The 54,436-nt window shown below is 65.5% G+C and carries 44 protein-coding genes and 1 tRNA gene (1 of these 45 running past the window's edge); 27 read left to right on the top strand and 18 right to left on the bottom strand.

What is annotated here, in order from left to right:
* The first annotated feature begins 40 nt into the window (after window positions 1–40).
* A complete protein-coding gene (locus DSAT_RS02115) occupies window positions 41–1,606 on the top strand; it encodes a hydantoinase B/oxoprolinase family protein (RefSeq protein WP_020885929.1) in 1,566 nt (521 codons plus the stop codon).
* A 199-nt stretch (window positions 1,607–1,805) separates the two neighbouring features.
* Window positions 1,806–2,741, top strand: a complete 936-nt coding sequence (locus tag DSAT_RS02110) for a sensor domain-containing diguanylate cyclase (RefSeq protein ID WP_020885928.1) — start codon at window positions 1,806–1,808, stop codon at window positions 2,739–2,741.
* Between the two features lie 243 nt (window positions 2,742–2,984).
* Here DSAT_RS02110 and DSAT_RS02105 read toward each other — a convergent pair whose 3' ends face one another.
* A complete protein-coding gene (locus tag DSAT_RS02105) occupies window positions 2,985–3,221 on the bottom strand; it encodes a hypothetical protein (protein ID WP_020885927.1) in 237 nt (78 codons plus the stop codon).
* Window positions 3,222–3,904: 683 nt separating this feature from the next.
* Between DSAT_RS02105 and DSAT_RS02100 the strand changes: the two genes are divergently transcribed.
* Window positions 3,905–4,210, top strand: a complete 306-nt coding sequence (locus DSAT_RS02100) for a hypothetical protein (RefSeq protein ID WP_020885926.1) — start codon at window positions 3,905–3,907, stop codon at window positions 4,208–4,210.
* Window positions 4,211–4,371: 161 nt separating this feature from the next.
* Window positions 4,372–4,704, top strand: a complete 333-nt coding sequence (locus DSAT_RS02095; RefSeq protein ID WP_020885925.1) for a hypothetical protein — start codon at window positions 4,372–4,374, stop codon at window positions 4,702–4,704.
* 45 nt (window positions 4,705–4,749) lie between these two features.
* Here the strand turns inward: DSAT_RS02095 and DSAT_RS02090 are convergent, their stop codons facing one another.
* The 6 genes from DSAT_RS02090 to DSAT_RS02065 form a co-directional block, all read right to left on the bottom strand.
* Window positions 4,750–5,925, bottom strand: a complete 1,176-nt coding sequence (locus DSAT_RS02090; protein WP_020885924.1) for an HD domain-containing phosphohydrolase — start codon at window positions 5,923–5,925, stop codon at window positions 4,750–4,752.
* Window positions 5,922–7,139, bottom strand: a complete 1,218-nt coding sequence (locus DSAT_RS02085) for a response regulator (protein WP_020885923.1) — start codon at window positions 7,137–7,139, stop codon at window positions 5,922–5,924. Before DSAT_RS02085 ends, DSAT_RS02090 begins: the two co-directional genes overlap by 4 nt.
* Window positions 7,136–9,298, bottom strand: a complete 2,163-nt coding sequence (locus tag DSAT_RS02080) for a PAS domain-containing sensor histidine kinase (protein WP_020885922.1) — start codon at window positions 9,296–9,298, stop codon at window positions 7,136–7,138. Before DSAT_RS02080 ends, DSAT_RS02085 begins: the two co-directional genes overlap by 4 nt.
* 190 nt (window positions 9,299–9,488) lie before the next feature.
* Window positions 9,489–11,684, bottom strand: a complete 2,196-nt coding sequence (locus DSAT_RS14725) for a response regulator (RefSeq protein ID WP_020885921.1) — start codon at window positions 11,682–11,684, stop codon at window positions 9,489–9,491.
* A gap of 163 nt (window positions 11,685–11,847) precedes the next feature.
* Entirely contained in the window at window positions 11,848–14,037 is a 2,190-nt protein-coding gene (locus DSAT_RS02070; protein WP_020885920.1) for a malate synthase G, read from the bottom strand.
* 208 nt (window positions 14,038–14,245) lie between these two features.
* A tRNA-Leu gene (locus tag DSAT_RS02065) sits at window positions 14,246–14,333 on the bottom strand.
* Between the two features lie 328 nt (window positions 14,334–14,661).
* Here DSAT_RS02065 and DSAT_RS02060 point away from each other — a divergent pair.
* The 10 genes from DSAT_RS02060 (at window position 14,662) to DSAT_RS02015 (ending at window position 27,959) form a co-directional block, all read left to right on the top strand.
* On the top strand, window positions 14,662–15,537 hold the full coding sequence (locus tag DSAT_RS02060; protein ID WP_020885919.1) for a CheR family methyltransferase: 876 nt from the start codon (window positions 14,662–14,664) through the stop codon (window positions 15,535–15,537).
* 19 nt (window positions 15,538–15,556) lie between these two features.
* Window positions 15,557–16,789: an HDOD domain-containing protein gene (locus tag DSAT_RS02055; protein WP_020885918.1), complete on the top strand. Its 1,233-nt coding sequence runs from the start codon at window positions 15,557–15,559 to the stop codon at window positions 16,787–16,789.
* 13 nt (window positions 16,790–16,802) lie between these two features.
* Entirely contained in the window at window positions 16,803–17,369 is a 567-nt protein-coding gene (locus DSAT_RS02050) for a chemotaxis protein CheX (protein ID WP_020885917.1), read from the top strand.
* Between the two features lie 60 nt (window positions 17,370–17,429).
* A complete protein-coding gene (locus tag DSAT_RS02045) occupies window positions 17,430–18,650 on the top strand; it encodes an ABC transporter permease (RefSeq protein ID WP_020885916.1) in 1,221 nt (406 codons plus the stop codon).
* Between the two features lie 138 nt (window positions 18,651–18,788).
* On the top strand, window positions 18,789–19,349 hold the full coding sequence (locus DSAT_RS02040) for a TetR/AcrR family transcriptional regulator (protein WP_152490207.1): 561 nt from the start codon (window positions 18,789–18,791) through the stop codon (window positions 19,347–19,349).
* 2 nt (window positions 19,350–19,351) lie between these two features.
* Window positions 19,352–20,401 carry an efflux RND transporter periplasmic adaptor subunit gene (locus tag DSAT_RS02035; protein ID WP_020885914.1) on the top strand — a complete coding sequence of 350 codons (1,050 nt, stop codon included), beginning with the start codon at window positions 19,352–19,354 and terminating at the stop codon, window positions 20,399–20,401.
* Between the two features lie 9 nt (window positions 20,402–20,410).
* Window positions 20,411–23,575 carry an efflux RND transporter permease subunit gene (locus DSAT_RS02030; protein ID WP_020885913.1) on the top strand — a complete coding sequence of 1,055 codons (3,165 nt, stop codon included), beginning with the start codon at window positions 20,411–20,413 and terminating at the stop codon, window positions 23,573–23,575.
* 326 nt (window positions 23,576–23,901) lie between these two features.
* Entirely contained in the window at window positions 23,902–25,290 is a 1,389-nt protein-coding gene (nifE, locus tag DSAT_RS02025; protein WP_020885912.1) for a nitrogenase iron-molybdenum cofactor biosynthesis protein NifE, read from the top strand.
* Window positions 25,291–25,349: 59 nt separating this feature from the next.
* Window positions 25,350–26,663, top strand: coding sequence for a nitrogenase component 1 (locus DSAT_RS02020; protein ID WP_052167309.1), 1,314 nt, complete (start codon window positions 25,350–25,352; stop codon window positions 26,661–26,663).
* Window positions 26,664–26,672: 9 nt separating this feature from the next.
* Window positions 26,673–27,959, top strand: a complete 1,287-nt coding sequence (locus DSAT_RS02015; protein WP_020885910.1) for a radical SAM protein — start codon at window positions 26,673–26,675, stop codon at window positions 27,957–27,959.
* Between the two features lie 300 nt (window positions 27,960–28,259).
* On the opposite strand, the gene DSAT_RS02010 is transcribed toward DSAT_RS02015, so the two are convergent.
* From DSAT_RS02010 to DSAT_RS14720, 7 genes are all read right to left on the bottom strand, one after another.
* Window positions 28,260–28,490, bottom strand: coding sequence for a hypothetical protein (locus DSAT_RS02010; protein ID WP_020885909.1), 231 nt, complete (start codon window positions 28,488–28,490; stop codon window positions 28,260–28,262).
* Window positions 28,491–28,555: 65 nt separating this feature from the next.
* On the bottom strand, window positions 28,556–29,968 hold the full coding sequence (locus tag DSAT_RS02005; RefSeq protein ID WP_020885908.1) for an NAD(P)/FAD-dependent oxidoreductase: 1,413 nt from the start codon (window positions 29,966–29,968) through the stop codon (window positions 28,556–28,558).
* Between the two features lie 288 nt (window positions 29,969–30,256).
* The gene (locus tag DSAT_RS02000; RefSeq protein ID WP_020885907.1) at window positions 30,257–31,144 is read right to left on the bottom strand and encodes a DMT family transporter; all 888 of its coding nucleotides are present in this window, start codon (window positions 31,142–31,144) and stop codon (window positions 30,257–30,259) included.
* 36 nt (window positions 31,145–31,180) lie between these two features.
* The gene (hemC, locus tag DSAT_RS01995; RefSeq protein WP_020885906.1) at window positions 31,181–32,107 is read right to left on the bottom strand and encodes a hydroxymethylbilane synthase; all 927 of its coding nucleotides are present in this window, start codon (window positions 32,105–32,107) and stop codon (window positions 31,181–31,183) included.
* Window positions 32,108–32,191: 84 nt separating this feature from the next.
* A complete protein-coding gene (locus DSAT_RS01990) occupies window positions 32,192–32,425 on the bottom strand; it encodes an FmdB family zinc ribbon protein (protein WP_020885905.1) in 234 nt (77 codons plus the stop codon).
* 3 nt (window positions 32,426–32,428) lie between these two features.
* Window positions 32,429–33,055, bottom strand: coding sequence for a D-sedoheptulose 7-phosphate isomerase (locus DSAT_RS01985; protein WP_020885904.1), 627 nt, complete (start codon window positions 33,053–33,055; stop codon window positions 32,429–32,431).
* A gap of 148 nt (window positions 33,056–33,203) precedes the next feature.
* Window positions 33,204–35,585 (bottom strand): ATP-binding protein, encoded by a 2,382-nt coding sequence (locus tag DSAT_RS14720; protein ID WP_020885903.1) that lies wholly within the window; start codon window positions 35,583–35,585, stop codon window positions 33,204–33,206.
* A gap of 429 nt (window positions 35,586–36,014) precedes the next feature.
* On the opposite strand from DSAT_RS14720, the gene DSAT_RS01975 reads away from it, so the two are divergent.
* The 9 genes from DSAT_RS01975 to DSAT_RS01935 all read left to right on the top strand — a co-directional run bounded on the left by DSAT_RS01975 (window position 36,015) and on the right by DSAT_RS01935 (window position 44,042).
* A complete protein-coding gene (locus tag DSAT_RS01975) occupies window positions 36,015–37,214 on the top strand; it encodes an ABC transporter substrate-binding protein (RefSeq protein WP_020885902.1) in 1,200 nt (399 codons plus the stop codon).
* Between the two features lie 97 nt (window positions 37,215–37,311).
* Window positions 37,312–38,250, top strand: a complete 939-nt coding sequence (locus DSAT_RS01970) for a branched-chain amino acid ABC transporter permease (protein ID WP_020885901.1) — start codon at window positions 37,312–37,314, stop codon at window positions 38,248–38,250.
* A 13-nt stretch (window positions 38,251–38,263) separates the two neighbouring features.
* Window positions 38,264–39,337, top strand: a complete 1,074-nt coding sequence (locus DSAT_RS01965) for a branched-chain amino acid ABC transporter permease (protein WP_040370603.1) — start codon at window positions 38,264–38,266, stop codon at window positions 39,335–39,337.
* A 10-nt stretch (window positions 39,338–39,347) separates the two neighbouring features.
* Window positions 39,348–40,115, top strand: a complete 768-nt coding sequence (locus DSAT_RS01960; protein WP_020885899.1) for an ABC transporter ATP-binding protein — start codon at window positions 39,348–39,350, stop codon at window positions 40,113–40,115.
* A gap of 271 nt (window positions 40,116–40,386) precedes the next feature.
* Complete coding sequence (locus tag DSAT_RS01955; protein WP_020885898.1) at window positions 40,387–41,112, top strand: ABC transporter ATP-binding protein; 726 nt, start codon at window positions 40,387–40,389, stop codon at window positions 41,110–41,112.
* Between the two features lie 58 nt (window positions 41,113–41,170).
* Entirely contained in the window at window positions 41,171–41,695 is a 525-nt protein-coding gene (gene thrB, locus DSAT_RS01950; protein WP_020885897.1) for a homoserine kinase, read from the top strand.
* Window positions 41,692–42,276: a hypothetical protein gene (locus DSAT_RS01945; protein ID WP_020885896.1), complete on the top strand. Its 585-nt coding sequence runs from the start codon at window positions 41,692–41,694 to the stop codon at window positions 42,274–42,276. The genes thrB and DSAT_RS01945 overlap by 4 nt, the downstream gene beginning before the upstream one ends.
* A gap of 5 nt (window positions 42,277–42,281) precedes the next feature.
* The gene (locus tag DSAT_RS01940; protein WP_020885895.1) at window positions 42,282–43,436 is read left to right on the top strand and encodes a THUMP domain-containing class I SAM-dependent RNA methyltransferase; all 1,155 of its coding nucleotides are present in this window, start codon (window positions 42,282–42,284) and stop codon (window positions 43,434–43,436) included.
* A gap of 144 nt (window positions 43,437–43,580) precedes the next feature.
* Complete coding sequence (locus DSAT_RS01935; protein WP_020885894.1) at window positions 43,581–44,042, top strand: Hsp20/alpha crystallin family protein; 462 nt, start codon at window positions 43,581–43,583, stop codon at window positions 44,040–44,042.
* A gap of 251 nt (window positions 44,043–44,293) precedes the next feature.
* Here the strand turns inward: DSAT_RS01935 and DSAT_RS01930 are convergent, their stop codons facing one another.
* Complete coding sequence (locus DSAT_RS01930; protein ID WP_020885893.1) at window positions 44,294–46,126, bottom strand: hypothetical protein; 1,833 nt, start codon at window positions 46,124–46,126, stop codon at window positions 44,294–44,296.
* A gap of 119 nt (window positions 46,127–46,245) precedes the next feature.
* Here DSAT_RS01930 and DSAT_RS14715 point away from each other — a divergent pair, with 119 nt between their 5' ends.
* The gene (locus tag DSAT_RS14715; protein ID WP_084712749.1) at window positions 46,246–47,700 is read left to right on the top strand and encodes a ferric reductase-like transmembrane domain-containing protein; all 1,455 of its coding nucleotides are present in this window, start codon (window positions 46,246–46,248) and stop codon (window positions 47,698–47,700) included.
* A gap of 147 nt (window positions 47,701–47,847) precedes the next feature.
* Entirely contained in the window at window positions 47,848–48,270 is a 423-nt protein-coding gene (locus DSAT_RS01920) for a hypothetical protein (RefSeq protein ID WP_020885891.1), read from the top strand.
* A 144-nt stretch (window positions 48,271–48,414) separates the two neighbouring features.
* Here the strand turns inward: DSAT_RS01920 and DSAT_RS01915 are convergent, their stop codons facing one another.
* The 3 genes from DSAT_RS01915 to DSAT_RS01905 form a co-directional block, all read right to left on the bottom strand.
* Complete coding sequence (locus DSAT_RS01915) at window positions 48,415–48,882, bottom strand: hypothetical protein (RefSeq protein WP_020885890.1); 468 nt, start codon at window positions 48,880–48,882, stop codon at window positions 48,415–48,417.
* Window positions 48,883–49,054: 172 nt separating this feature from the next.
* Entirely contained in the window at window positions 49,055–50,290 is a 1,236-nt protein-coding gene (locus DSAT_RS01910; RefSeq protein WP_020885889.1) for a vWA domain-containing protein, read from the bottom strand.
* Window positions 50,287–51,282 (bottom strand): ATP-binding protein, encoded by a 996-nt coding sequence (locus tag DSAT_RS01905; protein ID WP_020885888.1) that lies wholly within the window; start codon window positions 51,280–51,282, stop codon window positions 50,287–50,289. Before DSAT_RS01905 ends, DSAT_RS01910 begins: the two co-directional genes overlap by 4 nt.
* A gap of 107 nt (window positions 51,283–51,389) precedes the next feature.
* Here DSAT_RS01905 and DSAT_RS01900 point away from each other — a divergent pair, with 107 nt between their 5' ends.
* Window positions 51,390–52,529, top strand: coding sequence for an ABC transporter substrate-binding protein (locus tag DSAT_RS01900; RefSeq protein WP_020885887.1), 1,140 nt, complete (start codon window positions 51,390–51,392; stop codon window positions 52,527–52,529).
* Window positions 52,530–52,533: 4 nt separating this feature from the next.
* A protein-coding gene (locus DSAT_RS01895) for a sensor histidine kinase (RefSeq protein ID WP_040370566.1) crosses the window boundary here: on the top strand, window positions 52,534–54,436 show its 5' portion. The gene runs 176 nt beyond the window's last position; the window shows 1,903 of its 2,079 coding nt (coding positions 1–1,903); the start codon lies at window positions 52,534–52,536; the stop codon falls past the right edge of the window.

The raw sequence follows: 54,436 nt of genomic DNA, 5'->3' as shown, positions 1-54,436 counted from the left end.
GGGGTTTCCTTCTCCCCCTGGCCGCCGGAGGCAACATCTCATGACGACGATCAATCCGATACTTCTCGAAGTCTTCAAGAACCGGTTCGCGGCCATTGCCGAGGAGATGGGCGTTTCGCTCACGCGCACGGCCTTTTCCCCGAACATCAAGGAGCGGCGCGATCTTTCCTGCGCGGTCTTCGACGCCTCGGGCGAGATGATCGCCCAGGCCGCGCACATCCCGGTGCACCTGGGCTCCATGCCGCTTTCGGTGCAGGCGGCCATCGCGGCCTGCGACATGGCCGCGGGCGACATGGTCCTCCTGAACGATCCGTACCGGGGCGGCACGCACCTGCCGGACGTGACGCTCGTGGCCCCTGTCTTCGCGGGCGGCGGGCGGCCCGCCTTCTACGTGGCCAACCGGGCGCACCACGCGGACGTGGGCGGCATGACCGCAGGGTCCATGCCGTTGTCCACGAGCCTCTTCCAGGAGGGGCTGGTCATTCCGCCGGTGAAGCTGGTCAAGCGCGGGGCCGTTGACGCTGAGATCATGCGCCTGCTGCTGGCCAACGTGCGCACCCCGCACGAGCGCGAGGGCGATTTCGCGGCCCAGGTCATGGCCAACGCCACGGGCGTGCGCCGCCTGTGCGAGTTGATCGCCAAGTACGGCCTGGACACGGTGAGCGGCTATGCCGGGGCGCTCCTGGACTATGCCGAGGCCATCGCCCGGGCGCGCATCGCCCGCATCCCGGACGGCCGCTACGAGTTTGCCGACGTGCTCGACGGCGACGGCCTGGGCGGCGGCGAGGTGGCCATCCGCTTGGCCATGACCGTGCGCGGGGAGGAGGCCGAGCTCGACTTCACGGCCTCGGACGACCAGATGAAGGGGTCGCTCAACGCCGTGCGGGCCATCACGCTTTCCGCGGTGCTGTACTGCTTCCGCTCGCTCATCACGCGCGACGTGCCCACCAACGCCGGGATCATGCGGCCGCTTTCGGTGCTCACGCGGCCGGGCTCGGTGCTCGACGCGCATTTTCCCGCGGCCGTGGCGGGCGGCAACGTGGAGACCAGCCAGCGCGTGGTGGACGTGGTGCTCGGGGCGCTTGCCCAGGCGTTGCCGGACGAGGTTCCGGCGGCCAGCCAGGGCACCATGAACAACGTGACCATCGGAGGCCTGGACCCGCGCACCGACACGCCCTTCGCCTACTACGAGACGCTGGGCGGCGGCATGGGCGCGTGGCGCGGCGGCGATGGCGAGAGCGCGGTGCACGCGCACATGACCAACACGCTGAACACGCCCATCGAGGCATTGGAGTACAGCTACCCCTTCCGGGCGCGGGCCTATGGCGTGCGCACGGGCACGGGCGGCGCGGGGCTCAGGCGCGGCGGCGACGGCATGGTGCGCGAGTTGGAGCTTCTGGCCGAGTCGGAAGTGACGGTGCTTTCGGAGCGGCGCGAGCGCGGGGCCTACGGCCTCATGGGCGGCAAGCCGGGTGAGCCGGGCCGCAACACGGCCCGAATCGACGGCGAGACGACCGAACTGCCGGGCAAGTTCAGCCGCAGGTTCCCGGCCGGAACCATCCTGCGCATCGAAACGCCGGGCGGCGGAGGCTTCGGCCAGCGTTAAGCCCAATTGAGGACGGTCAGCCCCGGCACGCGGGCGAACTCGGGGTCGTTACGGTCCCGACGAAATTTTCCGCTTATCCCATTGCCATAGGGCTCGGAGTTGGGCAAGAAGCCCCGTGGGGATGGGTAGCGTCGGACGTGACATGACGACGTAACCCTTTGCTGGTGGAATCATCGCGATTTCGCCAAGGGGGGAGCGCATGCAGATCGCCTGCATTCCATTGGACGACTACGGTCAGGAGGGCGTGCGTCAGCTGCTCTACATGGAGCGCTACGCATGGCTTTCGCTGAGCGTGGACATGGCGGCCGTGATCTCGCTGGACGGCATGTTCGAGGACGTGAACACCCACTGGGAAGAACACGTCGGCTTCTCGCGTGACGAGCTTCAGGCTGCCTATCTGGTCGAGTTCATCCACTTCGACGACCGCGAGCGCGCCCTGGCGGACCTGCAAAAGCTCGTCACCTCGGACATCGGCTCGACCAATCTCTCCTTTCGCTTCCTGTGCAAGGATGGCCGCCACCGCCGCGTCGGCATGAACGTGGTCTTCTCGCCGGTGCACGAATCGTTCTTTTGCATCGCCCACGGCCTTGAGGAGAACGAGAAATCCGACCCGGCCGCGCTCGCCTACCGCGACGTGCTTACGGGCCTTCGCAACCGCCTGAGTCTGGAAGAGAATCTGCCCCGAGCGCTGGCCCAGGCCCGCAACCAGGACGCACAGGCGGCTGTGATTTTCATCGACCTGGACGGCTTCAAGGAGATCAACGACACCTTCGGCCACAGCGCGGGTGACGCACTGCTCGTGCGCGTCGGTGCGCGCATGTCAGAGTGCCTGGGCGACATGGGGCAACTCTACCGCCTGGGCGGCGACGAATTCATCGCAATTCTGCCGCTTTGCGACAGCCGCGCCCAGGTCTCGGCCCTGGCCGAGCGGTTGCGGGTCTGCCTGTGCCGCCCCTTCCGCCTCTCCAAGCGCACGCTGACCATCGGCGCGAGCCTCGGTGTGGCGTTGTCCCCGAAGGACGGGCACGATGCCCGCGAGCTTCTCGAACTGGCCGACCAAGCCATGTACCACGCCAAGCGATCCGGCAAGAGCGCCGTCGCCTTCGCCTCCGACGTGCCCGGCCTCCCGAACTGATCCCATTCCTTGCGACTGGACGTGCCTAGGTGCGCTCTCGCCGCGCAGCAAAGCTTCGCATGGGCAAGACAGCGCGCCAGACGGAACCCTTTTCAACAGTCAGGCGCCCTGCCCGGAATTCCGGACAGGGCGCCTTAGGTCCGCGCACGGGGGTTGGGGCCAGACTCGCGCGCGAGAGCCTTTCTCCAGGGCGGCCGGGCGGAGGAAGGTCGCCCGGCCGCCAACCACGGAGGAGGCAATGGACTATTTAGTGTCCAGGTGCGCGACGCGCGCTTCCCAGACCTTCTTGCCGATCTTGCGGCCCAGGTCGCTCTGACGGGCCTTGAGCAGGGCCTCGGCGGCCTCCTTATTGCCGGATGAATTGAGCAGCGTGGCGGACTCCAGGTCACGCAGGTAGCGCTCGCATTCACGCACGATCCCGGACAGATCCAGATCCTCAAGTTCCTCGGGCACACGCACCGAGCGCACTTTCCTGCTCATCATCGCTCCTTTCGGTCACACGTTTCGAATTACCTAATCCAGATTCTTTGTCAATATTTTTGATGGTCATCATGATCTATTATATGTCTATGCTGTCCAGCCTTTTCGGCTTCATTCGATTCCGGCACCTCGGTATCGCACGGCGGCTACGGCAGACAAAGCCGCCTGCCTTCTCATTGCCATTGCCCGCATCAGAAGCTATCAAAATTGATCTGTCTGCATCTGAAATCTTTCCAGGAGCCCTATCGAATCCATATCGATTGCTGTATAACTAATCATATGAAATACATATTGATTCTTTTTCAATTCCCATTTTGATGGTAGCTAATAATGGCTATCGCTCGAGATTCAAAAACCAAACGCCCATGCGGCGTATTTTTCCCCTCTTTGAATTGATGCCATGACCTTTGGATTCAAAAATTTAGTGATCGTTAATAGATAATGAAACGTAAACTTTTTCGAGGATGAAATTGGGCCATTCATTGACAAGATACGTGATACGTATCCGTCATCCAGGCCATTTTTCATATTTTCTTGATTTTTTTACTACGAAAGCCTGACGCCGCCACAAACCACGTCCCGTCCCGGGAGCGCATTTTCGCTTGCCTCCCGTCGGCAACACGGCTAGGCGGAAAGTTTGTGGCGGCCGCCGAGGGCGGCACGGATCACAGGAGGTGTTTTCCATGCTCGAAAACCCCAGCCTTTCAACAGCGCGGACCCTGGCCGAGGAAGCGACCGGCCGCGGGCTCACGCCCCATGACCTGAGAACCACGGCCTGCGGCCTCATTCCCAAGATGCACGCCCTGCTCATGGCGGCGGGTGAGGCGCGCAGCGTTTCCTTCCTGGCCCACGCTCACATGCTGCACGAAATCACCAACGCCTTGGGCTCGGGAGGCGGATGGGAGATGACCGTACTCGCCAGGGACGGCGAGGCACTCATCGTCTTCACGAAAAGCGAGCGCCACGACGATCTGCTGCATCTGGTCTAACGTGCCGTCCAGGCAACCTCGTCCGCCTCGCCGTGATGGGAAACTCAAACCCTCGCGGATCGTATTGTGCGCCGCACCGTGAACCTCTTGCGCCCCTTGCATTCGGGAACGATCGGGGTAGATTCATCCCGCCCCGGACAGCGATTTCAGGAGAAAAATCAATGGAACAGGAAATGTACGAGGAAGATCTCATCGAGCTCATCGAGAACGTGCTCATGCCGCTCGAAAAATATTTCGCCACCTTCATGGACATCGGCGTGGACGACCAGGAGCCTCGCCGCGTCTTCGTGGACGACATCGGCAAGGCCGGGCTGGCCTTGACCAACCACGCCCAGGACGAGATCCGCTCGGCCCTGGAACTGCTCTACCAGAAGGTGGGACGGGTGCGGGTACGCCGTGCTGGTTACGGCAACCGCATGGGGATTCGGCCGCGCAAGATCATGGATGTGGACCTCGTCAGCGGCGGCGCGCAGGAAGGCTGGGCAAAACATTAGAACACTATCGCGTCAACACGGCTCTTGGTCTTTCAGGGCGGCCCGCTACCCCTTCAGAACGTGGCGCTGCATGCCGTCCACGGCGTCGAGTTGGGCGATGGGCACGAGCACGTCCACTGTCTCGGGCAGCTTGTGCCCCTTGCGGAAGTTTGCCAGCTTGAGCAGCGTGGTCTCTGTCAATTCCTGGCCCGCGACGAGTAGAACCAAATCGTTGTCGGCCACGATGGTCTCCTGCAGCACCATGCCCGGCTTGAGCACACCAAGCCGCAGCCTGCGCTTGGCGAAGCCGGTTTCGTCGCACACGGCACGCTCGAAGGCAGCCAGAAGTTCCGCGTCGTACCATCCCTCGCGCCTGCGCATCAGATCGAGCACGTCGTGACGGGCCGCGCCGTCCTGCTGCAACATGTCGTAGTCCAGGGCGATCTTCAGCACCCTAGCACCAAGCGGCATGCTCGGCGCCTCTGAAAGTTTGGCTCCCTGCAGGCGAACCATCTCGGACACGTCTTCCAGATAGGGGATCTTGGCCAGAAGCTGCCCGGCGATGTCCGCATGCATGCCGAAATTGTATTTTTCCGAGGGCGTCATGACCAGATCCTCGGCGGCGGAAGCTTTCCAGGCCTTCTCGACCATCTCGTAGGGCAGGAAAATCAGACCGATCTGCGAGAGCATGGCTGCGGTCTCGATCTTCCAGAAATTCGGCAGGCCACGCCGCTTGTGCAACTCACGCACCAGACGCTTGACCCGCTCAGCCCGGCCGTAGGCCTCCTCGTTGGCCATGGAGATGATCTCGGAAAGAATCTCGACGCAGCCGCGCAAAGTGCGGCGCAAGAACACCTTCTCTGAGGTTACCAGCCGGTATTGTTCCAGGGCCGCGTCCAGCACCTGGATCAAAACCCGCGTCTCGCAAGGCTTGGTCAGGAACCGAAAGACGCTGCCCTGATTGACCGCGAGGATGGCCGTCTCCAGTTCCGCATAGCCCGTGAGCATTATCCGCACCGTGTCCGGGCAGAGCTTGGCCACCTTGGAGAGGAGCTCGACCCCGTCCATGTCCGGCATGCGCTGGTCGGCCACGACCACGGCGTAGGGCTCTTCCACTTGGAGCCGGGCCAATCCGTCCATGGGATCGGAGGTCGTCTCGATCTGGTAGCGCCCCGACAGATTCCTTCGAAATGCCGAGAGTATATTTTCGTCGTCATCGATGAAGAGTATCCGCCCGCTCATGTATTCTCCGTTTCCGTGTCGTCCCCTGCACAGGCCTCGCGCCAAGCGGATAGTCGCTCAAGGCAGCCCACCTCGCCGAGCCAGTCCGTGTCCACCAGTATCTCGTCCGCATCAGCCGCGTTGAATGACTCCCACTCCAACGCGCAGGCCGCATGTGTCGCCGCCAGCGGGCCGAAGCCCGCGTCGCCGGAGCGCGACGGTTCGTGGTGGTGGGCCACGGCCAGCGCGGCGTCCGGCGAAAGACCCCAAAGTCCCATCAAGAACGCTCCGACCTCCGCGTGGCTCGCGCCGAAGGCCCTGCGCTCGGCCGCCACGAGCCGCAATTCCCGCGCGTGCGATCCGACGTCATGCAGGATGTCCCGGTATTCCTCGGGGAAATTCTCGATGAAGACAAGTTGTCCCAGGTCGTGCAGCAACCCGGCAAGAAAACAGGTCTCGACCTGCTTCTTGTCGCTTTCCTCGCACCGCGCGATGCAGCGGGCAAGGCCCGCGACGCGTTGCGAATGGCGGCGCAGGCTTTCGAGCCCAAAATTCTTTTCCTGGCCCGGATCGAGCGACCGGAAAAGTTCGTGAAAGAGGACCATGGCCTTGATGTTCTCCACGCCCAGGATGCGCGCGGCCTCCACGGGACAAGCCACCTGGCGCGCCACGCCCAGAAAGGCCGAGTTGCACAACCGAAGCACCGTGGCCGAAAGGGCCGGATCCTGCGCGATGATGCGGCCCAGTTCGTCCAGGGAGGATGTCTCGCTCTTGAGCGCCCGCCGCATGCGCACGTAGACCTCGGGCAGCACCGGGAGCGAGCGCAGCCTCCCGGTGATTCGCGCCAGGGCGGGCTCGGTCAACACCCTGCGTAGCGCCGCAAGCCCGAGGGCGGTGCCCAGAAGATCGTCCACGGACACCGGTTTGAGCAGCACCTGATGCGCCACGCGCGCGTAGTCCAGAATCCGGGACGAATCATACTGCCCGGTCAAGATCAGTCGCGCGCACGCGGGCCAACGCTCGGCCACCTCGGCCAGGAAGCTCGTCCCGTCCCTGCCCGGCATGCGCAGGTCGCTGACCACAACCTCCGGCTCCCAGGATTCGAGCACCGCCACGGCCTCATCCACGCCCGAAGCGAACTTGGCCTCTATTTCCTGATTGCGAATCCGCAACTGACGGCGCAGCATGTCCAAAAGCGCCGTCTCGTCGTCAACGAAGAGCACCCTGGCGCTCATGGAATCTCCTTGTCGCCCACCGGTTCGGGCTCGCCCAAGGGCAGGCGAACGACGAACGTCGTTCCCTGGCCCGGCGTGGACTCGAAGCCGATCGTGCCCCTGTGCCGTTCGACGATGGCATGGGCGATGGCCAGTCCCTGTCCCGTGCCCATGCCCGGGGCCTTGGTGGTGAAGAAGGGATCGAATATCTTATCCTTGTGCTCGGGCGCGATGCCCTTGCCCGTATCGTTAATGGCGACCACCGCCTCGTCGCCTTCGCGCCGGGTCCGCACCGTGATGCGCCCCTGGCCACCTTCCTTTTTGACCTTCTCGGCGATGGCGTGGGCAGCGTTGACCACGATGTTCAAGAGCACCTGGTTGATGTCGCCGGGGCTGCACCAGACAAGCGGCAACTCGGCGTCGAGGTCGAAGGCGATCTCGGCCACGTGTTTCCACTCGTTGCGCGCGACCTCCACGGTGTTGCGCAGGGTCTTGTTCAGGTCCAGCGGTCGCCTGCCCTCGCCCCCCGGATGCGAGAAGCGCCGGATGGCCTGCACAATGGTCGCCACGCGCTCCACCCCTTCCCTGGTCTGCTCCAGGGCCTCGGGTGTCTCCTCGCGGTACAGGGCGAGTTCGGACCGGGCGCGGCGCACTGCCTCGGCCGCCGCCTCGTGCTGGCTGCATTCGCGCTCCAGGCTCGCGATCAGCGCTCCCACAACGCGATCGTACACGGCGAAGGCCGTTTCGAAAAATTCGACGTTGCCGCCCACGTACTGGATGGGCGTGTTGATCTCGTGGGCGATGCCCGCCGCCAACTGGCCGATGGATTCCAGCTTCTGCGACTGCATGAGCTGACGTTCCATATCCTTCTGACGGCTGATGTCGAAAAGCACCACGATGATCTTGAGTTCCCCCTGCATGGGGCCGGTCAAAAGGCTCAGAGAAACAGGCAGGACCGATCCGTCGGGTCTCGTCAGCCGCAAATCCTTTTGCACCGCGCCCTTGTCGATGAGATCGCGCATGGATATGCCCCCGCCCCTCGGGTCGAGGCATTGCAGCGACTCCAGGCTGTCGCCGATCAGCTCCTCTCGGTTCTGGCCGACGATATCGGCCGCCTTGCGGTTGCCCGAGATGATCTGCAGCGTCTCCGGATCGACAACCAGTATGCCCGCGCCGATGGCGTCCAGAATGCGTTGCAGCGTGCCCCGCCCCTCGCGCACCTCGCGTTCCTGGGCACGCAACAGCGTCACGTCCGCGACCTCGACGACCGCGCCGGAAAACTTCTCGCTCACGTCCTGCATGCGCGAGAGCGTAACCTGATAGGTGCGCAGCGCGCCGGCCACCATGCACTCCACCTCCGAGCGTCGCGACGCGGCCTCGGAAAGCAGGAAACCCGAGACATCCCCGGCCAGCCAGGGGGCCGCGTCGGCCAGGGGCATGCCGCTGCACCAGGAAGGGTCCGCGTTTCCGTACAATACTTCCTCGTGCACGATCTCGAAATATCTTTCCCCGGGTCGGCCCGTGTGGCGCAGGAGTCGCGCCGCCGCCAAATTGCAGGTCACGAGCACACCGTCCGTGTCCACGAGGAAGATCGGGGTCGAGGTGCTTTCGTACAGCGTCAGGAACTTGTTCTTCTCGTTGGTCAGGGCGAGGTTGACCTCTCGTAGCGTGCGCACCCGTTCGTCGAAATCCTCGTCCGCCCACTCCAGGCACAGGCCTATCTCCATGCGATCGAAAAGGCGGTCGAGCAGCCGCTCAAAGAGCGCGGCTTCGTTCTGGTCCGACGCGGTCTCGCGCGCGACTTGGCGGTATATCTGGCGGTAATACTTGAAAAGTCCCAAAAACATGCCCATGCCCACGCCGCGCCCCCTGTGGCGGCGGGCCTGCTCGATGCCGAAGGCCGCGACCGGATCGCTCGCGTAGTCGTCGCCCGGCGAAAGCTCCAGGGGCCGCGCTTCGCGTAAAGCCTCGCTCAGGATCGTCGTGGTCCGGCGAATGGACACGCGCCAGTCTTCGACCAGGGTGGAGGTGTGGCGCGTGTAGCCGCGTTCCCGGGCATATTCCAGGATCATGGCCAGGAGCCGGTCTTCCAGCATTTCCAGCAGGCCCGCCAGCCGCACCCTCGCCTCCGGGGCTGCGGAGTCGGCCAAATCGAGGCGCGTCGTGTCCATGGAATGCATGCCCTGCTCCTTGCCTGTGCGCGAACTGGCTGTGGACCCAGGATGTCAGGCCCGCCAAAGGCGGACCGTACTGGCAACCCGAAGCACGAAGATATTGCATGTTTTCTGCCCCGGATAATATCGACGCGGCGCACGCGAACAATTATATTCTTTAAGATGTGCAAACGTTACACATTTCCCACCATGGACATCAATCGTATGCCTGCCCGCCCCCTCCCTTTGGCGAGACCGAGAGACTACGCTCGATGGCCCCGCGCAGTTCGTCGAGGTTCACGGGCTTGGCCAGGTAGTCGTTCATGCCTTCGGCCAGAAAACGCTCGCGGTCGCCATGTCCTGCATAAGCGGTCAAGGCGATGATGGGCGTGACGGCCCCTCGGTCGGAGCCCTGACGGATGGCCTTGGCCGCGTCCACTCCGCTCATGACCGGCATCTGGATGTCCATGACCACGCAGTCGAAATCCCCCGCATTGAAGCGCGTCACAGCCTCCTGGCCATTGTCCGCCGTGTCCACGCGGAAACCCTGACGCTCGAGTCCAAGCCTCAGGGCGAGTTGATTGATGCGGTCGTCCTCCACGAGCAGCACGGAGGGCGGGCCTTCGCGCTCGCGCGGCTTCCCGTCGCCCGGCGCACGAGCGGCGGCCCCGCCTTCCTCGATCGCGGCCCTGTCCTCCTCGGCGCGCTCCAGATCCACCCTGAGCCAAACCCTGAGGCCCTTGCCCTCGCCGTCCTCGGCGTTCTCGATGCACACGCTGCCGGACAAAAGCTCCACCAGCCTGACCACGAGGCGAAGGCCGAGACCCGCGCCCTGAAAACGCCGGGCAAAGGACCGCTCGACCTGGGTGAAGGACTCGAAGACATCGGCCAGCCGTTCGTCCGGTATGCCTATCCCCGTGTCCGAAACCACGATGAGCAAGGGAACGCGATCCTTTCGCCGATCGGGCAGACGCGAAATGCGCATCGCAACTCGGCCCTCGTGCGTGAACTTGACCGCATTGCCCAGAAGATTGAGGCATATCTGACGGATGCGCATGCCGTCGCCGCGCAGGGCCGCAGGCACGTCCTCATCCACCGCGAGGTCGAAATCGAGACCCTTCTCGCGCGCCACGGGCGCGAACACGCCGCGCAATCCCTCGGCCATCTCGCGCGGGGAAAACGGTTCATCCGCCGGGGCGGCATGGCCAGACTCAAGGCGCGAGAGTTCCAGTATGTCGGCCAACAGGCGCGTCAGATTGCGGCAGGACTCCAGGGCCAAGACCGCGTATTCCCGCTGTTCGTCGTCGAGTTTGCCCCGCGAGAGAAGCTGGATCATGCCCATTGCGCCGTTGATGGGCGTGCGCAGTTCATGGCTCATGTTGGCCAGAAACTCGCTCTTGGCACGGTTGGCCTCCTCGGCCCGCTCCTTGGCCTGCCGAAGCTCGGCCTCGACCTCCTTTTCGTGCGTCACGTCCAGGAAAATGCCGCCCATGGCCCTGGGCTGCCCATCATCCCCGTTGATGGGGAACTTGATGGTTCTGAACACGTGGCTCCTGCCCCCGAACGAGAAGGACTCCTCTTCTTCCTGGGCCTCGCCCCGCTGCAACACCTCACGGTTGTTGGCCTCGAACGTGCCGCCGATTTCGGGACCGAAGACCTCGACGAGCTTGCACCCCTTGGCCGCTCCCTCAGGCATGCCCACGAAGCGCTCCCAGGCCCGACTCGCCAGGATCACCGTACCTTCCGCATCGACGATGCTCATGGGATGCGGCGAATGGCGCATGAAACCGGAAAGGAGCTTGTCCAACCGTGCAAGCTCGCGGTCCTTGCGCCTGGCCTCGGTCACGTCCACGACCATGGACGAGAACAAGCGCCTGCCCTCGATAATCACGGGGCTCGTGAAGACCATGACCTCTCGCGCCTCGCCCGAGGCGAGGTAGTGGACGAGATCGAAACTGTTGCGCGCCAGATGCCCGGCTTGGTTCATAATCTCGACCACTTTGTCCTGGGGCAGGCGGTTCAGCCGGGTCACGGACATGCCCGTGAACGCCTCGCGCTCGTAGCCGTAGAAGGTGGGCGCGCTGGCGTTGGCCATGACGATGGTCGCGGTTTCGGGATCGATGAGAAACTTGGGGAAGGCGTGCTGCTCGAACATGCCGTTGAAGATCGCCAGCTTGTCCTCGTAGGCCCGCTGAAAGCGCCGCAGCAGCACGTAGAACGCTGCCGCCGTGAAGAGCACGAACAACCAGCCCTTGAAGGTCTGTAGCGTGGTCAGGGTGCGGGTGTCCTGGACCATGGATTCGAGCAGCCTGTCCGAGAGCAGAATCCACAGGGCGAAGACCGCCACATAGGCGGCCACGATCCGCCATGGCCTGAGTTCGACGCGTTCGAGCGAACGCAGTATGCGCTTCATGCCGTGCCTCCGGCTCATGGACGCGAAACGCCCGATGATACAGGCCGAATTCGACGGGCGAGGATGGAAACGACGCCCCCTCGCCCTTATTATCGCCTATACACGAAAGACAGTCATTAGCGAATAAAAAGTTATCGCCTCCGGATAAAGCACGTCAGATGCGTTACTTGAGCCCCTGGCGCGCCTTAAACTCGACCCTACGCGCGTGCAGGATCGGCTCGGTGTAGCCGCTTGGCTGCTCGCGGCCCTTGAAAACCAGGTCCAGGGCCGCCTGGAAGGCCATGCTGGCCGAGAAGTCGCGGCTCATGGGCCGGTAGGCCGGGTCGTTCGCGTTCTGGCGGTCCACGGTCGCGGCCATGCGCTCGAAGTGCTCGCGCACCTCGTCTGGCCCGCACACGCCGTGATGCAGCCAGTTGGCGATGTGCTGGCTCGAAATGCGTAAGGTCGCCCTGTCCTCCATGAGCCCCACGTCGCTCAGGTCGGGCACTTTGGAGCAGCCCACTCCCTGCTCCACCCAGCGCACCACGTAGCCCAGGATAGACTGGGCGTTGGTGGCGATCTCCTCGGCGATTTCCTCGGCCGTGGGCCTGTCGGCCATGAGAGGCAGGGTCAAAAGGGCGGCCAGCGTGGCGCGCCGTTTGCCGCGCAGCGCGGCCTGCCGCGCGAAGACGTCCACCTCGTGGTAATGCATGGCGTGCAGCGTGGCCGCCGTGGGCGAGGGCACCCAGGCGCAGTTGGCCCCGGCCGATGGGTGCACGGCCTTGGTCTGGACCATCTCGCGCATCATATCCGGCTTTGGCCACATACCCTTGCCGATCTGGGCGCGGCCGGAAAAGCCGCAGGCCAGGCCCACGTCCACGTTCCAGTCCTCGTAGGCCGCGATCCACGGCTCGCTCTTCATGGCGCCCTTGCGGACCACGGGCCCGGCCTCCATGCAGGTATGGATCTCGTCGCCCGTGCGATCCAAAAAGCCCGTGTTGATGAAGATGATCCGCTCCTTCGCCGCACGCACGCATTCCTTGAGATTCACCGTGGTGCGCCGCTCCTCGTCCATCACGCCGATCTTCAGCATGTGACGCGAAAGGCCGAGCGCGTCCTCCACTGCGTCGAACAGTTCGCAGGTGAAGGCCACTTCGTTTGGCCCATGCAGTTTGGGCTTGACGATGTAGAACGCACCGGCGCGTGAATTGCGGTGCTTGCCGTGCCCTCGCAGGTCGTGCAGTGCGGCCGCGGCCGCGACCAGCGTGTCGAGGATGCCCTCGGGGATGGGCTTATTGTCCGCGTCGCGCACGGCGTCGGTGGTCATGAGCAGCCCCACGGTGCGCACCAGGAGCAGGCTTCGGCCCGGCAGGGTCAGCCGCGCGCCTTGGGGCGCGACGTACTGCCTGTCGCCGACGAGGCTGCGGGAGACGGTCTTGCCCCCCTTCGCAAACTCGGCCGAGAGGTCGCCGCGCATGAGCCCCGTGAGATTCTTGTAGCACAGCGCCTTGTCCGGGCCATCCACGGCGGCCACGGAATCCTCCATGTCCAGGATGGCGGTCACGGCCGCTTCCAGCACCACGTCCTTCAGTCCGGCCGGGTGCTCGCGGCCGATGGGGTGCGAGCGGTCGATGGCGAGTTCGACGTGCAGCCCGTTGTTGACGAGCAGGACGGCCTTGGGCTCATCAGCTTCGCCCGCGTAGCCCGCGAACTGCGCGGGACGCGCAAGGCCCGTGTGGCGGCCGCTGCCAAGCACGGCCGAAAGAGTCTTGCCCTGGGCCGCATCGACCACGGCGTAGCGCACGACCTCGGAGTGGCTTCCCTCGCTCAAGGGCGCGGCGCGGTCGAGAAACGCGGAGGCATAGGCCATGACTTGCGCGCCGCGCGCAGGGTTGTAGCCCAGGCCCTTTTCGCTGCCCGGCTCCTCGGGGAGCACGTCCGTGCCGTAGAGCGCGTCGTACAGGCTGCCCCAGCGGGCGTTGGCCGCGTTCAGGGCGTAGCGGGCGTTGGTCACCGGGGCCACGAGCTGCGGCCCGGCGATGCTCGCGATCTCCGGGTCCACGCCCGAGGTCTCGATGGCGAAGTCTGGCCCCTCGGGCAGGAGGTAGCCGATCTCACGCAGGAAGGCCTCGTAGGCGGCGGGGTCGTGGGACGCGCCTGTCCGCTCGCGGTGCCAGGCGTCGATTTTGGCCTGCATCTCATCGCGCACGGCCAAAAGCTCCGCGTTGCGCGGTCCGAACCGGTCCACGAGCGCGGCCAGCGCGGCGAAAAAGCGCTCGGCCTCAATGCCGGTCCCAGGCAAAATGCCCAGGGCGATGGTATCGTACAGGATCTTCTCGACCGTCATCCCGCCGACCTGCACCATGTCCGCCATTGGCTTCTCCTTTTGCTGCGCGCCTGGGCGCGGTTGGTTTGCACCGTGATGGACCCGCAGCCTACACCGCAAGAGCGTCTTTTGACCACCCCTTGCGGGAGGAAATCGCCAGCGCTGAAAATCCCGCGTCCTCCCAGGAGCGACACGCCCGAAACACCGCGCGCCGAGCAACGAAAAGGGCCGCGAATCGCTCGCGGCCCTTTGCTCATGGTGCCCAGGGCGGGACTCGAACCCGCACGCCCGTTACCGGACTAGGGATTTTAAGTCCCTTGTGTCTGCCATTCCACCACCCGGGCAGGAGGCTTGTCCTACTCCGGCCGCGCGGCCCGCGTCAACGTGAGGCGATGCAGAAACGCCGTCCCGTGCGGAGCCTGAAGGCAGTCTGGCCCCATGCGGACGAGCCGCGCCTGAACGGGCAGACCGCCCCGGCAGAAACGGTGCCCTCGCTCGCTCCCAGTTATATTTTCGTTCCTCAACGCCATCTGGCTGTTGCGAAGCGCCCGATTACGCTGTAACAATGCGACAACACGGCATCCGGCTGCCGCGCGAGGGCGCGGTCGCTTCAAGGCTTCCGTGGAACGACGCGATCCGAAGGATTGCGCATCAAGGACGGCACGGCATCGCATGTCTCTGCTTGAAGGCAGCCTGACGCTTCGCGCGGCACCCAAGATCACCCCTGATGAATTCACCGCCTTTCGTGAATTCATCTATCAGATTTCGGGCATCGACATCCCCGAACGCCGCCAGTACCTCATCGAGAACCGGCTTGGGCCGCGCGTCAAGGAACTGCGTCTGCCGAGCTTTGGCGAATACCTGAAATACCTCAAATTCAGCCGCGAAAAGCAAGCCGAACTCGAACGCCTCTTCGAACTCATCACCACCAACGAGACCAGCTTCTTCCGCGACCAGCGTCAGCTCGACGTGGTCCGCGACAAACTGCTGGCCCCGCTCCTGGAGGCCCAGGAAAAGGCAGGGCGCAAAGAGCTGCGCATCTGGTCCGCGGGCTGCTCCTCCGGCGAGGAACCCTACACCCTGGCCATCATGCTGCACGAGCTCTTGCGCATGAAGATCCTCGGCTGGCGCATCGACATCATGGCCCACGACCTTTCCCCGGCCATGATCGCCAGGGCCAAGCTGGGCGTGTACGGCGACTACTCCTTCAAGACCACGCCGCCGGACATGGTCGAACGCTATTTCATTAAAAAACCCGAAGGGTTCGAAGTACATCCCAAGGTCAAAAAACTCGTTCGCTTCGGGACCATCAATCTCAACAGCCCTCCGGCCATCAAGGTCCTCCCAAAGTCGCACATCGTCTTCTGCCGCAACGTCATCATCTATTTCGACCAGGAGATGAAGAAGAAGGTGCTCGCGAGCTTCTACGACAACCTCGTTCCGGGCGGCCACCTGGTGCTCGGCCACTCCGAGACCATCCACGGCGTCTCGCGGGTCTTCACACCCGTCCACCATCCGGGCGGCATAGTCTATAGGCGCGAAGGATGACCGGGGGAGGACGAGCCACATGAGCGCGAACGCCGTCATCACCGTGTGCACCGAGCACCTCGTCCCAGGCATGGTGCTTGCGCGCGACGTCATGGGCGCGGACGAAAGCGTGCTGCGCCCGCGCGGCCACGCCCTGACCGAGGCCGACATCGAGCTTTTCGCCGAGATGCGGCTGCCTTCGGTTCATGTCGCCGGAAAGAGTGTCGCGGACATCGAGCAGTGGCTTTTGGCCACCACCCAGGAGCACGTGCGCCGCTTTTTCGTCTATGTGAATCCCGACAATCCCTATTTCGAGGAACTCTACCGCCTGTGCGTGCGGCGCGTGCTGACCCTGCGCAAGGCCGGAAAGCCCCTCGCCTGCGCCGAGGAGATGGCCGCGAGCAGCGTGGAGCACCTGGCCGACGTCTTCTTCCGCAGCGACCTGACCCTGGACAAGCTCGTGCTGCACGAAACCGAGCTGGCCTCCTTCCCGGACATCTACTTCCGCCTCAAGGAGATCCTCGACAATCCGCTGAGTTCGGCCAAGGACATCGCGGCCGTGGTCTCCACGGACGTGGCCCTGGCGGGCAAGCTGCTCAAGCTCGTCAACAGCCCGCTCTTCGGCCTGTCCGCGCGCATCGACACCATCGAACGGGCCGTCTCCCTGGTCGGAGCCAAGGAGCTGTCCACTCTGGCCCTGGGCATCACGGCCATCAGCTTCTTCAAGGACATCCCGCCTGAACTCGTGGACATGAAAACCTTCTGGCGACACTCCCTGAGCTGCGGCATCTTCGCCAAGCTCATCGCCACCAGGACCAAGCTCCCGGCCGAGCGACTGTTCATCGCGGGCCTCCTGCACGACGCTGGCCGCCTCGTGCTCTTCAAGGACCAGCCCTACGCCTCCACGCAGGCGCTGTTGTTCGCGCGCTCCAATTTCCTGCCCCTGATGGAAGCCGAGCAGGAGATTTTCGGCTTCGACCACGCGGCAGTGGGCGGCAGGCTGCTCGAAGCCTGGGCTTTCCCCCAAAGCCTCTCCGCGCTCGTGGCCGGGCACCATGCGCCCAAGGACGCGGCCGTTCCGGCCGCCGCGGCCGCAGTCCAGATGGCCGACATCCTGGCCAACGCGGCGGCCATAGGCACGGGCGGGCTGTTCGTGCTGCCGCCCATGGACGAGGCCGCGATGGCCGCCTCGGGCATTGCGCCGGGCGATCTGAAAAACATTCTCGCGGATCACGACGCCTTGATCGCCGAGTTGACGACCGCCCTGCTCTGATGCCGCCACGGCCATGAAATTCAGCTACAACGTCGAATTCATCAATCCCTTTCTGAACGCCGTGGTCAACGTGCTTTCGACCATGGCCCAGATCGAGCCGCGACCCGGCAAGCCTTACATCAACGTCAAGGGCGTGGCCACGGGCGACGTCACGGGCATCATCGGCATCTCCGGCTACAGCCGGGGCACCATCTCGCTGACGCTCTCCAAGGGCGCCATCCTGGCCATCGTCAACAACATGCTCGCGGAGACCTACACCGAGATCAACGAGGACATCGCCGACGGCGTGGGCGAACTGACGAACATGATCTCGGGCCAGGCGCGCGCCAAGCTTTCCGAACAAGGCATGAGCTTTCAGGCCTCCACACCCTCGGTGGTCGTCGGCGCGGGCCACAAGGTCACGCACCTCACGGGCTCACCCATTCTGGCCATTCCCTTCGAGACGGACCATGGCCCCTTCGTGGTCGAGGTTTGCCTCGCACGGCCGACTTCAGGCCGCGAGCCGCCGCAAAAACCGCCTCCGGCCACGGCCACCACACCCCCCGCGCCCCAGGACGACGCGCCTTCGAAGTCCCCGTAAACGAGGGGAAGTTGGACGCGCTTGCCCCGTTCCCCGTGATCGGGATATGGCGAACACATCATGTATCTCTTCCTGAAAGTTGCCCTGGCCTCGCTCAAGGCCCACAAGCTCCGCACCATTCTGGCCATGCTCGGCGTGTTCCTGGGCGCGCTGGCCCTGACCGGCGTGCAGCACGTCTCCATGGCCATGGTCCGCCAAGCCGAGATGGAGGTCGAGAAGTTCGGCCCCAACCTCCTCGTGGCCCAGGCCGGGCAGATCCGCTTCTCCCGTGGCGGCTCGATACGCCAGAATTTCGCGGCCAAGACCTTCACCCCGGCCGACGCCCGGGCTCTGACCTCGCAACTGCCCAACATCGTGGCCCACGCGCCCTTCATAAGCGCCCAGATGCCCGTGCGCGCAGGCTCGCGCACCGTGCCAAGCCGCCTGACCGCCACCTGGCCGAGCTTTCAGCAGGTGCGTGCCTTTTACCCGGCCGTGGGCCGCTTCTTTACCTGGGAGGAGGAGGAAAACCGCGACATGGTCGTGGTCCTGGGCCAAAAGATCGCCCAACGTCTCTTCGACAGGCCAGAGGACGCCGTGGGCAATCAGGTCTTCTTCTACCGCGCGGCCTTCCGCGTCGTGGGCGTCATGGAGGAGAAGGGACGCGACCTGGCGGGCGACGACCAGGACGAGATGGTCCTCATGCCGCTTTCCACCTACATGCGAAGGGCCGCGAACCAGGACTGGATCAGCGGCGTCTACATGCAACTCGCCTCGGGCACGGACGGTGAAAAGCTCAAGGACATGGCCGCGCGCATCCTGCGCGAGCGTCACAACATTCCTCCGGGCGGGCGCGACGATTTCGCAGTCATCACGGCCAAGGAGACAATCAAGCTGCAAAAGCAGGCCCTGGATCTCGTCTTCACCCTGGGCGTGATCTCCTCCTCCATCTCTTTCGCCGTGGGCGGGCTCGGCATCCTCTCCATCATGGTCCTCCTGGTGCGCGCGCGAAGACTTGAGATCGGCGTGCGCCGGGCGCTCGGCGCCAAACGTCGAGACATCGTGCGCCAGTTCCTCGTCGAGTCGGCGCTCATGAGCGCCGCGGGCGGAACGGCCGGGGTCGCGGCTTCGCTGCTGCTCACGGGCGGGCTGGCTGTGGCGGGCGTCTTTCCCTTCGTCCTGGATGCAGGCCTCGTGGCCGGAGCCCTGGCCGGATCGGCACTGGTGGGCGTGATCGCCGGGGCCTATCCCGCCGCGCAGGCAGCCGGGATAAACATCCTGACTGTTTTACGTGAACAATAGGACGCCTTTTCCCTTGGTTGCAGAGTTTTTGGGCTCGCAACCCATTTATTTCTTGAACGTTGTTTACAAGGTCGTCCCGCTCGGGTAGAGGGCAAAGCCATGAGAACCGCAGAACGAAAACGTCGAGAACAGGAACGCATGCGCAAGGCCATTCTGGACGCCTCCCTGGCTCTTTTCGCCAAGGGCGGCATCCGGGCCGTGTCCATGCGCAACATCGCCGAACGCATCGCCTACAGTCCAGGCACGATTTACCGCTACTTCGAGGGCAAGGGATCGATCCTGCAGGAGTTGCGCGTCGGCGCCTTCGCCATCTTCTACGACCGAGTCATCGACCAATCGCATCTCGAAGACCCCCTGGAGCAACTCCAGGCCACGGCCAAGGCCTACATCAATTTCGCCCTGGAGCGGCCGGAATACTATGAGCTGATGTTCAACACGCCCGAGGTGCCCGCCACCCAGGATCCGGACGGGTCCATGCCGCCCATGCGCTCGTACCTGACCTTCAGGTCCAACGTGGCCGCATGCCTCGCTGCCGGGCACTTCCCGAAGACGGATCCCGACCAGGCGGCCGTGGCCCTATGGGCCGCATTGCACGGGCTCTCGGGGCTTCTTCTCGCGGGCATGCTGCGCATGGCTCCCGAAGAGGAACGCCTGACCCTGGCCCTGAACGCCATGGATTTTGCCCTACGCCGGAACTGAACATGAGAGCAGCGCGTCCGCTCGCCTTCGGGGCCGTACTCCTCGCCCTCGCCGCGACGCTCCTCCTGTGTGTCGAGATCGCCCCGGCCCTGGCCCAGCGCCCGGACCTGCCAGTCTGGGTCACAGGCGAAACCTTCACGGCCAGGCCCGCGCCGCGCGCGACCGTGCTCACCGGCTACACCCGGCCGCGCTTCGTCATGGATCTGGTCTCCGAAGAGGAGGGCCGCTGCCTGAGGGTCGTCGCCGACGTGGGCGACGCCCTGGGCAAGGACGGCCTGTACGCGACTCTGGACACGACTTTCATCGACCTCGACCTGAAACGCAACGGGGCCGAACAGGAGCGCCTCAAGGCCGACATCGCCTTCTCGGCCAAGGAAGTGGAGCGCTACCGCGCCCTGGTGGAGCGCGACCTCTCCGATCAATCCACCCTTGACCGCCTGAGCAGCGCCCTGGCCCGGCAAAACGCCGAATTGGCCGCTCTGCGCGTGGAGGAGGCGCGCCTGAAGGAACGCCGAACCCGCTTTTTCATCCGTGGCAAACCCGGCTGGCGCATCATCGAGCGCGCGGTGCAGCCCGGCGAATGGGTGCGCTCCGGCGCCTCCCTCGGCCGCGCCGGAGACTTCTCGAGCCTGCTCGTGCCCCTGGCCCTCTCGCCCGAGGAATTCACGGCCCTAAACGGCCACGATTCGGTCACGCTGCGCTTTCCCGACATGGCGGCCCAGCCCGCGGTCGCGGCGCGCGTGGAGCGCGTCTCGCCCGATTTCGACCCTGAAACACGCAAGACCAACGTGGACCTGCTGGTCACGGAGGGGCTGCCCGAAATGCGCGGCGGACTGCGCGCCGAACTGACCCTGGAGATTCCCGATCCCTCGGGCGCGGTGCTCGTTCCCACGGCCAGCGTGCTCGAACGCTACGAGGAGCACTGGCTGGTCCGCACATCGGGAGAACTCGTCAAAGTCTTCATCCTCGGCCCGGGGCCGGACAACACCTCCCGCGTGCGCGGCGAGGGCGTTCGTCCGGGCGACGTGTTCCTGGTCGAGCCGGTCTTCTAGGACGGTCCCATGCAACGCCTCTTCACGGCGCTCCTCGACCAGCGGGTTCTCGTCAACCTGCTCTTCATCCTGTGCATGGTGGTGGGCGTCTTCGCCCTCATGTCCCTGCCCGTGGAGCGCTATCCAAACGTCCAGATGGGCAAGGTGATGATCACCACCATCCTGCCCGGGGCCTCGCCCCAGGACGTGGAGGCGCTGGTCACGCGCAAGATCGAGGACGCCCTGGACGATCTGCCGTCCGTGGAATTCATTCAGGCCACTTCCTACCGCCAGCGGTCGAGCGTGGTCGTCAAGTTCATCGATGACACCGACTATGAGCAACTCTACACCGAACTGCGCCTCAAGGTGCTCTCGCGGCTGAACGAACTGCCCCAGGGTATAGACCCGCCTTCCTTCACCAAGATCGACGTCAGCGAGTGGCTGCCCGTGGTCGTGGTCAACCTCGTGGGCGACAGGACGAACCGGGCGCTGTCGCTCATGGCTGACGAGATGAAGCTCGAACTGCGGCGCATCGAGGGAGTACTGGAGGTCGAGATCCAGGGCGAGCACAAGCGTGAACTGCACGTGGAGCTCGACCCGAGGCGCATGGCGCTTGCCGGCGTGACCATCGACGACGTGGCCCGCGCCCTCGACGCAGCCAACCTCTCTGTGCCGGCCGGAGCTTTCGACAACGAATCGGGCGAGTTCATCATCCTCGTGGACGAGCGCTTCCGCTCGCCCGCCGACGCGGCCAGGGCCATCATCCGCCGCGACGGCGACGGCTCGTTCCTGACCGTGGGCCACGTGGCCCACGACATCCGTCCCGACTACCGCGAGCCTGCGGTCGTGTCCTCGCTCAACGGCCGCGATGCCGTGCAATTGAACATCAAGAAAAGCCCCGAAGGCAACGCTCTGGACATGGTTCCCGCCGTCGAACGCATCGTGGAGCGCTACCGGCCGATCCTGGCCAAGGAAGGCGTGGACATCGTGCTTTCGCGCGACCAGCGCGACCAGATCGGCGACGCGATATCCACGCTGGGCAGCAACCTGCTCGTGGGCATCGTGCTCGTCTTCGGCATCATCTACGTCTTCATGGGCTTTCGAAACGCCACCCTGGCCGTGGTCGGCATCCCCTTCTCCTTCCTGCTGACCATGGTCTTCATGTGGATCGGCGGCTACTCGCTGAACGAGATCACGCTGTTCTCCTTCGTCCTGGTCTCGGGCATCGTGGTGGACGACGCCATCGTGGTCCTGGAGAACATCTACCGTCACCTGCAGGAAGGAAAGACCATCCGCGAGGCCATCACCACGGGCGCGACCGAGGTGGCCCTGCCCGTGATCTCGGCCACGGCCACGACCATCGCGGCCTTCTTGCCCATGCTGCTCATGAGCGGCTCCACGGGCGAGTTCTTCGCCCAGATCCCGGTCGGCATCTCAACGGCGATCGCCGCCTCGCTCTTCGAATGTCTGGTGGTTCTCCCGCCGCACTTCATGGCCTGGCCCGGCCGCGCAAGCGCCGAGCACGAGGCGCGGCACGTGCACACGGCCCAGAACGAACGCGCCGTCATGCGCCTGATGCGTAAATGGGCCGAACAAGTGCTGCTCTTCACCATGCGCCGCCGCATGGCCGCGCTGTCCATCGTGGTCGCGGCCTTCCTCTTTTCCGTGGCCGTGCTCGGTGTCTCCGTCAGCGGCGTCATGCCGCTCATCCGCATCAAGTTCTTCCCCGAGGAATACTTCACCTATTTCGTGGACGTGCACGGCCCGGCCACGGCTTCGGTCAACCAGATGAACGAGCGGCTCAAGACCATCTCCGAAAAGATCATGCAGGGCGGTCCGGGTCAGGCCCGCTCGGCCACGGCCACGGCGGGCATGCTGGTCAACGAGGACTACGAGGCGGAATTCGGCTCGAACCTGGGTCATGTGGCCGTGGAATTGCCGCTCAAGCACGACTACGACTTCCCGGACAACCCCGCCGATTCGCCCGCCGTGCACCTGGAATACCTGCGCGGTCTGCTCGCGCCCCTGGGCGGCGAGGGCTGGCGGATCGTGGTCCGGCCCGAGCCCACGGGCCCGCCCACGGGCAAGGAGCTGAACGTGCGCGTGGTGGGGCCAAACCCCGCGAGCGTCGCTGCCCTGGCCGAGGAACTGAAGCGTTTCCTGCGCTCGCGCGAGGACATCTTCCCGCACCTGCGCGATTTCGGCGACGACCAGGGCAGACCCGCGCGCGTGGTGCGCTTCCGCCCCTTGCCCGAGCGCTGCGCCGAATACGGGCTGACCCCGCGCCAGGTCGCCGTCTTCGCGGCCACCATCCTCGACGGCCGCTTCGTGGGCGAGTTCAGGACCGCGGACGAGGACGTGGACATCCGTCTGAAGATCGCCTCGCGCTTCCTCGACCGGCCCGACCAAGCCCTGGAACAGGTCGTGGTGCAGCACCCAAGCGGTCCCGTGCGTCTGGGCGACGTGGCGCTCATGGAGACCTACACCGAGCCCTACAAGCTCACGCGCTACCAGAACAACCGCAGCATCTCCATCTCGGCCAACATGATCGAGGGCGCACCCACGTCCGTCCCGGCCATCGTCAAGACCGTGCGCGACCATTACGACAGCGTGAAACTCGCCTATCCCGGCGCGGAGCTGTCCTTCGCGGGCGAGTTCGAATCCACCCAGCGCTCCTACACCTCGCTCGCCTACGCCTTCCTGATAGCCATGCTCATCATCTACCTGATCCTGGCCACGCAGTTCCAGTCCTACACCCAGCCGCTGCTCATCATGAGCACCGTGGTCTTCTCCATCACCGGCGTGATCCTCGGCAAGTTCGTGACCCAGGGGCTGTTCACCGTGAACTCGTTCATCGCCGTGGTGGGCGTCTCAGGCGTGGCGGTCAACGGCGCCATCGTGCTCATCAGCTTCCTGAACACGCTGTACGCCCAGGGCTACTCGCGGCGGGAAGCCATCGTCGAGGGCATCCGCGTGCGGCTGCGCCCCATCCTCCTGACCACCCTGACCACGGCGCTGGGACTTTTGCCCATGGCCGTGGGCTTCCCATCCTACTCCGTGACCTGGGGCACCATGGCCTCCACCTTCGTCACGGGCCTCATCACGGCCACGCTCCTGACCCTGTTCATCGTGCCCATCCTCTGGGACATGCTGCTTTCCCTCGAAGATCGCATCGCCAGACGGGCGGGCCGCTGAAAATCCCGCGATGGCTGCGTTGCTTCGAGCCGGGCAAACCCTCGCGTATTGGCAATACGCGTCGGCCTTGCCCGGTTCTCGCGCCTTGCCCTCGCGTTTTTTGACGCCCCGCCTAATCGCACATGAGAATCCTTGCCAGCTATGCCAATTCGAGACATCGATCTCATACAAAATTGAAGGCATATTCCTACAAAAACGAAGGGTTCACGTTGGGAACGGCGGCCCCCTTTCGATGATTAGAGAAATTAATTCAATATAATACGTGCATGGAACGGTCCTTGTACTGGTGCTGGGCATCGCGTCCACACCAACAGCGAAGGGCAGCCATGCAACCCGTCATCTTCGAACAGCGCACCGACCAAATCAGGCGCACGGCCACGGGCGAGGACTTCGCCATCGCCTGCAACCGCGATTCCCTGGCCGGGGCCGTGTCGCAGCGCGCCTGCGTGTTCTGCGGCAGCCGCGTGGTGCTCTATCCCATCGCCGACGCCCTGCACCTGGTGCACGGTCCCATCGGCTGCGCGGCCTACACCTGGGACATCCGGGGGGCGCTGTCCTCCGGCCCGGAACTGCACCGTCTCTCCTTCTCCACGGACCTGCGCGAGAAGGACGTCATCTTCGGCGGCGAGAAAAAGCTCGAAGCCGCGCTGAACGAACTCATCGACCGCCACGAGCCCAAGGCCGCCTTCGTCTATTCCACCTGCATCGTGGGCATCATCGGCGACGACCTGCAGGCCGTGTGCAAGAAGGTCGCGGCCCAAAAAGGCATCCCCGTCATCCCGGTCATGTCCGAGGGCTTCAAGGGCAACAAGCGCGCGGGCTACGAGGCCGCCTGCCAGGCCATGATGCGCCTCGTGGGCACGGGCGACGTCTCGGGCATTCCGCCCATGTCCATCAACATCCTGGGCGACTTCAATCTCGCGGGCGAGATTTGGATCATCAAGGAGTACTACGAGCGCATGGGCGTGCGGGTGGTGGCCACCATCACCGGCGACGGCCGGGTGGACGACCTGCGGCGCGCCCATGGCGCGGCCCTGAACGTGGTGCAGTGTTCCGGCGCGACCATGGACCTGGCCAGGATGATGCAAAGCGAGCACGGCACGCCCTTCCTGCGCGCCTCCTACTTCGGCATCGAGGACATGTCCAAGGCGCTGTACGACGTGGCCCGCTTCTTCAAGGACCAGGACCCCGGCATGATGGAGCGCACGGCCGCCCTGGTGCAGGAGGAACTGGCCGTGCTCCTGCCCGAACTGAAAAAGATCCGCGCCGATCTCGAAGGCAGGACCGCCGCCATCTACGTGGGCGGAGCCTTCAAGGCCTTCTCCCTGGTCAAGAGCTTCCGCCACCTGGGCATGCGCGTGGCCGTGGTCGGTTCGCAAACCGGCACCGAGGAGGACTACAAGGAACTCGCGGCCATCACCGACGAGGGCACGATCATCGTGGACGACTCCAACCCCTTGGAATTGTCGCAGTTCATCAAGGAGATGGACGTGGACATCTTCGTGGGCGGGGTCAAGGAACGGCCCATCGCCTACAAGCTCGGCGTGGGCTTTTGCGACCACAACCACGAACGCAAGGAGGCCCTGGAAGGCTTTGCGGGCATGCTCAACTTCGCCCGCGAAGTGCACCGCACAGTCACGAGCCCGGTCTGGCGCTTCACCCCGCGCCGCAGGGGCTCGGTGGCCCGGACCATGCGCAAGGAGGCCGTGTCGTGAGCGTGCCGACCGTGAAAAAAACCCTGGATTCCTTCGTCTCGACCACCAACGCCTGCAAGATGTGCAAGCCCCTGGGCGCGGCCCTGGCCTTCATGGGCATCGAGGGCTGCGTGCCCTTCCTGCACGGCTCGCAGGGCTGCGCCACCTACATGCGGCGCTACGTTATCAGCCATTTCCGCGAGCCCGTGGACATCGCCTCCTCGGCCCTGGGCGAGAAGAGCGCCATCCACGGCGGCGGTCCGAACCTGAAGCTCGGTCTTCTGAACGTCATGAAGAAGTACGGGGCCGGGGTCATCGGCGTGGCCAGCACCTGCCTCACCGAGACCATCGGCGACGACGTCTCCATGCTCGTCAAAGAGTTCCGCAAGGAGTTCGCCGACCTGCCCCTGCCCGAGGTCGTGCACGTGGCCACGCCCTCCTACGGCGGCACCCAGGCCGAGGGATTCCAGGCCGCGCTGCGCGCCGTGGCGGACCAGCTCGCCGAGGACCGCAGGACCTCGCCCCAGATAAACGTCCTGCCCGGCTTCGTCTCCTGCGAGGACATCCGCCACCTGAAGGACGTCTTCGAGCATTTCGGCCTCGACGCGGCCATCCTGCCCGACTATTCCGAGCGCCTCGACGCCCCGGCCCAGGCCGACTACGTGAAGATCTCCGAGGGCGGCCTGCCCGTCTCGCGCATCAAGGCCATGGGCGGCGCGCGGGCGAGCATCGAGTTCGGCCGCACCCTCGATCCGGCCAAAACCGCCGGAGGCCTTCTGGCCGAGCGTTTCGGCGTGCCGCTTTATTCCCTTGGCATGCCCGTCGGCCTGCGCGAGACCGACGCCTTCTTCGCGGTCCTCGAAGAACTGAGCGGCCGCGCCGCGCCGCGCCGCCACGAGCTTGCCCGGGGTCGCCTCGTGGACGCCTACGTGGATGGCCACAAGTACCTCTCCGGCAAGACCGCCGTGATCTACGGCGAGGAGGACATGGCCGTGGGCCTGGCCTCGTTCCTGGCCGAGATCGGCGTGCGGCCGTTGCTCGTGGCCTCGGGCGGCGAATCCGGCCGTCTGACCAGGGCCGTGTCCGAAGTCACGGCCGACATCCTGCGCGAGCCGCCCGAGGTGCGCCAGGGCGTGGACTTCTACGAGATCGCGGCCCGCGCGCGCGAGCTCTCGCCCGATCTCGTCATCGGCAATTCCAAGGGCTACCGCGTCCTGGCGCGCGACCTGAACGTGCCGCTGATCCGCGTGGGCTTCCCCATCCACGACCGCTTCGGCGCGCAGCGCGTGCAGCATCTAGGCTACGCGGGCGCGCAGGTCCTCTTCGACCGCATCGTCAACGCCGTCATCGACAGGAAGCAGACCGACTCCGACATCGGATACGGCTACATCTAAGGAGCGCCCATGAACGCGATCACCGCGACCCCCGACGCAAGCCGCCACCCCTGCTTCAACCCCAAGGTCAAGGGCGAGTGCGGCCGCGTGCACCTGCCCGTGGCCCCGGCCTGCAACATCCAGTGCGGCTACTGTAATCGCAAGTACGACTGTGTGAACGAATCGCGGCCCGGCGTGACCTCCTCCATCCTCACGCCCGCCCAGGCCCTGGCCTACATGGACAAGGTGCTGGCACGCGAGCCGCGCATCACCGTGGCGGGCATCGCCGGGCCGGGCGATCCCTTCGCCAACGCCGAGGCCACCCTTGAAACCATGCGCCTGATCCGCGCCAAACATCCGCACATGCTCTTTTGCGTCTCCTCGAACGGCCTTGGCGTGCCCGAGCACCTCGACGCCATCGCACAGGCCGGGATCACGCACATGACCATCACGGTCAACGCCGTGGACCCCGAGATCGGCCAGCATTTCTACCGCTGGGCGCGCGACGGAAAGGTCACCTACCAGGGCCGCGCGGCCGCCGAACTGCTCATCGCCCGCCAACTGGAGTCCATCAAAGGGCTCAAGGAGCGCGGCATCTTGGTCAAGGTCAACACCATCCTCACGCCCGGCCTGAACGACGGCCACATCGAGGAGATCGCCCAGACCATGGCCGCGCTCGGCGTGGACCTTTTGAACATCATGGCATTGATCCCCAACGCGGGCACGCCCTTCGAGACGCAGCGCGCGCCCACCAAGGCCGAACTCGACGCCGCGCGCGAGGCCGCCGGCCGCCATCTGCCCCAGATGCTGCACTGCAAGCGCTGCCGCGCCGACGCCGTGGGACTTTTGGGCAACGATCTCTCGGGCGAGATGGCGGGCTGCTTGTCCGCCTGCGCCGCAATCAAGGAGGCGGTCATGGACGTATCGCGCCCGCACGTGGCCGTGGCCACCATGGAAGGCATGCTGGTCAACGAGCACCTGGGCGAGGCCCTGCGCTTTCAGGTCTGGACGAAGAAGGACGACGGCGGCTTCGCCCTGGTGGACGAACGGCCCGCGCCAGCTCCGGGCGGAGGCCCGGATCGCTGGTACAAGCTGGCCGCGCTTTTGGTGGACTGTCGCGCGGTGCTCGTCTCGGGCATCGGCGACACGCCGCGCACGGTGCTGGAAGAGGAAGGCATCGTGCCCGTGGAGATGGAAGGCTTCATCGACGAGGGACTCGCGGCCGTTTACGGCGGCGGCGATCTCACGGGCCTGCGCTCGCGCCGCAAGGGCGCGGCCTGTTCCGTAGGCTGCAAAGGCGGCGGCGACGGCTGCTAGCAGGCCGTCCCAGAAGCACCATCTGCGGCGTTGCTGCTAGAGGAGGCGCTGCCTCCTCCAGACCACCACCGCCAGGGGGCTGAGCCCCCTGGACCCCGCGATTCGCTTCGAAACCATCGCTGGCAGGACCTACGCCGGTGCGGCGGCGGTACGGCGGCGGTGAAACGCCCCTGACCCGGAGTGCCTGGAAGCCGTCGCAGACGGCTTCCAGAACTGCCGGGGGTCCGGGGGGATCATCCCCCCCGGCGGGACGCGGGGCAGAGCCCCGCACGCAGTGATCGCGGGATTTTCAGCGACCCGCTACATGTCGAAGTGGCGGGAAATAAGCGCAGCATCGTCGGGGTGGGCTGAAACGCCCAGTTCCCGCGCCTCGCCGTGGCAGGCGAAGCCCTTGGGGCCGAGCGTCACGAAGCCCGCCGAGCGCACGGTGGAATACGGGATCTGCTCACGCAGTTCGTCGAAGGCAATGCGTTCCGGGAAGATGAGGGGCACGGCCTTGCCGCCGAAGTCTTCGAAGAGGATGTACTTCATGCATGCCTCCGGTGTCGGTGCGCCGTCGGTTCGTTGCGGACCCAGGGCCGCCGCGCGCGCGTCCATCAGCCCTTTCTCGCCGCGACAATGGCCTTGGCCGGGATAAGGCCCGTAGCCGCGGCAGAGACGATGTTGCCCGCCACGCCCGGCCCGTCACCGGCAACATACATGCCCTGCACGGTCGTGCGCAAGTCCATGTCGGTCTCCAACTGGGTGGCGAAGAACTTGATCTCCGGCGCGTAGAGCAGGGTTTCGTCGTTGGCCACGCCGGGCATGACCGCGTCGAGCTTGAAGAGGCCTTCCATGAGGTTGGTCACGATGCGCTCGGGCAGGGCCATGGCGATGTCGCCGCAGGTCACGTCGGTCAAGGTCGGCTGAATGTAGCCCTTGCGCACCCGATTCCAGGTGGAGCGGCGGCCGCGCTTGAGGTCGCCGAAGCGTTGCAGGATGGGCTTGCCGCCGCCGATGATGGTGGCCAGGCGGCCGATGGACTCGCCGTAGGCCTGATTGTCGGTCACGGGCTCGGTGAGGATGGCCTTGGAGAGAAAGGCGAAGTTGGTGTTCTCGGACTTCTTGTGCATGTAGGCGTGGCCGTTCACGCAGACGAAGTCCTGGTAGTTCTCCATGGCCACGTAGCCGCCCCGGTTGGTGCAGAAGGTGCGGGTCTGGTCGTCGTACTTCTGGGTCTGCACGAAGAAGGTGGGGTCGTAGATGATGTCTGTGATGTCGCTGGCGATGTCGTTGTGGATCTCCACACGCACGCCGACCTCGATGCCGCGCTGCGAAAGCCCGAGGCCGAGCCGCCTGGCCACGCCGCTGACCCATTCCGCGCCGACGCGGCCGGGCGCGAGGATGACGTTGTCGCAAGAGAGATCCCCGGCCGTGGTGCTCACGCCCGTGATGCGGTTCGACGCGACGATGACGTCCTTGACCTCGACGCCGGTGAGGAAGGTCACGCCCTTGCGTACGAGATGATCGTGCATCCCCTGGATGTGCCCAGGCAAGTTGTCCGAGCCCAGGTGCTTCTGCTTGATGAGCAAAAGCTCCATGCCCGCCTTGCGCGCGGCCTGGCGGATGCGCTTGGCAGCCTCCATGTCCGTGGGGTAGACCGGGCCGTCCATGCCGAAGCGGTTGAAGATGGTCTCGGTCTCGTCGATGAGGGCCTTGGCCTCGTCCACGCTCATGAACTGGGTCAGGTCGGTCTTGCCCAGGATGTGGATGAAGTTGAGCTTGCCGTCGGAGAAGAGGCCCGCGCCGCCCACGCCCGCCAGGATGTGGCAGGGCTTGCACTTGATGCAGTCCTTGTAGGTCTGCTGGGCGATGGGGCAGCGGCGCTTGTCCGGTCCCTTGCCCTTGTCGATGAGCAGGACCTTGGCGTCCGAGTGTTCGGCAAGGTGGTAGGCGGCGAAGAGCCCGGCGGGGCCGCCGCCGACGATGATGACGTCGTGGTGTTTTTTCACGGTGCGCGACGTAGGCACGGCGTACCTCCTCTGCTGGCCGTGGACTTTGAAAATCCTTTGGCCAAAATTTCAGCTTAATCAGAACATGCGCGGAAGGGCAAGCAGGAAAATACGCGTGTTCGCACGAAAAGCGCAAGGAGAGCCCAGAAGCCCGACAGGCAGACTGGTCATAGTCTCTCCCACAAGCCGCTTAAAAAGCCCCAGATGCAAGACGCAAGGAAAATTCAGGCCCGCCGCGTATCACAAGCATACGCGAGGGACTGAATTTTCCGCAGTAACGCCGCAGATGGGCCTTTTTAAGGGCTGTCAGGCCTGGGGTTTTCGGAATTCGTCCGCCTGGGCCGCGAGCATGCCCGCAAGCATCAGGCCGCAGCCGAAGAGGCCGCGCGCGGGAATCAGCTCGCCCAGGAGCGCCCATCCGGCCAGGGCCGCGAACACGCCTTCCAGGCTCAGGATGATGGCCGCGTGGGCGGGCTTGGCGTCGCGCTGGGCCACCACTTGCAGCGTGTAGGCCACGCCCACGGACATCAGGCCGCCGTAGAGGATGGGGATGCCCGCGTCGAGGATGCCGCCGATCTCGGGCGTCTCCATGGCGAAGGCGGCCACGAGGCTTAGGGCCGCGCAGACCGCGTATTGGGCACAGGCGAAACGCATGGCGTTCAGACGCGGGGCCACCGCTCCGACCACGAGCACGTGCCCCGCCCAGAAGAAGGCGCTGACGAGCACCAGCACGTCGCCCCAGTCCATGTTCATGTCGCCGTCCACGGAGAGCAGATAGAGGCCGACGACGGCCATGATCGCGCCAAACCAGGACCACACGCCCGGCCGCTGGCGGAAGAACAGGCCCAGGAGCGGCACCAGGATGACGTAAAGCCCCGTGATGAAGCCGCCCTTGCCCGCCGTGGTGTAGACCATGCCCCATTGCTGGAAGCTCGAACCGAGGAAGAGCACCAGACCGGCGGCCAGGGCCGCCCACAGGGCCTTGTCCGGGGCCATGGGTCGCTCGGCCACGCCCGCGCTCTTCATGGCGAAGGGCAGCAGCGCCAGCGCGCCGAGCGCGAAGCGCACGCCGTTGAAGGTCATGGGGCCCACGTGGTCCATGCCCACGCGCTGGGCCACGAAGGCCGCGCCCCAGATGGCCGCGGTGAGCATCAGAAGACCGTCCGCCCGAAGGACGCGGGAAACGCTTGCCATCAGTCTCCGCCTTTTGCCGCGAGGGGGAATCGAGAGCTAACCCTGGGCGTAGATTTCGTCGAGGATGACCTTGGCTCCGGCCGCGAGCAGCCGCCTGGCCAGGGTTTCGCCCAGGCTCCAGGCCTGATCGGCCGGGCCGGATATCTCGTCGCGCACCACACGCACGCCATGCACGTCGGCCACGAGGCCTTCGAGGCGCACACGGCCGCCGTCGAGCACCGCATGGCCCGCGATGGGCACTTGGCAGCCGCCCTGCAACGCGGTCAGGAAGCCGCGCTCGGCCATGACGCAGGTGCGCGAGGCCGGATCGTTCAGGAAGGCGAGCATTTCCGCCGTCTTGCGGTCGGACTCACGGTATTCGATGCCCAGCGCCCCCTGGGCCACGGCAGGCAGGAAGTCCGGCGGACCGAGCACCTCCATCTTCGGCGCGCTCACGCCCAGCCGCGAGAGTCCGGCCGTGGCCAGGACGATGGCGTCGTACTGCCCGTCGAGGAGCTTTTTCATGCGCGTGTCCAGGTTGCCGCGCAACGTCTCAATGTTCAGGTCTGGCCGCTTCATGAGCAACTGGGCCTGACGCCTGAGGCTGGCCGTGCCGACCTTGGCGCCCTTGGGCAGTTCGGCGAGCCCATCGTACCTGACCGAGCACAAGGTGTCGGTGGGCCGCTCGCGCGGCGGGGTCACGCCGACCACGAGGCCCTCGGGAAGTTCCGTGGGCACGTCCTTCATGGAGTGCACGGCCAGGTCGGCGCGGCCGTCGAGCAGGGCGTCCTCGATCTCCTTCACGAACAGCCCCTTGCCGCCGATCTTGGCCAGGGGCACGTCCAGGATCTTGTCGCCCTGGGTCTTGATGACCAGCAATTCCACAGAGAGCCCGGCGTGCTCCCGCTCAAGCAGTCCCTTGACGTGGTTGGCCTGCCACAGGGCCAGCATGCTTCCCCGCGTGGCGATGACGAGCTTGTTCATTCCCGGTCCCTTTGTTGACGAATCCCGGCAGGCGACGGCCCGACCGGGAAGGAAGAACGACGGCGAGAAGATCTCGCGGCCGGGCTACTTGCAGGTGGCGCAGCTTCCGCCCGAACACCCGGCGCAGCCGGAGCCCCCGGACGACGGCATGGACGGGGCGAAATCGCCGCCAGCCCCGCCAGACTTGTGGCGGCAGCGGGACATGAGCTTTTTCGTGTCGGACGCGGCGCAGGCCGGGCAAGGGGGCCTTGCGTCACCGAAAACGAGTTCCTCGAACTCGCGGCCGCACTTCTCGCAGACGAATTCATATATGGGCATGGTTCAAACCTCCGCAGCGGGATCGAGATAAGGCGTCAGTTCGTGCACGGCCTCGAACAGGAAGTAGTCCACCAGGTCGCAGACCATGTGCCCCACGGTGATATGGATCTCCTGCACGAGGCAGGTGCGCTTGTGGGGCACCGCCAGCAGGCAGTCGCACATCTGGGCCATCTCGCCGCCGCCCTGGCCGGTCAGGCCGATGGTCACCATCTCCTTTTCGCGGGCGGCGCGCAACGCCAGGACGACGTTCTCGCTGTTCCCCGAGGTGGAGATGGCCACGAGCACATCGCCCTTGTGGCCCAGGGCCTGGACCTGCTTCTGAAAGACCTGCTCGAAGCCGTAGTCGTTCCCCACGGCGGTAAGGATGGAAGTGTCGGTGGTCAAGGCCAGCGCGGGCAGGGGCGGCCGCTCCAACTCGAAGCGGTTGACGAATTCGGCGGCCAGGTGCTGCGCGTCGGCCGCGCTGCCGCCGTTGCCGCAGAACAGAAGCTTGCCGCCGCGCGCGAGCGAGACGGCCATGAGGCGGGCCACGTCGACCACGGCCTGACCGTATTCGGCGAAAAACTTCTCGCGCAGGTCGCCCCCCTGGCGGGCGTGGCCGAGGACGCGGGAAAGGGCTTGGTCTGACATCCGGGGAACCTTTACTGAACGTCTATTGGATGGGCAGTGGTACACCATCGGCGCACGGCAGACAAGCGGCTCGGCCGGTCGGCCTTCCCCCGGGTGCGCGGGAGGGCCGACCGGCCGAATATCTCGGATCGAGGGCGTGGTCGGCGGCTCAGTCCGGATCGACGGGATCCCCGGCCTTGATGACGGACGCTTTCAGGCCGCTGCCCCGCGCTGCGAGCACCTCGTCCACGGCAGCAAGAAGCTGGTCGACCTGCACGGGCTTGACCAGATGCGCGTCCATGCCCGCCCCGAGCGAAGCCTCGCGATCGGCGTGCAGGGCGTGGGCCGAAAGGGCGATGATGGGCACGCTCGGATCACTACCGTCGGTGAGTCCCCCGCGCACCCTGCGGGCGATCTCCACACCGTCGAGATCGGGCAACTCGATGTCCATGAGCACGACATCGAAGGATTCGGCGCACAATGCCTTGAGAGCCTCCTTGCCGTTGGAGGCGGGCCGCACGACGTGCCCCCTGCGTTCGAGAAGGCGGCACAGGCCGACCCGCGCCAAGGCGTCGTCCTCGACGAAGAGAATGCGCAGCGGAAGAACGTTCCTTTCGCCACGCGCGGCGAAAACCGCCGGAACCTCGGCCGCCACGGCATACATTGGAGCCGACGACGCGCGCGGCCTCTCGCGGGCAACGCGCGCGGGGGCCGCCGCCGTTGGCAGACTCACGCGCACCGTGGTTCCCCGGCCCAGTTCGCTCTCGATCTCGATACTGCCGGACATGAGGTCCAAAAGGCGTTTGACTATGGACAGCCCGAGCCCGGTTCCGCGCAGCACGCGGCGCCGCGGTTGTTCGCCGCGCTCAAAAGGTTCGAAGACGATCTGCCTGACCTCGGGCGACATGCCCGGACCAGTGTCGGTCACGGAGAAAGCGAGCCGCAGGCCTTCTTGCGGAGACTCCTCGACCCACCCCTCGAACGATATCTCGCCTCGTTCGGTGTATTTGACCGCGTTGCCCAGGAGGTTGACGAATATCTGCTTCAGCCGCGCGGCATCGCCCATGAACTCCGCGTCGAGCGCGGGCGAGAGACGTTCCCTGACCGCAAGCCCCTTGACCTGGGCCTCGGGGACGACCAACGCCAGGGCCGCGCGCGCGGTTTCGGAAGGGACGAAGCGTTCGGAGCGCACGTTCAGGCGGTGCGCCTCGATGCGCGAAAGGTCGAGCACGTCGTCGAGCACTTGCAAGATGTCGCTCGACGCGCTCATGGCGGAGCGCAGATACTCGGCCCGCTCCTCCTCCCCGCTCTCCAGGGCCGCGAGTTGGAGCATGGCCAATAGGCCGCCCAGGGGGTTCCTGATCTCATGACTGATGGAAGCCACGAACTCGCTTTTGGCCCGGCTTGCCGCCTCGGCCTCCTCCTTGGCGCGCAAGAGGGCCTGCTCGGCGAACTTGCGCTCCGAGATATCCATGCCCCAGGTGTACACCGAGGTCACGCGGCCCCGCTCGTCGCGAGCCGGGATGAACTGCCCGTAGATCACGGGCCGAGAGCCGTTGGGAAATTCGTGCGCGAATTCGAAGATGGCCCGCTCGCCGTCCAGGCATTTGCGCCAGAAGGGTTCGGCCTTGGCGAACATCTCCGTCCCCATGATCTCGCGCGATTCCGCGCCGATGATCCCCTCAGGTGTTCCGCCGAAATACGTTGCGTAGTGCTTGTTGACAAACAGGTAGCGACCGGATGTGTCCAACTGGGCGACGAGAAGCGGCAGCGCGTCGAGTATGACGCGGGTCCGTCCCTCGGTTTCACGCAGGGAGCGGTGGGCGCGCTCGCGTTCCACGATTTCCGTGTTGAGCTTCGAAATGGTCTTGTCCAGGGCCTCGGTGCGCTCGCAGACGCGATGCTCCAGCACGTCGCGGGTCGTGCGCAGAGCGCGTTCGAGATGCAGGGGCTCGGTCACGTCCACAAGGCAGCCCATGGTCTTGACGGGTTCGGAGCCCTGGCCCGCGACCATCTCGGCCACGATAACCACGAGACGCGTCTCGCCGTCCGCGCGGCGCACGCGCAGAATCTCCGGGGCCACCGAGATGCCTTGCCCGATGTCCTCCTGGATGCGTCGGAAGCGCTCCCGGTCCTCGGGCAGGAAGAATTCGTCGATCCTGAATCCGTTCGCCCCGATCCGCTTGGCGGAGACGCCGAGCAAGCGGGCCAGTGATTCTGTCCAGCAGGAAAGCCCCTGTGCGTTTTCCGCCCAAGCCCCGACGATGGAGACATGCTTACGCCAATCGACGTCGGCGGCGCAGGCGCCCGTTTCGTCGCGCTGCTCGTCCCCGGAAAAAAACAGCAAGAGGTTCGCCGGTTCGGTGACCAGCGCCCGCGCCAAGGCGCAGATTGCCTTGAAGGACGGAGCCGCCGCCCCCCGCTCGAGCTTGTTCAGGTGCTCAAGCGAAAGCCCGGCTCGCTCCGCAAGCTGAGCCTGGGTGATGCCTTCGAGCTTGCGCAGGAAGCGTACGCGCTGACCGAAGGCCTTTACATCCCTATCCGAACCCACGAACGACAACCCCCTTGACCACAACCGGCCTTACGATTCCCCTCACGGGAAACATGATTTGCACAATCACGAAGAGAAGAACACGTAATGAGGTTACGTCCTGAATATTCGAGATGCGCCCAAGACCGCCTGGCAAAGGCGTTCTCGGTACGGCGCGGAGCTTTCTGGCCGCAACGTGATTTTCTGCCGCGTCGGCCGGACGGTCTCAAAACCCGAGGTATCCGGGCGGAACACGCAGCTTCCGCTTTCGCGGACCCACGACTCCATTTACGCAAACGCGAATTCCCTTTTTTGGCATTCCACCGCAACATGCTGAAATCATAGGACGCAGCAGAAAAGGTTTGCCTTGAAACCAGGATGCCTTTTCAGGTACACATCCAAGCGCGGCATTGTAACATTCCCCACGAGCCCTAGCTGGAGGTATTGATCATGCGCACGTCTCTCTCACGGCTCCTCATCCTTCTCGCGGTCCTCGGACTGGCCTTTGCGGCCGGTTGCGGAGGAGGCGGTGGCGAGAAGAAGGCCGAGGAGTTGAAAAGCATCAAACTCGGTTTCGTGATTCCCATCACCGGTGACATCCCCAAGGTCGGCGAATCGTCCCGCCAAGCCGCCGAGATGCTGCGCGAGGAAATCGCCGCCGCCGGTGGCGTCGAGGTCGGCGGCGTGAAGCTGCCCGTGGAATTCCTCTACGAGGACAACGAGTCCAAGGCCGAGTCCGCCGTGTCCGCGGCGCTCAAGCTCATCGAGCAAAACAAGGTGCTGGGCATCATCGGCCCCCAGGCCTCCAAGCAGGCCATTCCGGCCGGTGAAGTGGCCAACGCCAACAAGACGCCCATGATCTCCCCCTGGTCCACCAACCCGGCGACCACCCTGAACCGTCCCTACGTCTTCCGCGCCTGCTTCCTCGACCCGTTCCAGGGTCCGGTCGCGGCCAAGTTCGCCACCGAGGAATTCGGCGCCACCAAGGCGGCCGTGCTCTTCGACATCGCCTCGGACTACCCCAAGGGCCTGGCAGAATACTTCAAGAAGGCCTGGGAAGACATCCACGGCGCCGGTTCCGTGGTGGCCTTCGAGACCTTCACCACCAAGGACCAGGACTTCAGCGCCCAGTTGACCAAGATCGCCAACACCGGCGCCGACGTGCTCTTCGTGCCCCAATACTACTCCGAGGTCGCCCTCATCGTGCCCCAGGCGCGCCGGGCCGGCTTCGACAAGCCGATCCTGGGCTCCGACTCCTGGGGTTCGGCCGAACTGATGAGCCTTTGCGGCGACGCCTGCAGGGGCCTGTACTTCACCACCCACTACGCCGCGGCCGGCGCCACCGGCGCGACCAAGGACTTCATCGAGAAGTTCTCGGCCAAGTACGGCTACGTGCCCGACGACGTTGCCGCCCTGACCTGGGACGCCACCCGCATGATGCTCGAAGCCATCACGGCCACCGGCGGACTGAAGGGCTCCCTGCCCGAGATGCGCGAACAGATCCGCGCCTCCCTGGCCTCCATCGAGCAGTTCGACGGCATCACCGGCTCCATGCGTTTCGACGCCGAGGGAGATCCCATCAAATGCGCCGTCGTCGTGAAAATATCCGACGAAGGCGAATTCACCTTCTTCAAGTCGGTCTGCCCGTAGGCCGAGCCGTGGATCGTTCGGCCCCGAACGGTTGACGACGAACCGGAAGGCGGTTTAGACCGCCTTCCGGAACTTTTCATTCAGACAAGGCGGCCCCATGGAGATTTTTCTCAGCACGCTGGTCCAAAACGTCCTGAACGCGTTGCAGTGGGGGAGCTTCTACTCCCTGATCGCCCTTGGCTACTGTCTGGTCTACGGCGTTTTGCAGCTCATCAACTTTGCCCATGGCGACATTTTCATGGTCGGCGCCTACATCGCCTATTTCGTGGCGACGCTTTTCCTGGGCGTGCAGTTCGGCCTCATCCCGCCCGGCATGCCCGGATGGATGGTACTGGCCCTGGCCGTGCCGCTGACGATGATCCTCACGGCCATGGTCGGCGTAACGTTAGAACGGGTAGCCTACCGGCCGCTCCGGCGCAAGGGCGCGCACCGGCTCTACGTGGTCATCACCGCGCTGATGTGCGGCCTGATCCTTGAGCACGCCAACCTGGCCCTGCTCGGCGCCTCGCGCCGCAGATTTCCCCACCTGATCGAGGAGCGGCTGTGGGACTTCGGCTTCTTCTCGGTGACCAACCTGAAGGTCATGGTCATCCTGGCGGCCCTGCTCGTCTTCATCGGACTTCGCCTGATCGTCACCAGAACCAGAATCGGGATGGCCATGCGCGCCATCTCCTGGGACCGCTTCGCCATTCCGCTGATGGGCATCCCGGTCGATTCGGTAATCATCTTCACCTTCATCCTGGGCAGTTCCATCGCGGGCCTTGGCGGCCTGCTTTTCGCCATGTCCTACCCGGTGCTCGAACCCTATATGGGCGCGCTCATCGGCTGGAAAGCCTTCATTGCGGCCGTGGTCGGAGGCATCGGTTCCATCCGCGGCGCCTACGTGGGCGGCTTCCTGCTCGGATTCGTGGAGATCATGGTCGTGGCCATCTTCCCGTCCACCTTCCGCGACCTGATCAGCTTCACCATCCTGCTCATGATCCTGAGCTACAAGCCCACTGGCCTGTTCGGCATGGCCAGGACCACAAAGATCTGAGGCTGTCCCAATGATACAACGCCTAAGCGTCCCCCTCCTTCTCACGGCCTGCCTCGTGATCGCCATCGGCATGGTCCAGGGTGGAGTCCTCGACGGCTACGCCCAGATGGTCTTCATGTTCGTGGGCATCAACATCATCATGGCCACGAGCCTGAACCTGATCAACGGCAACATGGGCGAGTTCGCCTGTGGCCATGCGGGCTTCATGGCCGTGGGCGCCTACGTCTCCTCGGTCCTGACCGTGGCCTTCCTCACGGACAGCCGTTTCGGCCCGGCCATTCTGCCGGAATCCGCGGCCCTGTGGTTCTTCCCGGTCTCGCTCCTGGCGGGCGCGGCCGTGGCCGCCGTGGCCGGGCTGCTCGTCGCCTTCCCCTCGTTCAAGACGCGCGGCGACTATCTGGCCATCATCACCATCGCGGCCAGCTACATCATCAAGAGCGCCATCGAGAACATCGACGCCGTGGGCGGCGCGCGTGGCTTCATGGGCATGAGCCGGGTCGTCTCGGCCATGAACTCGACCATCGACCTGCCCTGGATGATCATTTGGACTTTCGGCTCGGCGGTCCTGTGCGTCTTCGTCATCCGCCGCTACGTCTCCTCGACCTACGGCAAAGGCGTCATGGCCATCTGCCAGGACGAGGTCGCGGCCAACATCATGAGCGTGAACACCAACCGGGTGAAACTCGTAACCTTCATGCTCTCCTCGGGCTTGGCGGGCCTGGCGGGCGGGCTCTTCGCCCACGCCATCGGCTACGTGAACCCCGGCAACTTCACCATCCTCAAGTCCACCGAGGCCATGGTCATGGTCTACCTGGGCGGCATGGGCTCGCTTTCGGGCGCGGTCATGGCGGCCATATTGATCACCTTCCTCATGGAGAGCCTGCGCTTCCTGATCCCGATGCTGGACACGGCCCTGCACGCCGTCTACCTGCTGCCCGACGGCTACGAACTGACCCAGGTCTGGAAGTGGGTCATCATCCCGCTGCTCCTGATCCTACTGATGATGTTCAGGCCCGAAGGCATCATGGGCAACAAGGAAATCTCGGACGTGTTCCCCAAACTCAAGAAATTCTACACGTTCAAATAGCGAGTCGCAGATGGCCCTTCTCGATGTCCAGAACCTGACCATGCGCTTCGGCGGCCTGACCGCCGTGAGCGACTTCTCCTGCCAGATGCAGGGCGGCGAGCTCATGGGGCTCATCGGCCCCAACGGCGCGGGTAAGACCACCGTCTTCAACATGGTTTCGGGCTTTTACACGCCGAGCGAAGGCGCGATCGTCTTCGACGGCACGCCCACGGCAGGCCTCAAGCCCTTCCAGGTGACCACCCTGGGCATCGCGCGTACCTTCCAGAACATCCGGCTATGGCACAACCTGTCCGTTCTGGACAACATCCGCATCGCCCAGCACTCGCGCATGGGTTACTCCGCCTGGGACAGTTTCCTGCGCACGAAGCGCTACATGGAGGCCGAGAAGCGCATCGACGCGACCGCCCTCGAGCTTCTGGAGGCCATGGACCTTCTGCGCTTCAAGGACGAATTGCCCAAGAACCTGCCCTACGGCCTGCAGCGCAAGGTCGAGATCGCCCGGGCCATGTCCACCAAGCCCAAGCTCCTGCTGCTGGACGAACCGGCCGCGGGCCTCAGCTCTTCGGACGTGCGCGGGCTCATCGAACTCGTCCGCTGGATTCACAAGAATTTCCCGATCACCATCTGGATGATCGAACACCAGATGACCGTGGTCATGAGCCTGTGCCAATGGATCAAGGTCATCGACTTCGGCCGGACCATCGCCGAAGGCACGCCCGAGGACATCCAGGCGAACCCGGTGGTCATCAAGGCCTATCTGGGCGACGACCAGATTTGACGATTTCGCGCTGCACGGCCTTCGACCGGGCCGCAAGCGCATCGACGCGCGTTCCGCGTCACCGCGCCCGGGCCATGGCCCTTCGGACGCAGGAAAGAAGGCCGGAGGCCGAGCTTGTTGACGAACTCTTTTTTCAGGCTGCTGAAAAAGCACCCAATGCAAGGCGCACAAGAAGCTCAAGATCGACGCGTAATTGAACTACGCGAGGATTTGAACTTGTCGCGGCAACGCAGCAGATGGGACTTTTGGGACGGCCTGGGCCGGAGGCTGAATGTATCTTGAAGTTCGCGACCTGGTGGTCAAATACGGCAACATCGAGGCATTGCACGGCATCAGCTTCGGCGTGGAGCGCGGCGAGATCGTGACTCTCATCGGCGCCAACGGCGCGGGCAAGACCACGACCCTGCACTCAATCATGCGCCTTCCGCCGCCCGAGGCCCCCAAGGTCGTTTCCGGCGACATCCTGCTGGACGGCAAGTCGCTGCTCAAGGTTCCGCCGCACGACGTGGTGGCCAAGCTGCACATGGCCCTGGCCCCCGAGGGCAGGCACATCTTCGGCAACCTCACGGTGGAGGAGAACCTGGAACTGGCCACCTATGCGCGGCCCAAGGGGTCGTCCGTCAAGGACGACTACGACCGCGTCTACGCCCTGTTCCCGCGCCTGGCCGAGCGCCGCAAACAGCGCAGCGAGCAGCTTTCGGGCGGCGAGCAGCAGATGCTGGCCGTGGGCCGGGCGCTCATGACCCGCTGCCAGTTCCTGCTCCTGGACGAGCCCTCCATGGGTCTGGCCCCGCTCCTGATGTACGACATGTTCCGGGCGCTCAAGCAGCTCAACGCCGAGGGCATGACCATCCTGCTCATCGAGCAGAACGCCAAGCTGGCCCTGACCTTCGCCCACCGGGGGTATCTGCTGGACACGGGCGAGATCGTGACCAGTGGGCCGTGCGCCGAACTGATGCACGACCCCGTGGTCAAGAAAGCCTATCTGGGCGGCTGAGGCGCGCGCCGCAAATCCCTGCTTGCCGGGTCCGGGGACATGCTGCTACGAAGCCCCCATGCCCCTTTCCGACACCACCTGCCTGACCCTGATCGGCATCGCCGGGGCGGGCAAATCCACCCTGGCCCCGATCCTCGCCCGCCGCCTGGGCTGGGAGTGGATCGACACCGACCGGCTCATCGAGGCCACGCACGGCGAGCGCCTGCAGGCCATCATGGACGCCGTTGGCGCGGCCGAATTCCTGCGCATCGAGGAAGAGGCCGTGGTCGGTTTCGCGGCCCAGCGCATGGTCGTCTCCACGGGCGGCAGCGTGGTCTATTCCGAGAAGGCCATGCAGCGCCTCAAGCTGCTCGGGCCCATCGTCTTTCTGGACGTCCGCCTCGACGTTTTCGAACGCCGCGTGGGCGCGGCAAAGGGCCGGGCCTTTGTCTGCACGGAGGGCAAACGGCCCGGCGACGTCTGGTCCGAACGCAGGCCTCTGTATCAGGCGCACGCCGACATTACCGTCTGCACGGACGCATCCGAGCCCGAAGAGTGCGCCGCCGAAATAATCCGACGCCTTTCGGAGCTCCCCCCGCGATGAGCCGCGCCACCGTCTTCCGCAAGCTCGAGGCGCTGTACCGCGATATGCAGACCGCCTACGACGAGGTCTCGGGGGCCATGGGCCACACCTGCGACGACTGCGCGCGCAACTGCTGCGTCTCATACTTCCAGCACCACACCTACGTTGAATGGGCCTTTTTCTGGACCGGGCTCAAGTCCCTGCCCCAGGCGGATCGCGAGGCCGTGGAATCCGCCGCGGCCACGGCCGTGTCGCAGGCCCGCGCCGCCCTGGCGCAAGGCCTGGAACCGCGCATCATGTGCCCGGTGAACGTGGATGGCCGCTGTTCCATGTACCGTCACCGCCTGATGATCTGCCGCCTGCACGGCGTGCCCAACGTGGTCCGTTCGCCGCGCGGAGGCGCGCAGACCTTTCCCGGCTGCTGGCTCTCGCAGGAGATCACGGCCAGGATCGGCGGCCAGATCCCGCACCTGGACCGCACGCCCTTCTACGTGCGTCTCGCGACCCTGGAACGCGAGTTCCTGGGCTCCAAGACCGGCAAGCTGCCCAAGGTGGACGCCACCCTGGCCGAACTGATCGTCGCGGGCGAGCCGCGTCCCTGACACGCATGGCCTTTTCCGCCGCACCCATCCTCCTGACCTGCCCCAAGGGTATGCCGCCGTTTCTGGCCCAGGAGGTCCGCGCCCTCGGTTTCGAGGCCGAGGAGATGACCGCGGGCGTCCTCGCGCACGGCGGTCTGACGGACTGCATGTATTTCAACCTGCACCTGCGCACGGCCCACAGAGTGCTTTACGAAGCGTGGCGCGGAACAGTCGCCGATCCGGACGCACTCTACGCGGCCGCGCACCGGCTGCCATGGGAGGAGTGGTTCGCGCCGGGCGCGCCCTTCACCATCTCCTCCAGCGTGCGCACCGAGACCATCCGCGACGCCCGCTTCGCCAATCTGCGCCTGAAGGACGCCATCGCGGACCGCTTCCGCGCCCGCACGGGCTCTCGCCCCGACTCTGGCCGCGCCGCATCCGCCGCGTCCGTGTTCTTGCACTGGCAGGACGAGGCGGCCACGATCTATCTGGACACCACGGGCGAACCGCTGACGCGACGCGGCTACCGTCTTGCCCCGCACAAGGCCCCCATGCAGGAGACCCTGGCCGCGGCCTGCCTGATCGCGGCCGGGTACGACGGTGAGACGCCGCTCGTGAACCCCATGTGCGGCAGCGGCACCCTGGCCGTCGAGGCCGCGCTGATGGCCACGCGCACCGCGCCGGGACTGCTTCGCACCGGGTTCGCCTTTCGCCATCTCGCGGCCTTCGACGAGAAGGTCTGGCAGTCCATGCGCGCCGAGGCGCGCGCGGCCATGCGACCCGCGCCCGCGCCCATCTCGGCCACGGACATAGACCCGCGCGCCGTGATCGCGACGCGCGAAAACGCTCAGGACGCGGGCATGGACGCCTACGTAAGCGCCAGTGTTTGCGATTTTCGCGACACGCCGCTGCCTGCCGAGCCCGGGCTGATCGTCATGAATCCCGAGTACGGCCACCGCCTGGGCGGCGAGGACAAGCTCGCGGCCCTCTACCCGGCCATGGGCGACTGGCTGAAGCGCTCGGCCCAGGGCTGGCGGGCGGCAGTGTTCACGGGCAACCTGGAGTTGGCCAAGCACATCGGGCTTCGCCCCTCGCGCCGCATCCCCCTTTGGAACGCCAAGATCGAATGCCGCCTGCTGCTCTTCGATCTCTACGCGGGCAGCCGCAAGCCCGTGGGTTGAGGCGTCGCCTCGGCCCGAGATCCGGCTCCGAATTCATTCCTCGCTTCTTTCTCCACCCTCTTGACTGACGCCGCGAACGAGATAATTTTATCTTAAGGCCTTGTGCAACAGGCCTACATTTCAGACGTTTTCAGGAGGTTTGCCATGTTCAAGAATTGGCTTCCCGAGTTGCGTCGTCGTTCTTTGGAAACCAGCCGCCCCACGAGCATCGCCGATCTCATGGAGGAATTCTGGAAGGAGCCACTGAAGGCCTTCGACGATTTTCCCGCCTTCAGGGGCATGGGCTATCCGGCGGTGAACGTGGCCGAGGACGACAAGCGGGTCACGGTCACGGCCGAGCTGCCCGGCGTGGATCCCAAGGAGATCGAGGTCACGCTGGAGCGGGGCGTGCTGACCATCCGGGGCGAGAAGAAATTCGAGGACGAGGAGAAGAAGGACAACTACCACCGCATCGAGCGCAGCTACGGCTCCTTCAGCCGCTCGGTGTCCCTGCCCCGTCCGGTCAAGGAGGACGAGGTCAAGGCGTCCTACAAGGACGGCGTACTGACCATTGAGATGCCCCTGGCCGAGGAGGCCAAGGCCAGGAAGATCGCCATCCAGTCCTGATCCGGCAAGGCTGCGTAAAAGCGCCGGGGCCGACGTGTATTTCGCATACATGAGGGTCCGGCGCTTTCGCCGCAACGCCCCAGACGACGCCTTTTCAGCGCCTCGACGACAACTTCCACGCAGCAGGGCACTCAAAAGACGGCAGATGCAAGGCGCGAGAGTCGGTCAAGGCCGACGCGTATTTCAAATACGCGTCGGCCTTGACCGGCTCGAAGCAACGCCGCAGATGACGCCTTTTCAGCGCCCTGCCCCTATTCCTCGCGCGGTTCGGGCGCCTTACCCATGAAGGCCACCCTCGGGTCCGGGCAGGCCCACAGCGTCACGGCCAGGCCATTTTGCCCCGCAAGGTCGCGCGGCAGTTCGATCACGGCCCTGGCCGCTGCGTCCTCCCACCCCTTGGGCGGCTCGAAACGCAGTAAACGACCCTCGATGCGCGCGGGACAGACCACGCGGCGCTCGCCGTCGCGAAGCCCCACGCCGCAGCCGTGACCTTCGAGGGCCACGGAAAAGGCCAGACGGAACAGGGGATTTTTCACGTCCGGCCGCAGCACCTGGGTCGGGCGCGGGTGCTCCACGGGCGTCTTGTCCTCGCCGGGCCAGGGCAGGTGCGCATAGGCCGGGCCGTGCACGCCCTGGCCGTAAACGCCCGGCGGCACGTCCCGCTGCTCCCAGTCCTCGGGCGCGGGCCAGTCCAGGCCCGCCTTGAGGCTGATCACCGGGGCGTGGTCCCATTTCACGTCCGGCCTGAGCCTGAAGTCGTCCTTTTCGGGCTTCACGAACAGCGGGCCGCGACCGAAACTGCCCTGCCGCTCCTGCCCGGCCTCGCGCAGACGCACGTCGAGCGGCGAGGCGCACAGGTCGCAGTCGAAGACCACGGTGTCGGGCCAGATGCCGGGCAGCGGGAAATCATCGTCCGTGAGCGGCCGAGGCTCCTCGCCCGGCTCGACCGGGCGGTTGTCGATGGCGTTGCCCAGATGGCGCATGTGCACCACGTCGCCGCTCTTGATGTAGCTACCCCGGATGCGCCAGGAGTTGTTGAAGACGTGGAACGGCTCCATCTTCGCGCGCTCTTCTTCCGAAAGGCCCGAGAACTTGAAGACCCTGCCCCCGGAGTTGGGGTCGCCCGGCTCGCCGGGGCGATCGAGGCCGAAGCCCTTGTTGTCGAAGAAGAACCAGTGGCCGCCCTCCACGCCGTCCAGGCTGAACCAAGCGTGCGCGCCGCGGATGACGTTGCCGTGCACCCACCAGTTGCGGCCCCTGTTCTCCGGCTCCACCACGTTGTCGCGCACCCGTTCGAAGATGTTGTCCGCGACCTCCACGTTCTGGTTCGTGCCGGGCTTCTTGCCCTTCAGGCGCACGGCGTTGAAGACGTCGCGCACGATGCAGCCGCGCACCACCACGCCGCCCGCGATGTCGCGCGCGCCCACGAGACCTCCGTTGTAGTGCTTGTAAGCCCCGTACTTGACGTCGAACCAGGGCACGTTGCGCCAGATGCTGCTCGATGGGTCCTGCCGCCAGCGGACCTTCTCCACCAGGATGTGGCGGCAGTCCTCGCCACGCGCGAAGATCAGGTAGTTGGAGCCGCGCGCCGTGATGTCGCGGATGGTCACGTAGCGGCAGTTCTTGAGGTAGATGAAGCAGGGCCAGGATTCCGAGACGTCGAAGCCCGAAATCTCGATCCACTCGCAGTCCTCGAAGCGGAAAAAGGCGAAATCCTCGTCCGTGGGGTTCGTGCCCCAGGCGTCGCGCACCGTCATTCCCGGCCCCACCAGCCGGGTCTGCTTGCCGCCCTCGCCCATGATGCGCACGGGGTTGTCCGGCTGGCCGCGAAGACCCCGAAAGACGTAAGGCGCTGGCTTGCCGACCGTCGAGGACAGACCGGGCACGCCGACCATGGCCTGCTCGGCGGCCGTGCGGTAGGTGCCCGAGTGCAGCCGGATGAACCCGCCCGCGTAAATCGCGCCGTGTGACACGGCCTCGGCCGCGCGGGCCAGGGTCACGGTGCGCACGAACTCCTTGTCCTCCTTGACGTACCGGGGCTCGCCGCCCGGCGTGACGTGTATAGCTCCCTGGCGCAAGAACATCGCTTTCCTCCGGTGCAGGCTGCCGACTCGGGCCGCGCGTCACGTGACGGCGACGCTTCCCTTTTATCGGCAAGACGGATGAGGTCAACCGTTTTCGCCGCAAGTTCCCCGACACGTTCATGAAACCCGTGCACGTCAGGCCTTTTCCTGCTACATGCCACCTGATGGAGCGCATCGAACATCCGACCCCGGCGCGCAGGCGCGTTCTGGCGCGAATCTGGCTGCTTGCCTTTTGCGGCATGCTCGCGGTCGCCAATCTGGCCTTCGTCTTCACCCGGCTGGACCGCCTAGCCTCGCCGACCCTCATCGACGCCACAGGCGACCTGGGCAACTTCTTCGCTTTCAACGGCCTGGTGCTGCTCACCGCGACCATGCTCATGGGCTCGCGCAATCCTTGGATCGAGGGCGTCTTCGGCCTGGACAAGCTCATGCTCTGGCACCGCACCCTGGGCATCCTCACGGTGCTCTTCTTCTGCGGCCACACGGGCTTTCGCTCCTGGTCCATCTCCATGCAACGCGGCCGGACCTACGACCTCTCGCTGCTCTACTCCCTGGAACTGGCCGAGTGGGACGTGGTCATGGGCAGGGTGGCGCTCTTCCTGATGATCGCGGCCGCAACCCTGGCGCTTCTCGGCAACCGTCGCCAGATCCTGCGCTACAAGGCGTGGAAGCGGCCGCACCTGCTGCTCTACGCGGCCGCGCTGCTCGGCTTCGCGCACGGCATGCTGCACGGCGACGACCTGCCCACCGCACCCTTCTTTTGGCAGTGGGCGTTGCTCCTGGGGCTCGTGTTGGCGGATGCCCTGCGCCGCCTGCGCTACGTCCTCAGGCGCGACCCCGAGCGCGTGTGGAGCGTGGAGGCCGTGCGCGCGGAGACGCGCGACACCACGACCCTGTTCCTGCGCCACGACGGCGGCTGCCCGCACTTCGCGGCCCGCAGGCCGGGGCAGTTCGCGGTCGTGCGCCTGCCGCGCGTGCCGCACCTGGACGAGCCGCACCCCTTCACCCTTTCGGGCGCGGCCGCGACGGAGCCGAATCGTCTCGCGCTGACCGTCAAGGTCGCGGGCGACTTCACCGAGGAATTCGTGCGCGTGATGCCGGGCACACAGGTGCTGTGCGAGGGACCCTACGGGGTCTTCTGCTCCGACGTGCTGGAGCAGGAGCGGCTGGTCTTCATCGCAGGCGGGGTGGGCGCGACACCGTTTCTGAGCGTTCTTCGCACCTTCGCCGTCACGGGGCGGGCCGTGCCCACGCTTTTCGTCTGGTCCAACAAGCGCCGCCGCGACGTTTTCGCGGCCGACGAACTGGCCGACCTGTGCGCGCGGCTGCCGCTTCGCGTGGTCCACTTCCTGAGCCGCGAGACCCCGGAATCCCTGGCAGAAATCCCTCAGACGCCGGGCGTGACGCACCTGCCCGGCCGGGTGGACGCGGACCGGCTCGCATCGCTGTGCGACGGCTGCGAATCCTTCCATCTCTGCGGTCCGGAGGCATTTCAGGAGAGCGTGCTGCGCTGCCTGGAGGAGCGCCTGGACGTTCCCCGGCGGCGCGTGTCGCGCGAACTGTTCTTCTGGTAGCCGCGCGATCCGTCGTTCCCATCCCGACGGGGATGGCATTGCCGCGCAATGTGGTGTAGTCTCGAATCAATTCCCGTCCGCGCGCCCCATCCTGTGCGTCACGCCGGGGGAGGCGCGCCGAAACCGGACGCCCCACGGAGGCACGACATGTCCCTCTTGCAGCGCATCGCCCTGGCCTATCTGGCCGGGACCATCGGCGGCCTAGCCAACAGCCTGATGAATTGGGCCGGGTTCGCCTCGGGTCTGGCGCAACTGCTCGGCAATCCGCTCGTGCCCGCCTTCACGGCCGCCTGGCTCTACCCCCGGCTGGTCTGGGGCGGCCTTTGGGGCCTTCTCTTCCTCACGCCGTTCATGACCGAACGGCCGGTGGTCCGCGGCCTCGTCCTCTCCGCGCTGCCCTCGGCAGCCATGCTGTTCCTCTTCCTGCCCATGCAGGGCCAGGGAATCCTCGGGCTCGAAATGGGCTACGGCACGCCGCTCTTCGTCATCGCCTGCAATCTGGCCTGGGGCTTGTTCGCGGGCTTCTTCTGGGGGCTTATGAACCCGCTCCGCCGAGGCCGCGCACGCTGAACCGCGCGTTTTTTCAACCCACTGCCGACAGTTCAAACTGCGCTAGATGCAAGGCACAAGAAAGCGCCGGGCCCGACGTGTATTTCTGATACGCGAGAGGTCGGCGCTTTCGCAGCAACGCCGCAGATGGCGTTTTTTCAACTGTCAGGGCCGGAGCAGTTTGGAGCGCGCCACATATCCCGCGAGCTTCCTGGCCGCGTCTTCGCTCATGCGCGCCTCGCGCTCAATGCGGACCTCGCCCGAATCCACGGCCGCGAGCAGGGCCGTCTCAATGGATTGGCGCAGGGATTCCACGGCCTTGGCAAGCTCCTCCTCGAAGACGTTGCCGTCCGGCCGCCAGGGCAAGACCGCGAAGCGCCGCCCTCTGCCGCCGTGAAGCTCCAGAAGCGGCAGGTCGTCGCGGCCGTCAAGATGCGAGGGGCGAAGCGCTTCGCCCTCGGGCTCCCGGTCCTGGCCGTCTTTGGCGAAGAGGGCCACAGGCACGGGCACGGCAGTCTCCACGCGGCCGGGGATCGGGTTCAGCGCCGCCTCCTCGGGCGTGTACTCGATCTCGTACCAGAACACGGGCCGGTGGTTGCCCTGTTTCTTGCGGATGCCCCAAACAATGCGCATGTCTTTTCTCCGTGCCCCTTCCAACAGGATGTTGAAACAACACCATCTGCTGCGTTGCCGCAAAAAGTTCAAATCCTCGCGTATCAACTATACGCGTCGGCCTTGAACTTTTTTTGCGCCTTGCATCTGGCGCTGTTTGAACGGCCTCGGAACAAGGCTTTTACAAACCCGTTCACCCGATAACGTCCTCGCCGAGCGCCACGGCCCGGCCGAAGGGAAGACTGTGCGCAAAGCGCGGATTGTCCCCGGCCAGCACCCAGAGCACGGGCGAAGGCGGCGGCGGGGGAAAATCCGCGCACTCGCCGTCCGTGAAATAGACCACCGCGCCATCCTCCTCGCCCCGCTCGCGCAGCCACTCGAATCCCGGCCGGTAGCTCGTGCCGCCGCCGCCCGTCGGATGCGGAACGTCACCGGGGAAGAGCACCTCGCTCCCGGCCACGGCCGCGTCCACGTAGAGCACGCGAAGCCCGTGCTCCTGCCCGGCCTCGCCGAGCAGTTCCAGGCATTCGGCCACGAGCGCGCTCAAAGCCTGCCTATCCACGGAGCCGCTGGTGTCCACCATGGCCGTCAGACGGCCCATGCGCCGCCCCGAAAGCCCCGGCAGAACCACGCCAGAGGGCAGGTAGCGGCGGTTGGGCATGGTCCACAGGTAGTCGGTGCGCGCCGATTCTTCCAGAAATCGCGCCAATTCCTGCCGCCAGTCGATCCTCCCGCCGCCGGGCAGACGCGCCGCGATCACCCTGGCCAGCCGCTCCGGCATGCGGGCCAAGCCCCCGGCGGCGTGCATCGCCTCGCGCAGGGCCAGGCCCCACAGCCGTTGCTCGGCCTCGCGCGCGGCCTCGTCGCGGTCGGGAAAGTCGCGCACCTCGCCCACGCCGCCGGGATCGGCCTCCTGATCCGCCAAAACGGCGGCCTGATCGTGCGCCGTGTCCTTGGGCACGTCGTCGCCGGGCTCGTCCGGCCGCTTCCCCCTGCCTTGCCGCGATTGCTCGGGCTCCGCGCCGGGCAGGCTCTCGTAGATGTCCTCGGCGGCCATGCGCGCGTAAGACGCGTTGAACAGCCGCCCCGTGGGCAGCCTGAACCCGGCCTCCTGCACCAGCGGGTTGACCGCGTAGTCCGTGGCCGCGTTCCAGCGCGATGCCTCGCGCCCGCCTCGCCGCAGGTGATGGGCCAGCGCCAGGTGCAGCACCTCGTGCGCCACCGCGCCCACGAGTTCGTCGTCCGAAAGCCGATTCAGCCGATCAGGGTTGACGGCCAGGGTTTTTCCGTCGGTCCAAAGCCCCGCGCAAGCCGAGTCCTCGGCCAGACGCAGACGCAGGGCCAGAACGCCGAAGAAGGGCGCGCGCATGAGCAGTTCCACCCGCGCCCGGGCAAGGCGCTCGACAGCCGATCCCGGCTCGCGGTTCACACCAATACCTCGGCGTGGGCCGCGGCCCAGTCGGAAAAGGCGGGCAAGTCGGCCAGGGCCGGGGCGCGCTGCACGGCCTCGCGTACCATGAGCACGGAGAATTCGGCGGGCAGCCGCCCGGCGTAGGCCGCAAGCGCCGCGAATGTCTCGGGGCGCACGCGCGCGGCCAGGGACAGGCACAGGGCGTACAGGGCCGATATTTCGCCGGGAACGGCCGCGCCCGCGGGATCGGCCAGCACCGCGTCCGCATCCGGGATCAGCCCGTAGACGCGCGAGAAGGCCAGGAATTCGTGGGCGAAGGCGTGGCCCGCCGCGCCCGCCAAGAGGTCGAACACGATGTCCTCGGGCGGCGAGGCCGCGAGCAGCGCGCCCGCGTGGGCCACGGTGCGCGGGCTTGGGCTGTTGGCCATGTCCGGGCTCGGCTCGAAGGCGGTCAGAAACTCCGGCTTGAAACGCACGAAGGCCGTGAGTTCGTGCGGCAGTCCCCTGCTCGCGGCCCAGGCGCACCAATCGTCCACGTCCGGCTCCAGGGTCAGAATGGAGACGAAGCGCGACTTGACCGGTTCGAGCACTCCCTGCACGCCTGCCCGGTCCTGACGGCGGTTGGTGGCCGCGACGAAGGTCATGTGCCCGCTCACGGCGTGGCCTCCTACCCGCCGGGCGAGGAGAAGTTGCATGGCCGCAGCCTGCACCGCGGCCGGGGCCTGCCCCAGGTCGTCCATGAAGCAGATCGTGGGCCGAGCGGCCTCGATCAGCCCACGCAGATCGCCGAAGGGCAGGAATTCGGCCCGGCCATCGACCACGAAGGGCATGCCCTTGTAGTCCGTGGGGTCGCTGATGACCGGATGCGTCAGGATCAGGTCGAACCCTTGGTCTTGGGCGACCTGGGAGACGATGTCCGACTTGCCCACGCCGGGCGGGCCGACCACCAGGACGGGAAAGCGATTGGTCACGGCCAGGGCCAGGGCTTTCTTCAAACTCGACGGTCTCATTGCGCCTCCCGATTCCTCGCGTATCTCCCGGATAGCAAAAAATTCCGCTGAACAAAATGCGCCCGCGCGCATTGTCAGGCCGCCCCACGCTGGTATAGGGTTTCCGCATGCGCGCGGATCGGCACCGACTGCTTGGGCGCGTCGCGGCCCTCGCCCTGTGGTTGGCCTGCCTCGGCTTGGCGGGCTGCGGCAGCGACCCCATCGTCATCGGCTTTCTCGGCCCCCTGGAGGGCAAGTATTCCGATCTCGGCGTGCAAGGCCGAAACGGCGCGCTGTTGGCCATCGAGGATCTGAACGAACGCGGCGGCATCGCCGGACGCCCCCTCGAATTCATGCCTCTGGACGACGGCGGCGACGAAACCGTGGCCCGCACTGCGTTCACAAGCCTCGCCACAGCCAGGGTCGCGGCGGTCGTCGGCCCCATGACCAGCAACGTGGCCATGGCCCTCGTGCCCGTGGCTTCGGCCCAGAACGTCACGCTCGTTTCCCCGACGGTCTCCACTCCCCTGCTCGGCGGCAAGAAGGACACATTTTTCAGAGTCGTGCCGCAAAGCGCCCATTGGGCCGACGCGCTGGCTCACTACGCATTCACGCGCGAAGGCGTGGAAACCCTGGCGGCCGTCACGGATCTGGACAACGCCGCCTTCACCCTTCCCTACGCGGAGACCTTTCTCGCCTCGTTCACCGGCCAGGGCGGCCAGGTTCTGGACGACATCCGGTTGCACACCTCGCAGGTCGTGGACTGGAGACCCATTGCCGAGCGCATCGCAAAAGCCTCCCCCGAGGCCGTCATCGCCACCCTCTCCGCGCGCGACACGGCCTTTCTGGCGCGCGAGATTCGCCTCCTGGGTCTTAATGTCCGCCTGTACGGCTCCATGTGGGCCTACACCCAGGAGATCCTGCAAGCGGGTGGGCGCTCCGTGGACGGCATCGTCTTCAGTGTGGGATACGACGAGAGCAACCCCTTGCCCGCTTTCCGGGAATTCAAACGGCGTTACGAGATGCGCTTCGGCTGGCCTCCCAATTTCGCGGCCTGCTTCTCCTACGAGGCCGTCATGGCCCTGGCCAGGGCCCTGGAGTGGACACGCGGCTCGGCCACGGGACTGCCCGAGGCCATGGTCGCGCTCGGCCGCATCGACAGCCTGCAAGGTCCCATGACCTTCGACGAATATGGCGACGTTGAGCGTGCGGCCTTCATCATGACCATCCGCGAACGCGCGTTCGTGACCATCGATACCATCCGGTAGCCACGTGACTGCGTCCCAAAGCCCCACCCTCGACCACCTCGTCCGCAGACGGCTTCTGCCCTGGATGGTCGTGCCGCTGGTGCTGACCGTGCTGGCCCTGGGCTTCTTCCTGGTGCGCCTGCGCCTGGACGCCGTGGAGCAGGAAAACGCCGTGCTCGCGGGCGCCCTGGCCGAAAACGTCCAGATATACCTCGACGCCTCGGTGTCGGCCCTGGGCTATCTGGCTCGGCTGCACGACATGGACGCCTCGCCCATGGCCATGGCCTCGGCGGTCAGGAGCCTGCAGGCGGACATGCGTTTCGAGCGCATCCTGCTGCTCGACTCCGCCAACACAGTGCTCGAAGCCCATCCCACGGGCATGCCCGGCCTGGACTTTCCGGTATTCTTCCCCTCGGCCGCAGCCACGCGCAACGTGGCCTCCAGGCCGCTGTACTCGGCCGAAACGGGCCTTTTGACCATCTATCTCCGGCATCCCGCGTCGCGCGGCAACGTGGTCGTGGGCGAGTTGAACCTCTCGGCATTGCAGAACCATCTCAAGACCTTCTCCCCGGCCTCGGCCGAGGTCGTCTTCCTGTGCGACGCCTTCGGCAACGTCATCGCCCATCCCGATCCGTTGCTCGTGCGCACCCAGGCCAACCTCGGCGGCATGCCGCTCCTGCGTGAGGCGGAAGCCAGCGGCGGGCCGCAGCCTCACTTCGCTTTCTTCCGGCACGGCGGGGAAGCGTGGTTCGGTACGGTTCTTCCCATTTCCGGCCCAGGCTGGCGGCTGGTGATCCTCAATTCAGCACGAAGCGTGCTCATGCCCATCGCCAGCCCGACCGGCCTCTTCCTTATCGTGGCCTTGTGCTACGTGGCCTTCCTGGCCCTTTTGACCGTGGACCAGCTCAGGCGACACATCGTCTTGCCCGTGAACGATCTCACCGAGGCCATCGACGACGTGGCGCGCGGCGACCATGCCCGGCCCATCGCGACCCAGCAGGGATTCCGCGAACTCGCGCTCATGGCGCGCCGTTTCGAGGACATGGTCCGCACCGTGGCTGAGCGCGAGGAAGCGCTCAGGCTCTCGCGCGAAAACTACCGCTCCATCTTCGAGAACGCGGCCGAAGGTATCGTGCAAACCACGCCCGAGGGTCGCGTCCTGTCCGCCAATCCGGCGGCGGCGCGTATCTTCGGCCTGCCCTCGCCCGAAGACGCCCTGACGCGCTTTACCGACATCGGGACGCAGATCTACGCCGACCCGGCAGACAGGCAGCGCCTCATGCGCGCCCTGAGCACCAAGGGCGAGGCCTTCATGCAAGTCCCGGTCAGGCGCGTGGACGGTCAAAACCTGTGGGTCGAGGTCCACTCCAGGGCCGTGCTCAATGAAGACGGATCGATCGCACACATCGAGAGCATCCTCTCCGACATCACCGAGCGCCGTGAGGCCGAAGAACGCCTGCGCGCCTCGCTGACGGAGAAGGACGTGCTGCTCAAGGAGATCCACCATCGGGTCAAGAACAACCTGCAGATCATTTCGAGCCTTCTGTATCTGCAAACGCTCTCTCTCAAGGACGAAGAGGCCCAGACCGCCTTCCAAGAGAGCCAGAACCGCATCGCCACCATGGCCCTGGTGCACGAGGAGCTCTACCGGTCCAAGGACTTCAGCCGTGTGGACCTGCGCGAGTACGCGCACAAGCTCGTGGCCCGCGTGCTCCAGGGGATCGGGAACGGTCGCGTGCGCGTGGAGCATGCGACGCAGGAACTGCGCCTGCCCCTTCAAACGGCCATTCCCTGCGGTTTGGTGCTGAACGAGCTTGTGACCAACGCGGTCAAGCACGCCTTTGCCGGACCGGGCGAGCATGCCCTCTTCGTGACCATCCGGGCCGAGGACGGCATGGGCGTATTGCTGCTCGAAGACAACGGCAAGG

Origin of the sequence: Alkalidesulfovibrio alkalitolerans DSM 16529 (genome assembly GCF_000422245.1) — a bacterium.
In the GTDB taxonomy this organism is placed as follows: domain Bacteria; phylum Desulfobacterota; class Desulfovibrionia; order Desulfovibrionales; family Desulfovibrionaceae; genus Alkalidesulfovibrio; species Alkalidesulfovibrio alkalitolerans.
Note: the sequence above shows the minus strand (reverse complement) of the source record. Positions and strands in the feature narration are given on the sequence as shown.

Bases quoted from the DNA above. Each gene is read 5' to 3' on its own strand.
- DSAT_RS02095 (WP_020885925.1), top strand. From the start codon at position 4,372: ATGGAACAGGAAATGTACGAGGAAGATCTCATCGAGCTCATCGAGAAC.
- DSAT_RS02020 (WP_052167309.1), top strand. From the start codon at position 25,350: ATGTGCAAGCCCCTGGGCGCGGCCCTGGCCTTCATGGGCATCGAGGGC.
- DSAT_RS01900 (WP_020885887.1), top strand. From the start codon at position 51,390: ATGCGCGCGGATCGGCACCGACTGCTTGGGCGCGTCGCGGCCCTCGCC.
- DSAT_RS02070 (WP_020885920.1), bottom strand. From the start codon at position 14,037: ATGGCGGACATGGTGCAGGTCGGCGGGATGACGGTCGAGAAGATCCTG.
- DSAT_RS01940 (WP_020885895.1), top strand. From the start codon at position 42,282: ATGGCCTTTTCCGCCGCACCCATCCTCCTGACCTGCCCCAAGGGTATG.
- DSAT_RS01905 (WP_020885888.1), bottom strand. From the start codon at position 51,282: ATGAGACCGTCGAGTTTGAAGAAAGCCCTGGCCCTGGCCGTGACCAAT.
- DSAT_RS02105 (WP_020885927.1), bottom strand. From the start codon at position 3,221: ATGAGCAGGAAAGTGCGCTCGGTGCGTGTGCCCGAGGAACTTGAGGAT.
- DSAT_RS02040 (WP_152490207.1), top strand. From the start codon at position 18,789: ATGCGCAAGGCCATTCTGGACGCCTCCCTGGCTCTTTTCGCCAAGGGC.
- nifE (WP_020885912.1), top strand. From the start codon at position 23,902: ATGCAACCCGTCATCTTCGAACAGCGCACCGACCAAATCAGGCGCACG.
- DSAT_RS02000 (WP_020885907.1), bottom strand. From the start codon at position 31,144: ATGGCAAGCGTTTCCCGCGTCCTTCGGGCGGACGGTCTTCTGATGCTC.
- DSAT_RS01975 (WP_020885902.1), top strand. From the start codon at position 36,015: ATGCGCACGTCTCTCTCACGGCTCCTCATCCTTCTCGCGGTCCTCGGA.
- DSAT_RS02080 (WP_020885922.1), bottom strand. From the start codon at position 9,298: ATGCATTCCATGGACACGACGCGCCTCGATTTGGCCGACTCCGCAGCC.
- DSAT_RS14715 (WP_084712749.1), top strand. From the start codon at position 46,246: ATGAAACCCGTGCACGTCAGGCCTTTTCCTGCTACATGCCACCTGATG.
- DSAT_RS01945 (WP_020885896.1), top strand. From the start codon at position 41,692: ATGAGCCGCGCCACCGTCTTCCGCAAGCTCGAGGCGCTGTACCGCGAT.
- DSAT_RS01960 (WP_020885899.1), top strand. From the start codon at position 39,348: ATGGCCCTTCTCGATGTCCAGAACCTGACCATGCGCTTCGGCGGCCTG.
- DSAT_RS01920 (WP_020885891.1), top strand. From the start codon at position 47,848: ATGTCCCTCTTGCAGCGCATCGCCCTGGCCTATCTGGCCGGGACCATC.
- DSAT_RS02055 (WP_020885918.1), top strand. From the start codon at position 15,557: ATGAGCGCGAACGCCGTCATCACCGTGTGCACCGAGCACCTCGTCCCA.
- DSAT_RS02030 (WP_020885913.1), top strand. From the start codon at position 20,411: ATGCAACGCCTCTTCACGGCGCTCCTCGACCAGCGGGTTCTCGTCAAC.
- DSAT_RS02035 (WP_020885914.1), top strand. From the start codon at position 19,352: ATGAGAGCAGCGCGTCCGCTCGCCTTCGGGGCCGTACTCCTCGCCCTC.
- DSAT_RS02100 (WP_020885926.1), top strand. From the start codon at position 3,905: ATGCTCGAAAACCCCAGCCTTTCAACAGCGCGGACCCTGGCCGAGGAA.
- DSAT_RS02090 (WP_020885924.1), bottom strand. From the start codon at position 5,925: ATGAGCGGGCGGATACTCTTCATCGATGACGACGAAAATATACTCTCG.
- hemC (WP_020885906.1), bottom strand. From the start codon at position 32,107: ATGAACAAGCTCGTCATCGCCACGCGGGGAAGCATGCTGGCCCTGTGG.
- DSAT_RS02010 (WP_020885909.1), bottom strand. From the start codon at position 28,490: ATGAAGTACATCCTCTTCGAAGACTTCGGCGGCAAGGCCGTGCCCCTC.
- DSAT_RS01985 (WP_020885904.1), bottom strand. From the start codon at position 33,055: ATGTCAGACCAAGCCCTTTCCCGCGTCCTCGGCCACGCCCGCCAGGGG.
- DSAT_RS02115 (WP_020885929.1), top strand. From the start codon at position 41: ATGACGACGATCAATCCGATACTTCTCGAAGTCTTCAAGAACCGGTTC.
- DSAT_RS01990 (WP_020885905.1), bottom strand. From the start codon at position 32,425: ATGCCCATATATGAATTCGTCTGCGAGAAGTGCGGCCGCGAGTTCGAG.
- thrB (WP_020885897.1), top strand. From the start codon at position 41,171: ATGCCCCTTTCCGACACCACCTGCCTGACCCTGATCGGCATCGCCGGG.
- DSAT_RS01930 (WP_020885893.1), bottom strand. From the start codon at position 46,126: ATGTTCTTGCGCCAGGGAGCTATACACGTCACGCCGGGCGGCGAGCCC.
- DSAT_RS02050 (WP_020885917.1), top strand. From the start codon at position 16,803: ATGAAATTCAGCTACAACGTCGAATTCATCAATCCCTTTCTGAACGCC.
- DSAT_RS02045 (WP_020885916.1), top strand. From the start codon at position 17,430: ATGTATCTCTTCCTGAAAGTTGCCCTGGCCTCGCTCAAGGCCCACAAG.
- DSAT_RS01915 (WP_020885890.1), bottom strand. From the start codon at position 48,882: ATGCGCATTGTTTGGGGCATCCGCAAGAAACAGGGCAACCACCGGCCC.
- DSAT_RS02110 (WP_020885928.1), top strand. From the start codon at position 1,806: ATGCAGATCGCCTGCATTCCATTGGACGACTACGGTCAGGAGGGCGTG.
- DSAT_RS02015 (WP_020885910.1), top strand. From the start codon at position 26,673: ATGAACGCGATCACCGCGACCCCCGACGCAAGCCGCCACCCCTGCTTC.
- DSAT_RS02085 (WP_020885923.1), bottom strand. From the start codon at position 7,139: ATGAGCGCCAGGGTGCTCTTCGTTGACGACGAGACGGCGCTTTTGGAC.
- DSAT_RS01955 (WP_020885898.1), top strand. From the start codon at position 40,387: ATGTATCTTGAAGTTCGCGACCTGGTGGTCAAATACGGCAACATCGAG.
- DSAT_RS14725 (WP_020885921.1), bottom strand. From the start codon at position 11,684: ATGAAGCGCATACTGCGTTCGCTCGAACGCGTCGAACTCAGGCCATGG.
- DSAT_RS01935 (WP_020885894.1), top strand. From the start codon at position 43,581: ATGTTCAAGAATTGGCTTCCCGAGTTGCGTCGTCGTTCTTTGGAAACC.
- DSAT_RS02060 (WP_020885919.1), top strand. From the start codon at position 14,662: ATGTCTCTGCTTGAAGGCAGCCTGACGCTTCGCGCGGCACCCAAGATC.
- DSAT_RS01970 (WP_020885901.1), top strand. From the start codon at position 37,312: ATGGAGATTTTTCTCAGCACGCTGGTCCAAAACGTCCTGAACGCGTTG.